Raw genomic sequence first — 47,505 nt, 5'->3', positions numbered from 1 at the left:
CATCGTTTTTTTTACGGTTTTACTAGCTTTTTCATTTTAGCTATTTTTTCAGGGATTTGCAAAACTGAGATGCACCCCATCGGCAAAACCGCACTTTCCCTCCACCTCATCCAAAAAATTCAGCATAACTTTGAATACGTCATCTGGCGAAGTCTCCGCCACTCCCCACCGTTAGAAACTACCCTAAAAAATCTCCTAGAATTTCTCTTAAATAAACCAGAAATTGAACTCCCTACCAGCATTGCCGATCGCCTTTCCCTATTAATGGAATATCTGCGAAAAACCCGCTGTCTCATTATCCTCGACGACGTGCAAACCATTCTCAGCAGCGGAAAATTAGCAGGAAATTACCGCCCCGAATGCGAAAATTACAGCATCCTCTTCAGACAAATCGGAGAAACAACCCACAACAGTTGCTTAATCCTCAACAGTTGGGAACCACCCAGAGAAATTACCGCGTTAAAAGGTGAAAATTCACAAGTTCGCAGCTTACAACTCAAAGGCATAGGTACAGCAGCAGCCGAAATTTTCCGACAAAAAACTTTACTCAATCCCGAAACATGGGAAAACCTAATTAACACCTACCGAGGCAATCCATTGTGGTTAAAAATAGTCGCCACTACCATTCAAGAAATATTCCGAGGTAGGGTTGCAGAATTTTTAAAATATGATAGGCTATTTTTAGGTGAAGAATTGGCTGCAAACTTGCACCCGCAGATAAATCGTTTGTCAGAATTAGAGAAAAACCTCATCTCCCGCCTCAGCCGCGAAGCAAATTCAGTTTCAATAGAGCAATTACTACAAGATGCCGATTTATCGCCCTCTGAGTTATTCAACGGGCTGCAATCTTTGGGGAGGCGATCGTTAGTTGAAATAGAAGAAGTCGAGAATGAAACGCTATTCAGCGTTTGTCCTGTGGTGAGACAATATGTAATATCAAATCTAGTTAATTAGCCACGAGCTCTGTAGGAAGACGGCAATGCCGTGTCCTCAAAATGGGAGACACGGCATTGCCGTCTTCCTAGCCGCAGCTATGATTTAATATGAAATTATGAATACTACTGAACCTTCATTAACTAAAACCGAATTAAGAAAATCGCTCCTCAACACTCGCAAATCCCTATCAGCACAAGAATGGAGACAAAAGAGCGATCGCATCTGCAATCATCTCCAAAACTCGCCCCTATTCACCCAAGCAAAAACAATCCTCGCCTATTTCAGTTGTCGCCAAGAACCCGATTTAAGTCCCCTATTTGTAACTCCCCGCAAATGGGGATTTTCCCGCTGTGTAGGCAAAGAGCTATCCTGGCACATCTGGCAGCCCGGAGAGGCTTTACATACTGGAGCTTATGGCATACTCGAACCCCTGCCGGATGCTCCTAAAATAGACCACTCAGAAGTAGATTTAATGCTCGTACCCTCAGTAGGCTGCGATGTGCGTGGCTATCGCTTGGGCTACGGCGGTGGCTATTACGATCGAATGCTTAGTTTAGCTGAGTGGGAATCAAAAGTTACGATCGGCACTATCTTTGAATTTGCCTTGATCGCCCAGCTACCAGTTGACTCCTGGGACAAAGCGCTGCACGGAATTTGCACGGAAAGCCATTTGACAATCGTACAACAAAAATCAAGAAGGTCGATCGAGCAATAAATTTTCAGAAATTATCCCTAGATCCATGTTTATATATATTCTATTTAGGACTTGCACAAGTCTTTTTGAATCTAGAATCTAAAACCTAAAATCTAAAATACTATGGCCCAGCGCTACGTTCGAGTTAAAACAACACAAGGACACATCCATTACGGTTTACTGCAACTAAGCCACAGCGTTCAAGTATTTGATGCACCGCCCTGGTTAAAAGGACAACCAACCGATTTGGAACTTTCACCAGATACTTACCAAATTCTCGCCCCGTGCTCTCCCTCAAAAATTGTAGCCGTAGGCAAAAATTATGTCGATCACGCCGCCGAGATGGGAACCCCAGTACCCGAAGAACCCCTGTTGTTTTTCAAGCCTCCGAGTGCCGTCATCCCAGCAGGTGCAGAGATTCGTTATCCGCAGCAGTCGGAAAGGGTAGACTACGAGGGAGAATTAGCCCTGGTAATTGGCGAACATTGTACCAACTGTACTCCCGAACAAGCACACAGCAAAATTTGGGGCTATACTATCGCCAATGACGTAACAGCTAGAGATTTGCAAAAGCGGGACAACCAGTGGGCCAGGGCAAAAGGGTTCGATACATTTTGTCCCTTGGGGCCTTGGATTGTCCGCGAACTGAGTCCTGCAGCACAGTTGCAGACTTTTATCAATGAGAGCGAGCGACCGGTACAGTCATCCCAGATCGATCGCATGGTTTTTTCCCCAGACTTTCTCGTCTCCTACATCAGTCAAATAATGACCCTAATTCCCGGCGATGTGATACTGACTGGAACGCCACAAGGAGTAGGGCCGCTACAAATAGGCGATCGAGTCCGCATCGAAATTGAAGGCATCGGCAGTCTTGAAAATACAGTAGTTATTAGTAATGGGTAAGTGGTAATTATCACCAACAACTGTCAAGTGCCAACAGCCAACTGCCCATTGACTAACGTACCTGCATATAAACAGCATCCGAAAGCGGAGGAATCTCTGCATAGCGTCCCAAGAGCGACTGCACGACTGCATAGACAAATGCAGCAAAAGCGCCCAAAAACACCATGTTATAAAGAGTTTCCGCAATAAATGCGACTTGGACGCCGTTAGAAAAAATCGGCAAAACCAGGCCGCACAGCATCAAAACAATGTCTAAAAGAATCGCCTGCATCGCATTAAAACGAATGAAGTGACTGATGTTTTCGTTTCTAACTACTCCTAAATACAGGGCAAAGAAGATAATCAAGCTAGCAAAGGGCAAACTATAAATTTGCATCAATGGAGCTAGCGGTATCAACAACAGTTGCAGGACAGGAAACTGTGTAAATAGAAACCTGCCAAAGGCAAGCCCGTCAATCAGCGGGAGCAAATAAGGCAAAGAAGCAAAAATCCGGTCTCGAACAGTTGTAGACCCGCGCCAAGTCATAATGAACTCTCCTGAGTCGATCGATTAACTATGAATTCCATTAAACTCAGGATAACGCAGCAGCAGGGTTTGTGTTTCGACTCTGCCGGAACTTGCTTTTCACTCATCAGGGAGCAGCCTCAACTACCAACGGCAGGCTTTCTTATTTAATATTGGCAATGACGAAGCCCATTTGACACTCGTACCGATCGGGCAAATTTTCCGTAGGTTTAGCAACTGGATGTCCGCAGCGAAGCTCTCCACCGCTCCAGCGCGGTTGGCCAGTGCGATCTGCCAGCAAACAACTTTGGCAAACACACTGAGGGGCAAGCATCTGATTTTCCATTAAAATGACTAACATTTGATACCTCCGGCAGGTTTCACACCAGTAATTTCATTGTATGTCAGGAGTTGGGGACAAACCGCTTAACCTGAACACAACGTAATATTTATGTCAATGGTGCGAAATCCGTAGTACGGTATAAGATCCCCAATTCCCAATCCCAAAACTGTCAAGAGGTTGATTATTGTGACGGACACTAACTTAGAATTCCTTTCCAAAACCGATCCGCTGATTGCCGATTTAATCGGGCAAGAACTCCAGCGGCAGCGAGACCACCTAGAACTCATCGCCAGCGAAAACTTTACCTCCGCAGCCGTAATGGCAGCTCAAGGCTCAGTGCTGACCAATAAATACGCCGAAGGACTGCCAGCGAAACGGTACTACGGCGGCTGCGAATTTATTGACGGCATCGAGCAAATTGCGATCGATCGCGCCAAACAGCTATTTGGAGCCGCTCACGCCAACGTCCAGCCTCACTCCGGCGCTCAAGCCAACTTTGCAGTATTTTTGAGCTTGCTGGAACCCGGAGACGGAATTATGGGTATGGATTTGTCCCACGGCGGACACTTGACCCACGGTTCGCCGGTCAACGTATCCGGCAAATGGTTCAAAGCTTTTCACTACGGCGTCAGCCAAGAAACAGAACAGCTCGACTATGACGAAATTTTGGCACTGGCCAAAGAAAACCGACCGAAATTGCTAATTTGTGGCTATTCAGCATATTCGCGAATTATCGACTTTGAGAAGTTTAGAGCGATCGCCGACGAAATCGGAGCCTACCTGCTCGCCGACATCGCCCACATCGCCGGGTTAGTCGCCACAGGACATCACCCCAACCCCCTCCCCCACTGTCACGCAGTCACCACCACCACTCACAAAACCCTGCGTGGCCCCCGTGGTGGCTTGATTATGACCAATGACCCGGAATTAGGTAAAAAGTTTGACAAAGCAGTTTTCCCCGGCACTCAAGGTGGCCCCTTAGAACACGTCATTGCGGGCAAAGCAGTAGCTTTCGGCGAAGCATTAAAGCCTGAATTTAAAACTTATTCGGGTCAAGTAATTGAAAATGCGCGCGCTTTAGCGGAACGGTTGCAGCAGCGGGGTTTAAAACTCGTTTCCGGCGGCACGGACAATCACTTAATGCTAGTTGATTTGCGATCGGTAAACATGACAGGCAAACAAGCCGACCAATTAGTCAGCGGTGTGAATATTACTGCTAATAAAAATACCGTGCCTTTCGATCCGGCATCGCCCTTTGTCACCAGCGGTTTGAGACTCGGTTCGCCGGCGATGACCACCAGGGGAATGGGAACAGCAGAATTTACCGAGATTGGCAATATTATTGCCGATCGCCTGCTAAATCCAGATGATGAAAGCGTCGCAGCCGACTGCCTGCGTCGAGTAGCAGCACTGTGCGATCGCTTCCCCTTATATCCCCACTTGTACTTAAAAGTGCCGGCATTAGCTTAATTTTCCTGATCGGCAATGGGAAATTGGTAGTTGGAAGTGTACGGGTAAAAGGGTAAAAGAGCAGGAAAAGATTGAGAGTTGCCGGTAGCGATATTGACAAGCGGTTTTCACCAAAAATATCGATCGCCAATACGGTTTTTAGTAAAGATATTTGTTGGGCGGGGCTGGTTTGACTAACGGTATTTGTCGGTTGTGAAAGATACCGCTCAACTGGGCCCGCTCGCCAAATATCGACTTTTTTGCTCGCGAAAGAGTCGATATTTCAAATCGTTAATTCGAGAGTTATGAATGAAAAACCTGACAATTCGCCCCAGGGCAACTGCCATTGCGGCAAATCTCCGACTCCCAAACCCCCAGTCGCTCTTCAAGATGTTTCCTTGTTATAAGCCATCTGAAATGTAGTAGACTCTGCCTGACAGACTAATTGCCCCGCACTATTTAAAATTGATTTCAGATGCCGTACCAGTATCTGTACCACATACTCGCTTTTCTGGTTTCTGCGATCATCGTCCTCTGGAGTACGCCAATAGTCAAAAAAATTGGTCTCAAAAGCGGGCGATTCGATCGGCCAGGCGAGCGAAAAGTCCACAAGCGCCCTATGGTGCGCTTGGGAGGAGTGTCCATCTTTCTCGGCACTATCACTGCCCTCTTATTTGTCTGGCTCTCAGGAGGCTTCATCGATGCTAGCGGACAAGTTCTCAATCCCAAAGACGAATACGAAATTTGGGGAGTAACCCTCGGCGGCATCGGATTCTTCCTCATCGGTTTAGCAGACGACCTATTTTCACTCTCGGCATTAAAACGCTTGCTCATGCAAATTGGCGTATCCAGCATCGTTTGGATGGCAGGCGTACAGATTGAGTTTCTGACAGTTCCCTCCTTGGGACTGACTAATATTGGCTGGCTGAGCTTGCCAATTACCGTGATTTGGCTCGTCGGCATGGCGAATGCCATCAACTGGATTGACGGTTTGGACGGTTTAGCGGCAGGAGTTTCAGGGATTGCAGCAGTTGTGATGCTGATTGTCAGTCTGGCGATGCACCAACCGGCGGCGGCCCTGATTGCAGCGGCTTTAGCTGGCGGGGCCTTGGGATTTCTGCGCTACAACTTCAATCCGGCTCAAATCTTTATGGGAGATGGCGGGGCTTATTTTATCGGGTTTACTCTCGCGGGAGTGGGAGTAATTGGGTTAGTTAAAACTACGGCTGTTACTTCTGTGTTGCTGCCATATTTAATTTTAGCTGTACCGATTTTAGATATGTCGGCGGTGATTCTCGATCGACTTCGCAACGGCAAGTCACCGTTTATTGCTGACAAGCGCCATCTCCACCACCGACTTCTAGAAGCCGGACTATCCCATCGATTTGCGGTTTTATTTATTTACTCACTGACACTGTGGGTGGGAAGTTTAGCCCTAGCTTTTTCGCTTCCGAGCGGCGTAATTTACGCTATGGGTGCAACAAGTTTGCTGGGATATGCTAGCTGGAAAGTTTGGAGACACGCTCGATAGTTAGTTGAGGGTTGACGGTTGACTGTTGACTGTTGTCATTCCCCAATTAATTCCCCAATCTAAAATCCAAAATCTAAAATCTAAAATTGAATGGTTGCTGAAATTATTTGTGTTGGCACTGAATTGCTGTTAGGCGATATTCTTAATAGCAATGCCCAGTTTTTAGCCAAAGAATTAGCAAGTCTGGGAATCCCTCACTACTATCAAACAGTGGTGGGGGACAATCCAGAACGTATCAAACAAGTGTTAGAAATCGCCGTCAGTCGATCGCAGCTTTTAATCTTCACCGGAGGCCTCGGGCCCACACCAGACGACCTCACAGTCGAAACGATCGCCGATTTTTTTGGGGTTCCCCTCATCGAAAAGCCGGAAATTATCGCAGATATCGAATACAAATTTGCCCAGCGGGGACGCACCATGAGTCCCAGCAATCGCAAACAAGCTTTAATTCCAGAAACTGCGGACATTCTGCCGAACCGCAGCGGTTCTGCACGGGGCATTATTTGGCAGCCGGTTTCTGACGTGACAGTAATGACATTCCCCGGCGTACCGGCGGAAATGCACTTGATGTGGCAAGAAACCGCCGTTCCTTATCTGAAAAATGGCGGCTGGTGCAGCGCCACTATTTACAGCCGCACATTGAAATTTTGGGGGATTGCTGAGTCGGCATTGGCCGAAAAAGTAGATAGTTTTCTGAATTTAACTAATCCTACTGTGGCTCCCTACGCCAATCACGGCGAAGTCAAACTGCGAATTTCGGCCCGCGCGGAGTCGTCCTTAGCTGCGAAAAACTTGATTGAGCCGATCGAACAACAGTTGCTGCAGATTGCTGGCCTAGACTGTTACGGTGCCGATACCGATACCCTAGCCTCGACTGTCGGTAAATTGCTGCTGTTGGCTGGCGAAACTCTTAGCGTGGCTGAATCCTGCACGGGAGGCGGGTTAGGAGCGATGCTGACCGGTGTTGCCGGGAGTTCGAGGTACTTTTTGGGTGGGATTATTTCTTACGACAATCGGGTTAAGGAAGGATTATTAGGTGTTAATCCGCAAGATTTAGCCGAATTTGGTGCAGTCAGCCACCAAGTGGCAAAACAAATGGCTGCGGGAGTGCAATCTCGCCTCCACACCAGTTGGGGATTGAGCATTACAGGCATCGCCGGGCCCGGAGGCGGCACAGACGGTAAACCTGTCGGACTGGTTTATATCGGTTTAGCGGGCCCCCGCGGATCCGCAGAAAGTTTTGAATACCGCTTTGGCGATGCCAGAGGCCGCGATTGGATTCGGAATCTGAGTAGCTGTACGGCGCTCGATCGGCTGCGGCGTAAATTATTGTTGGCAAAAGCTTAGAAAAAATCCTACGATTGGTCAATTGTCAACAGTCAACCGTAACCTTAAGCTTTATTTAACACTCTATACTCCGATATAATTCGGCAATTTTCCTTTTGCCTCTTGATTATCTGTAAAGATTCGTTATGATAATAAGATAGGACTGATTGGCCAAGATACTGACTCTCTCCATTGCTCAAAACAACCAGCAAGTGAGAAAGCAAGTTTGACCTTTGGTTTCAAAGTCGTGCTTGCTTATTTTCAGATATTTAGCCGTCGGTTTAGCAATCTAGACTATAAAAAAAGGAGCTATCCGTTCAATGGAAGACATTGAAAAGGTGCTGGAACAAATTAAAGAATGGGTTCGCAAGCTGATAGAAGGACTGCTGAGTCCCGAACCTGAACCGGAACTCGAACCGATTCGTATTCCTGTCAACCAACCTAGGAATCGCAGGTAGTCGGGACTGAATTAGAAGTTTGAGGTTTAAGGTTTGACGTTTGAGGTGGCAGACTCGTTCTAAATCCCATGTCAAAACTCTCATAATTTTTGTTGCACTGGAAATTTTAAAATTGTTAAAGATCCTGGTACTTCACGGCCCTAATCTGAATCTATTGGGTCAGCGAGAACCTGGAGTTTATGGTTCTGCGACTTTAAATGATATCAACAAGTTGCTAGAACTAGAAGCGCAAGCCCTCCAGGTGCAAGTCTCAATTCAGCAGTCGAATCATGAAGGGGTATTGGTGGATGCAATTCACTCAATGTTAGGGCAGCACCAAGGCTTATTGATTAATGCTGGAGCTTATACTCATACGAGTGTGGCAATTAGAGACGCGATCGCCGCGGTGAATATCCCTGCGGTAGAAGTTCATCTGAGCAATATTTACCGGCGGGAAGCTTTTCGGCACCACTCGTTTATCGCAGCAGTGGCGCTCGGGCAAATCAGCGGTTTTGGCTCAGAAAGTTATCGGCTGGGGTTGCAAGCTCTAGTTAGTTACTTGATTAAAAATTAAAAATTTACCGATTGTAGCGATCGGATGAGGGCAGGTTTTAGATAGAAAACCAGCCCTTATATGTTTGGGTTGAATTAAAATTAATCACAATAGTTAGGCAAAGAAGCAAACCAGCAATAATTCTAAATTACCGATTACCAATTACTAACAACTTGAGTTAAATTCAAATGCGGCATTCCCTGTTGAGCAAGTTTCAAGGAACCATCCTGGGGGCAGTTTTAGGAGACTCTATAGGCCTGCAATACCAGAGGCAACTCGTGGGTATTCCCCCACAAACAGAAGACTTGCAGCCAATTTTACAACTGACGAAACACCAACAATTGACCTTAAGTGGGGCAACATTGGCGTTGAATTCTCTCAACAGCAAAATCCTCAGTGGCGAAGACTCATCCGAATCCGGAAGACTTGCGGTAGCTTGCGCTCAAAGTTTAATTCGGTGTAGAAGTTTAGATTTAAAAGATTGGCGCGATACTTGGGAAGCATTTGCCAAGTCGGAAATTTACCATCCCCGCAACAGTGAGTTTCAAACCCTGCTTAACCCTGGTGAAGCTGCCGTTGCTGCACTGCCATCCGCGATGTTTTTTCACGAAAATAAAGCCAAGCTGCGAGAAAAAATCATGCTGGCGATAGAGGTTTGGCATCATGAAAGCCAGCCAGAATGGGAAACAGCAATTTTAGCAGTAGCATATACGATCGCCCGAGCTCTCAAAGAAAGACTTGACCCGGCGACAGCGATCGAGCAAACACTTGCTTACCTGAAAACAGATAATGCCTTAACAGAGCTGCTGCTGCAAGTGCAAATACTACTAGAAAAGGGAGCAGATTTAGAAACAGCCACCACTCATCTGTGCAAAACCGCCACAGCTTTGCGAGAAAGACAGGGCGAAGGCGAGAAAAAATTACAAACCGAGTCAATTAACCCAGGAAATTTCATTCCCATTACCTTAGCTTTCTACTGCTTCTTGAACACCCCAGAAGACTTGCGCTTGTCAGTGGTACGGGCGGCCCGCTGTGGCATAGCTGGACAACTCACCTGCGCTTTGACAGGAGCTTTTTCTGGAGCCTATAACGGCGTTGCTGCGATTCCTGTAGAATGGCGACAGGTATCTTCGCCTGACGTTAAATCCCAGCAGCTAGCCGACGGCCGAGAAACTTCGCTCTGGGGAACTGGCAGCGATGCAAAAATTGTAGAGTTAGCAAATAACCTGTTTGCTGTTTGGGCGGGAGTTTACAGACCAGATGCCGGACTGGATTCCGCAGCGCTAGCCCGAGCGGTGGCTGCACCTTATGTCATTAGACCTCGTAAAATATAAAGTTTGGAGCTTTTAACGGTAAGGGGAAACCAGAAATTAGCAATTAGCCATTAACAAGTCAAAAGCGAAAGTGGAAGGAGAGCGACAATTAAAGATTAAAAAGTGAAAAATTAAATCGGACGCGCCTGCCCCAACAAGCCAGGTTTAAACGAGAATATGGGGTTGGGAAACGAAGAATCTACGGAGAAACGGGGTTTTTAGCCCTCGCGCGCAAGTTCTGTTCAAGATGGACAAGGGAAGCAAAGAAGCTGCTTGGGTTGTTGGCCGCCGTTAGGAAAGCCAACTGCTGGCGATAGTCAGGCAAAGTAGCCTGGAGGGTTGAATATTCAGCCAGGGTAGTTCGGATAAAATCAATCAAGATGCACAGTCAGAAATTCTGACAAAGCTGCTGGATAACAGTGATATATCTTCGACACAAATGAATACGCTCTCCTCATTGATGCGGCAGATTGAGCAGCTAGGGGCTGCGCGCTCACTGCGCCAACACATTGCTAAAGTGCAAAATGGCTGCAGCAAAGCAGATACCTCACGCGCTGGCGGGCCTCTCCTGAGCCGTTGGTCGCAGCAGAAATGGCTTCTTCCCGAGACTTTTACTACTTTTAGATTTACAAGTAAAACGTCCAAATCAAGCCTCAAAAATCAAGCTCGTTCCCCAATGTTGGCGCTCGTAGCGGTAGTTTCCCTAAGCAGCACTCTGGGCCACCGCTTCTACAACCAGCCGAAACTGGATGTGGGGACGAAAGCTCCTGAGACGATTAAGGCTCCTGCTAGTGCTAGCATCCCCGATTACAAAACTACTGAAGAACAGCGGAAAGCAGCGCGGATCGGAGCTGTAGCGATATTAATGCTCGATCCTGCAGTTGACGGACAAATTTATCGAGAATTACAACAATTTTTGCAGCAGGGAAGCGAGCTGCGGAAAGCGGTAGGCCCGTTTCCGTTTGCGAGTCCCTCGGTGCTCTCAAATACGGCTCAGGTTTACTTGCGGGGCTGTCCGGAGTGGGAGTGGCGATCTATTGTGGCGCAAGCGGGTGACAAAAGTGCAACTTCCGAGCGATTGAGTTTGGATTCCCCCGCAATTGCTGCGGCAACAGATAACAAGTCTCAGCAAGATGCTATCGCTCAACTGCAAGCTTACAGCCGATCGGTCCGGGCAGCAGAGTTTCAAAGCCTGACAGACAGTATTTCCTCTGCTCGCCGCCGCTATCTCAAAGCTTTGGAGGCGCTGGGAGAACCCTCGGTTTTGGGGTTCCCACAGATTTACGATACTTCGCTGTTTGATTTGTCGGATGCAGCTTGGCAGAAAACCCAAACCGGTATGAGTCGGGCGGCAAAAAGGATGGTGGCTCAAGGTATCCCGCAGGGGTTGCCAAAGGAGATTTTGAAAGAAGCTGTGAAGTTGCAAGTGGCTGAGGAAGTGCCGTTAGAGTCCCAAGCTTTGGCGGTTGAGGGTTTAACAGCCATTTTGCAGCCAAATCTGGTGAGAGATCCGGAGGAAACCAAAGAGTTAGCTGAATTAGCGGCGCAAAAGGTGAAACCGGTGATGATCGCAGTCGATCGGGGCGAGATAATTGTTGCAGAAGGACAAGAGATCTCGCAGCAGGATTTCGTGTTGCTGGACTATTTTGGTTTAAGCCGGCGGGGGGTGAATTGGCTCGGGCTGACCGGTTTTGTTTGTTTAGTCGCGGGGGCAATTGCGATCGTACTGCTGGTGGAAAGGCACTACCGCTTGCGCCGGAGAGATCATTTGCTATTGCTGCTGCTGACTTTGAGCGCGCCGGTGCTGGTGAGTTTGGGGCTGCCTTGGACGAGTTTGCCCGCGATCGGGATTTTAGCGGGCGGCTTCTACGGTTCGGCGGTAGGAGTGACTGTGGTGGGGCTGCTGTCGGTGCTGCTGCCCGTTGGCTTAAATGTGGAGTTGATTCATTTAGTCGCTAGCGGGGCGGGGGGATTGCTGGGCGCTTTTATGGCCGGGCGGCTGCGATCGCGCGAGGAATTGGCTCTTTTGGGCTTGGCTCTTGGGTTGACTCAGGGCACGGTTTATCTGGTGGGGACTTTGATTGCCAGCGCCGCTGTCGGTGCGATTTGGTACGTCGTGCTCGGTACTGTGGGCGCGCAAAGTTTGGCCGGTTTGGCTTGGAGCGTTGTGGCGATCGGCATCAGCCCTTATTTGGAACACGTTTTTGACTTGATTACGCCGACTCGACTGGCGGAACTTGCCAATCCCAACCGCCCGCTGTTGAAGAAATTGGCTGCCGAAGCTCCGGGGACTTTTCAGCACACGCTGTTTGTGGCTAGTTTGGCGGAGGCTGCGGCCCGGGAACTCGGCTGCAATGTTGAGCTGGTCAGAGCTGGGACATTGTACCACGATATTGGAAAAATGCACGACCCGCTCGGATTTTGTGAAAATCAAATGGGCGGGGGTAACAAACACGATGAAATTAATGACCCTTGGGCGAGCGCGGAGATTATTAAAAAGCACGTTAGCGAGGGCTTGGTGATGGCGCGGAAGCATCGATTGCCGAAGGCAATTCAGGCGTTTATTCCCGAGCACCAAGGTACAATGTTAATTGCTTATTTCTACCACCAAGCGCAGCAAATTGCTGCAAAAGAAATAGAAGATTTAAAGATTGCTTTGCCAGATGCCGATAATTCAAAGTTAACAATCGCAAGTCGCCAAGTGAGGGAGGAGGATTTTCGCTACGATGGGCCGATTCCGCAGTCGCGGGAAACGGGGATTCTGATGCTGGCGGATTCTTGCGAGGCTGCTTTGCGATCGCTCAAGGATGCTACTCATGAAGAGGCTTTGAATATGGTTAATCGGATTTTGAGGGCTCGCTGGCAGGATAATCAGTTGATTGATTCGGGTTTAACGCGGGAGGATATGTCTCTAATTGCGGAGATTTTTGTGCGGGTTTGGGAACAGTTCAATCACAAGCGGATTGCTTACCCTAGTGCAGTTTTTACTCCTAGGTAGGAGGAAATTTTTAGTTAGGGAAAATCAGCTCGCATTTCAGTTGTGAATGAGATTTCATTGCGATTTGCCCCGCGAATAGCGATGCACTTCAGAATTGTCGCTGACAATTACCACAGGTTGTTTGATTCCTCAAAACTCCGAAGAGTCGATATCTCTTTCGCCGGCTAGGTGCGATCGCAATTTTTGCCAGTCTTGGGCATCGATCGCATTTGCAAAAGCGATGAGAGTATCTAGGACCTATAACCGCAGCGCGATCCATAATCCAGCGGATCTATGGCAGTTCGTACAGCAAAAATAAATTTTGTTAGTTTTGAGTTCAAAAGATTTTAATTTTTAACCGCAGATGAACGCAGATAAACGCGGATTTTTTATCTTAATTCTATCCTTTGACTCCCGCAGCAGTTTCTGTTGGCACAATGTATTTTTGCAACAGTAAGAATAGCCCTAAAACAGGAACAATAGAAATAATAGAACCCGCCGCAACTAAACGCCAATCTAAAGAAAATGTCCCGGATAAATTGGCTACCCCTAGAGGTAAAGTGTAATATTCCGGTCTGTCTAAAACTAGCAGTGGCCATAGAAAGTCGCTCCAAGAACCGATAAATACGAAAATTCCTAGAGTGACTAAAGCGGGCTTAATTGCCGGAATCATGACGTGCCACCAAATGCCCAATTCACTGCAGCCGTCGATGCGGGCGGCTTCTTCTAGTTCTTTGGGAACTGCTAGGAATGCTTGCCGCAATAAAAATATGCCGAAGGCTGAGGCTAGTCCGGGAAAGATGACGCCTAAATAACTATTTTTTAGTCCGAGTTGTACTGTCAATATGTATAGGGGAATCATGACTATTTGGAAAGGAATCATGATTGTGGAAATGATTGTGATTAAGATGGCTTCGCGGCCGCGAAATTTGAGTCTGGCTAAGGGGTAAGCGGCAAGGGCACAAAAGAGGACGTTGATGCTAACTGTGAGGCCGGCAATTAGGGTGCTGTTGAACAGGTAGCGGCCGAAGGGGTTGGTTTGCCACACTTTGATGAAGTTTTCGAGGGTTGGCTGTTGTGGCCACAGTTGCGGGGGAAATTGAAAAATGTTTTCGTTGGGGGATTTGAGGGAGGTACTGAGCAGCCACAGCAAGGGAAACAGCATTAAAAGTGCGATCGCGCCCATGATGCTGTAGATCCACAGGGTGTTCCACGGCGAGCGAGTGTTGTTTGGGGAATTTGGTTTTTTAGTTTTGAGATTGTTCATTGTTGGGATATGATAATAAGTCCTTGCTTCGTGAGAAGCCTTGTTGTCCATAAGGGGATTATTGCCATGAAACCGTTTATTTACGAAACTATGTACATTCTGCGCCCTGATTTGGGTGAAGAAATGACAGACCAGGCGATCGCTAAATATCAAACTATTTTGCGCGATCAAGGTGCTGAAAACATCGAAACTCAGCACCGTGGCAAGCGCCGTTTGGCTTACGAAATCGGCAAGCACCGGGACGGAGTATACGTTCAAATGAACTATACAGCTCCGGGCGCTGCAATTTTTACCCTGGAGCGCGCGATGCGTCTGAGCGAAGAAGTGATTCGCTATTTGACAATCAAGCAAGATGTGCCAGATGCACCTGAAGCTGAAGCTGAAGCTGAAGTCGCCGAGTAGGACTCGTGTCAACTTAAAATCTGATGTAGTACCCGTCTACTGTTTGACGGTTAGGGCAGCTTATTCCCCGGCACGCCTTTCTTAAGGGCTACCCTGTACACACAACTTGAAAAACTAACGTCAGAGCCTTTCGCTCCCCCTGGCATGCTCCTGAAAAAGAGGCTAGGGGGAGCTCTGTAATTGTGGGTACAGCATAGTTTCTTAAGGGCGGGACTTGATGTTGATTGAAATTATAGGTAAATGGGCGATTGTTTTTCTAGGGAAGGATGATCGCTCTTTTTTGTGGGGAGGCTGCGGGGACTTAATCTATTTTTATCAACAAAGAAAGTTCGCTTTTTGAGGATGGCGAGGGCGATTCACTTAGCCCAACTCTACTATCTAGTTGACTACAAAAAACTTGACTGTGCTTGAGCAGAGCGGCTTAATCATTGTAAATCTAATTGTGATTCGCTACTTATTAAATTTACTGCTAACTAAGGCACATTCGACTTCCTTGAGAGGCAAAATTCTGCATCTATAGCTCTGAACCAAACTATAAAGTTATTTTTGCCCTTGGCAATTAGGTAGCCGCTAAAATGTGGCTCTTAGAAGAGGAATATTGTCAAATTTTGCCAACTGCTGCTTGAGGTTGGGGCTGAATCAACTAGCCCAAGCTCGATCGCACTCCCTGCACCTTCGATCTAGATTCTCGCCCCATAGCCCAATTGTAAAGTTTTGTGACAATTTTAATTTGGTAGCTTTAGATACAGAATTGTCTGTTATAGTGATACAAGAGAAGAAAAAACCAGCTCAACATTAATCTAAAGAATACGGAGGAACCCCCTATGTCTACCGAAAATCAAGCTCGCTCTCTGATGATGCGCCACCACCAACTGGTGAAGAACCGCCAGCAATCCATGCTCAACCGCACCGCCACCGAAGTCGGGATGGAAGATACGCACTACTGGGGTCACATTCAAGGCAAACCGCAGCCCAGCTTTCAAGCCAGTTACGATCGCAGCAACGCCACCATGAGCTAGGGCAAGCTCAATTTCGACAATTGTCTACGAAGTTATTACCTATAATTTGGAGAAATCAGTTATGTCAACTCAAGAACAAGCCCGCAACCTGATGATGCGCCATCAACACGTAGTCAAAAACCGTCAGGAATCCATGCTGAGCCGTGTGGCTGCTGAAGTGGGTTTAGATGCTGGTTCTCCAGCGAATATTGATCGCAAATAACTCCTTTTTTCAACGGCGAGATAGTTGAATCGAGTTTGTTGTTTGCCAGCTAAAAATTAATAATGTCAATTACAAAACCGTCGCGACTTCTTCTTGAGTTCTAACTCTAGATTGGAAGCCGCGATTAGTTTTATGCGGAATTGGGAATTGGGAATTGGTAATATCTCGCTCGTACTGCTTGTATAGAGAGCCGTTTGAGCAAAGGGTGAGCTAAACCAGAGTGGGATAGCCTCAAAAGTATACATCACAAACCATAAAAGACGTTTGTGCCGAGAAACTTGATATAATCCCCTTTCAGCAGATTGAAGGCTAGTAGGGAGGTCATCATGTCGGACTGGAAAGAAATTGACGGCGGAGTTACAGCACCCAGAGGGTATCGAGCTTCTGGAATTACAGCGGGCTTGAAGCCTTCAGGCTTGCCAGATTTAAGTTTAATTTTGTCAGAGGTAGACGCGATCGCCGCCGGAGTCTTCACCACATCGACTGTCCGGGCCGCTTGCGTGGACTACTGCCGCCAGCGTTTGCAAGCTAAACCCAGCGCGAAAGCAATTTTGTGTAATGCGGGACAAGCTAATGCTGCTACGGGCGAACAAGGTTTGGCAGATGCCCTCGAAAGTGCCAAATTGTTGGGAGAAGCGCTGAATATTCCTCCAGAATCGATTCTTTTGGCCTCCACTGGCGTCATTGGACAGCGGATAAAAATGGAGCCGCTGAGGGCGGCAATTCCCCGATTAGTTGCTGAGGCATCGGAAACTGGTTCTGATGCGGCGGCTAAGGCTATTTGTACGACTGATTTAGTGCCGAAAACGATCGCCCTGGAAACCATGTTTGGCGATCGACCCGTCCGCATCGGCGGCATCTGCAAAGGTTCGGGAATGATTCACCCGAATATGGCAACAATGCTGGCATTTGTAACTTGCGATGCAGCAGTGTCATCGCATTTGTGGCAAGAAATGCTGAGTCGGGCGGCTAACAGAAGTTTCAATCAAATTACTGTTGACGGCGATACCAGTACCAACGATTCGCTAATTGCTTTGGCAAACGGTCAATCCCGCACACCAGCAATTACGGAAATGGGGGCAGATGCTGAAAAATTAGAGGCGATGCTGACAGAAGTTTGCGTGCATTTAGCAAAGGCGATCGCCCGTGACGGCGAAGGTGCAACTTGTTTGGTAGAAGTGCAAGTTAGTGGCGCGCTGGATGAAGTTTCTGCGAGTAAAATTGCCAAAACAATTGTCGGTTCTTCTTTGGTGAAAGCTGCTATTTTCGGACGCGACCCGAATTGGGGCAGAATTGCGGCGGCGGCTGGGCGGGCTGGTGTACCTTTCGATCAAGAGAATTTGCGGATTCAATTGGGAGATTTTTTGATGATGGAAAACGGACAACCTAAAGAGTTCGATCGCGCTGCTGCGAGTAATTATATGAAAGCGGCTGCGGAGGGGGAATATTTAAAGGCTGATACCGTTGTAATTCAGGTTAGTGTCGGGAATGGCAGCGGTTCTGCGAAAGCTTGGGGATGCGATTTGAGTTACGACTACGTGAAGATTAATGCGGAGTATACGACTTAAATAAGTCCAGGCGGTGAGAAGTCCGGGCGGTTAGAAACCGCGCCTACACAAACAAAACCAGACGAGAGAAAGTTGAAGGCAAATTTCACACAATTTAAACTCAACTTCCCCCCGTGGGGGGAAATTAAAAAATCTGAAACCTTTACTCACCGAGTTAATCTCAGCTTTTTTGCTCCTCATTTTAAAATCGCTAAAGCCCTTACAGAGATAAGCTTTTTATGATTTCAGCTAAAGAGCGCTTAAAATCTTATTCAGACTAAGTTTCAAGACTTTTTCAGCTTATTATTAATAAGTCTAATATAAAGTTTGAAAACACGCCCTAACCAAAACTATCGGAGACAAACACATAGCCGCCGCCATATCCAACATTATCATCCACTAATATTAAGCCCTCGTTACCCTGCGGATCGCCACTCTGAGCAAGTCCATAATTCACCACGCGCAACAACCGCTGCGGCGTAAATGATTCTAATTCCACAAAATTGCCTGCATCCAGCCACGCTAGTTCTTCTGCTGTTAAACTTTGCCTTACAGCCTCGGGTAATTGACGGGATCTTTGTGCCTTTGTTTGAGATTGTTGCACAAACATATCACGGGTTGCTAAGATTTGACGGGGAGAAATTCCCAAATCAAAAATTGTCACCGCTTGATTCGCAAACCACTCGGGATTAGTCCGCAGTTGATTTACCAAACCAACCCCACCAGGACTCGCATTGTGCAGTGCATACACTTTTAAATCGGCATTGCGGCGCAGCATTTCAATCACGGTGTTGAAGATGCTTTGGGGATAGCCGCTGATGCTTAGAATGGCGCAGTTGTTTTCAAAATGGACGTTGTTGGCAATTAGGAATTGAGCTATTTCGTCAGTGTCACAGATAATTGCGCGATCGAAGCTGTAGGCGCTAACTTCGCGATCGATGCTGGCGGGTAAAGCTTCTTGGCGAGGTGCAGGCAGCAGTTTTTCTAATGTGCCGTTCACCCTTTGCCAGTCTTGCAGCCATTTATCGCTCTGCGCTTGATTAACGAGAAATATTTCACCCGTTATCTGTGGGCGATTTTTTTGTGAAATGCCGAGCCCGTAGGAAAATAGCCCTAGTGTAATCGCTACGATGTATCCTGGAAAATAATCAAATATCAGGCTTCCTGAAATGCCGATAACTAAAATAATTACCCCTAAAACCTGGAGGTTTTTAGCATGACTTCTTCTGCGGCGACTACCTTGTTCAGGAGATTTGATGTAGTTGAAACCTAGCCATATCCAAATCAAATTGTAGAGAGCGAAGACAATAATAACTGCAAATTGTGAGGGAAAAATAGTAAGAGCGAAGGGAATGCCGAACGTTCCCGCAAATACGCTAAAAAAGAAGTAGAGAAAAAGCCAACTATTATCGGGAGCGCGATATTTAAGCTTTTGGTCAATAAAATACAAAAACTGTTTGTGCGTAAAAAACAACATATTTTGGCTGGAAATATTTTCGATCGCATTCTTGAAAAACGGATCGGTGAATGCCAACTTTTTATCAGTGACGGTATTGGGCTCAAAGACAAATGGATGGTTGCACCGTTTACAGCGACCTGAGTTCCTGGTACGATCGCTCAAAATGTTGTCGGTTTGACACTGGACGCATTTCATTCCCATTTCGCTTACTCCTGGTTAATTTAATGGATTTATATCGTTGGCGGTTGTTTCTGAATGATTTAACCGCAGAGGCCGCAGAGGAAGAGAGAGATGAATAGTTTGGTTTAAAAGATTTGCCCGTTTAACAAAATAGAATAGTCTTCTCGCTGTCGAATTAATCGATCGCCCTTAGCCTCAATCAACACCTCAGCAGGGCGGGGGCGGTGCAGAAAATGCGACGACATCGCATAGCCGTAAGCCCCGCTATCCAAAATCGCGATCGCATCTCCAATTTTGAGTTTCGGTAGCCAACAGTTGCGCCCCAAATAATCCCGCGAATAAGTCGTGTTGCCGCAAATATCCGTTTCATGTCGCAATACATCGTCGGTTTCCCAAGTTGCGATCGCCCGATAGCCACCGTGCACCGCAGGCACCGATAGATTTGATACAGTCGTATCCACCCCGACAATTTGCCGATACCCCAACCACTTCACCGACACAACTTTCGCAAGCAAAACGCCACAACCTGCGATCGCCGATCGTCCCGGTTCAATCACCAACTCGATCGGGCGAGATAGCGCACTCAATCGTTCAGTAATCGCCGTACCAAACTCCCGCCAGTCAAACACCGCACCGCCTCGATAGGGATAGCCAAAACCACCGCCAAAATCGAGGGTTTTCCAATCGGGTAACTGTTGGGCGATCGCAATTAGCCGATCGATCGCCTGCGTAAAAGCACTCGTGGCGTTCGTTCCTGTCCCCCGATAAAAATGCAATCCGGTAATCCTCAACCCCTGCTGCTGCGCGATTTCGTTGGCTTTCTCGAATTCGGCGGGACGCACTCCAATGCGACTGTCTCCCGTCAATTCCGGTGAGTTGAGGCGCAGTCCGATTTCGGCACGGATCGATCGCGGTTGACTGCGCGAATATTCGCAAAAATCCTGGAGTTGCGACAGACTATCGAAATTGAATCGATCGATCTTCCATTCAATCAATTGCTGAATATCCGCCCTGTTGAGGTTACTGCCGGTGTAGACAATGCGATCGCTCGTAAAACCCGCTTTCAGCCCCAAAAAAACATCCCCCGGTGTATTCGCGTGTAGCCCCCAACCAGCTTGCTGAATCAATTGCAACAGAGCAATATTGCCGTTGGTGACGCTAGCAAAATGAAACTGAACGTGCGGATAGTCGAACGATCGCGTAATATGCTCAAGAGTCTGACTGAGGATCTCGGCCTGATACACATATAAGGGCGAAGCATAAGTTGACAAAAGTCGCTTGGCTAATGCTTCCGAGAACGGCGGCGAATGTATTTTGGTTTCATTCTGTAGCAAAGATTCAGTCATATAGAAGAAGTTCGGCAACGGATTATTTAACGGATGTAACGGATGTTTGGCAACGGATTTTGTAAGGGATTTAACGGATGTTTGGAACAAGGAAGATTGTAAAATCAACTGTCAACTGTCAACTATCAACTGTCAACTGTCTTCGATATTTCCAAATGCGTTGTCCGATCGCCGGTGGCAACCAAAACACATGATCCAGCGATCGCTTGCCCGGAATTTCGCCTAAAACCTCGGTTCGCCATGCCTGCCACATCAGCAGCAGCCAGAGATTATTGCCAATATAGCGATCGCGCATAGCAACTCCGAGTTGTCCCGATAACATCGCGTCGGCCAAATCGGGCTGCCAGCAATTTTGCGATCGCAACACATTCGGATTCAGCCGATCGCCGATCGCAGCCCAAAACTCCCGGTAATACCAAACCTTCAGCGGCACACCCATCCCGCGCTTTTCCCGCCAGACAATTTCCGGCGGCAGCCAGCGTTCAGAGGCTTTTTTGAGGATGTATTTTTCGCACGCACCTTGCAGTAGCAGCTCTCCTGGGAGTTGAAACGTCCACTCCGTGAGGTCGGGGTCGCAGAAGGGCGATCGCACCCACAAACCGCAAGCAAACCCCAATGCCGTTGCCCTCGGCTGAATATTTTGGGCACCTTTGAGCATCAGCGAAGCGCGCCGCAGCCTCGCTAGCAGGGAAGGACAGGTTTCGGGATCGATCGCGTCTTGCAGATAAACGCTCAAATCGTGAGACTGGATGCGATCGAGCATTTCTGGCGAAAAAATCTGTTTTTCATAACCATAAAATCGCTGAAACGTCCGCAAATACTGCTGTTCAAAAGTTTCTCCTCCGGCGGGATGCTCTGCTGTGTAAACTCCGTGTGCGATCAAAGGCTTGTTTGTCCATCCAGCAAATAGCTGATCGCCATTCTCGCCATTGAATACAACTCGCACGTCTTGCGCCGCCGCCTGTTTGAGCAAAAACAGCGGGGCTGTTGTGCCATCTCCATAGGGTAAATCGAGGGCTTTGGCGGTTGGCCCGATCGCCCGCAACACTGCATCGCCCGTCGCCGCCACTCGGATCAGCGGAATCTGGAAAAAGTCCGCCACCTGTTGGGCGTAGGGCAGTTCGGAATAGGCTTCGACACCAAAATCGAGGGCATAGGCGCGCACCTGCAAGCCTGCTTTCACTAGCAGCGCCGTCACCAGGGAAGAATCGATGCCACCGGAGAGTAAAACGCCCACGGGTTCGTCGATCGGCAAATCTGCCACTTGTCGATCGATCGCCTGTTGCAACAGCCCTTGCAATTGTGCGATCGCCTCATCCTCACAGCGCAGTAATTGGGGCGCTTCTTGCCAAGCCGATTGCAGCGATTCCCTAGAGGATAGCTTCGCCGCGCGTACTTTCGGCCGATCGTTAACATCGGTGATTTCCCAAATCATCTCGCTTCCGGCTGCTACGGAGGCAATTTGCTCGATCGGAGTTAACGGCGCGGGCACGTAGGAAAAACAAGCATAACTGTGTAGCGAGATCGGGCTAATTTGAGGGGAAGCAATCAGCGGTAGCAGCAATTGCATCCGCGTCGAAAACCAAATCGTTTCTCCCAACTGCATCCAGTAAAGTGGCACTCGCCCAAACGGATCGCGCCCCAGCCTTAGCTGTTTCGCTTCTACCGCCGCCCAAGCATCTCCCGGTAAATCGGTTGGCCCAAATCGCCCGCAAGCATTCAGCGTCACTGTGTCAGCCGTGAGTACAGATGCAGAGGCGATCGCCCACTCTGATAATTTGCCCTGCCGAATGCAGTAGTCTGGGGCTAAACGGCTGAGCGTTTTTGTGCGATCGTCCTCTCCCCAGTAGCCGATAAAATGTGAAGGTTTTTCGATCGCACCCATTAGATGTCTCCAATAATTATTGTGGAACAGGCATCTTGCCTGTTCAAAACAGGCTGTTTTTGGATAAGTCTATGTAGATATCTCCCATAATCATTGTGGAACAGGCATCTTGCCTGTTCAAAACAGGCTTTTTTGGATAAGTCTATTTATTTCACCGTGAAAGATTCACTGCTGATGACGCGCCCATCCAGGGACATCCGAACTTCCCATTTGCCTGGGGCAGCAGCCGATCCGAGATCGTAAAAGCAGTGCGTATTCCAAACCGCAGTATCGATCGTGCGAGTTTGATACCTGCCCTGATGAACAACGTCACCGCTGGGATTAATCCAATCGCATTGCAGAGACAACTGATTGCCGATCGGAGCATTTTTCAACGTCACCTGGTAGTAGATGCGGGGGTTGATTAGACGGTTGACTTGAGTAAAGCTGTCACCACCTTTTTTCGATAGCGCAATCCTGTCTTCTCCTCCCACAACTTGAGCAGTTTTTTGTTGCTGATTTTGCCCGAACAGCACGCCTATACCGATCGCAGAGATAACAACGGCTGTCGAGGCGATCGCGATCCAACGGTTGCGTCGCTGCTGTTTTTCTAGGACTTCGCGGCGGCGCATTTGGGCGATCGCATCTTCTAAAAGCTCATCAGGAAGATTCAACTCCCGTAAAATTTCTCTTACCTGATCGGGCTCCAATTCTAACTCGCGCTGCTGCGATAACTTGTCGATTTCAGCGACTACCTGTGCTAACTGAGTTTGAGTGAGCCGAGTTTCCATAAAGTTCACGATTAGTATCTGTAATTTTCTTTCCCACTATAAAGTTAAATATAGCGATCGCCTCTCTCTTCTCTAACTCAGCGCCCTCTGCGCTCTCTGCGGTTAAATTACTCATATTATTCAATAAACAGCTTTCTAAGTCAATTCATAAAAATCATAACCTTAACCTCATAAAATTCATATTTATAGTCCTGGACGCATCGGGACTCATGCAAAACCGGGTTTTTTACGAAAAGACGCATTGCCACCCGCCGATGAGGTCAAAAACCCGGTTTCTTTGTGAGAGTGTGTCTAGGACTGACTTATATAAAATCCAGACTAGGAAACTCTTCTACTTTTGAGATATCAGTTAAATTCAACTTTCCTGAATCTATTTTTTCCTGTTGGCGATTCAACCAAATTGCGTTTAATCCCGCATTTTTAGCACCACAATAATCTGCTTTGAAGCTGTCGCCGATATGCAACACATTCTCGGCAATGCAGTTGTGCTTTTGCAAAGCAGCCGTAAAAATTAGAGAGTCTGGTTTTGCTGCACCAACTTCAGTAGAAATTGTCACAGATGTGAAATATTCAGCTAAATTTAGTGCTTTTAATACTGGATAAATTCGGGAATCAAAATTCGATACTACGGCTAATTCAATTCCTTGTTGCTGCCATTTATTTAATGCTGGCAATACGTCGGGATAGACGAACCAAGGTTCGGCGGTGGCAAAATGAGCGTAGAGTTCCACAAAGAATGTGGAAAAGTCTGAAAATTGGTGGAAAATGCCTGCTATTTGGAATGCTTTTGCGGAAACTGTTTGCCACCACTCAAATTCTAATTGGAGAATTTTTGCTGCTTCTCTCCCTGGAAATGCCATCGGGCTTGCTGAGGCGAAGCTTTGGAAAAATGCTGCATTTAATTCTTCACTCTTAACTGTTACTCCAAACCTCTGGGCTATTTGTCCGTATACATCGCCGACGCTACCGCGAACATCAAATAGTGTACCGGCGGCGTCTAGAAAAATAATTTTGGTCATTTGAGAAGAAAAAGGGAAGAGGAAAGAGGACTTATCGCACATCCGGTTGCATCGGAATGATTTAACCACAGAGGACACAGAGAACACAGAGGAAAAGAAGAGAAGAGAAGAGAAAAGAGATTTGAATAATTCCTTCTTTCTTCTTCCTTTTTCCTTCTTCCTTCTAATTAGTTGTTTGCGGATTCACCAAGCCAGAATGATTGGCAAGGTTGCCTGCAGGTTCAAATCTGCCTCCTAAATATTTGGCTAGGAATTCTTCGGCGATCGCAAAAAAGTGCAGCCGATTTTCTGGCCGCGCAAATCCGTGTCCTTCATCTGTATAAAGCACGTATTCTACAGGTTTGCCGGCTTGCTTCATGGCATTGACAATTTGCTCGCTTTCTGCTAATTTAACTCGCGGGTCGTTAGCGCCTTGGGCGATGAGTAAAGGTTTCTGAATGCGATCGACAAAAGATAAAGGCGAGATCGATTTCAAAAACTCTGGTTCTGTTTCCAAATTGCCCACGCGGTGATACAGGCTTGCTTTTCTCGGTTCCCAGTAAGGGGGAATCGTTTGCAGCAGCGTAATCAAATTGCTTGGCCCGACAATATCGACGGCGCAGGCAAAAACATCAGGACTAAAAGTCAATCCCACTAAGGCAGCATAACCACCGTAGGAACCGCCCATAATCGCAATTTTATCCTGTTGGGCAATTCCTGTTTCTACCAGCCAATTAACCCCATCTAGCAAGTCGTCGTGCATCTTAGCCGCCCATTCGCGATTGCCGGCATTGAGAAAGGCTTTGCCGTAGCCGGTGGAACCGCGAAAATTGATTTGCAAAACGGCGTAACCTCGGTTTGCCAACCATTGGGCTTGTGGATTGTAACCCCAGGTATCGCGTGCCCAGGGGCCGCCGTGAACCAGCAAGACTGTCGGTACGGGTGTTGAGACACCAACCGGTTTTGTCAGGTAGCCGTGAATGGTTAAACCATCTCTTGCGGTGTAAGAAATGGGTTCCATTGATGATAGTGGTAGCCCTTCGAGTTTTGGTTGGTTGCTGAACAGAAAGGTGAAGGTTTTGGAGGCGCGATCGTAGGTATAGTAGTAGACTGGGCAGTCGTCTGTCCTGTAAGCAATTAGCCAAGTAGTGTCGGCGAGGTTGCGACTGGTGATGGAGAATTCGCCGGGACGGAATTTGCCGAGATTCTCAAAATCCTCTGCTATGCTTTGATCTAAAATTTGCCACTCTTGCTTGTCTTTGTAGAAGGAAACTGCTTGAATCTCTCGGTTGGTCGGGTGTATCAAAATATCGCCGACATCGTATTCTGGATCAGAGGCGATATTAGTTTCTTGTTTGGTTTCTAAGTCGAGTGCGATCGAACGTTTGGCGTTAGCATCGTGATTGCCGATGATGTAAAGAATTTTGCCGTTTTCTGAGAACATGACGGCACCGCCTTCGTCGTCGGGGCCCCAGCGTCGCAAGCTTTCCCAAGACTTATCGGCAGTTTCTCGAAATAGCAATTCTGTACTGCCGTCGGCATTTGTGGCTGTCGCCGCCCGCACTTGAAATTGGGCGTCAGCAATCCAAGTCCAACCCATGATGTTACCGGGGTTGTCGGTGTCGAGTTCAACGGCACCGTTTTGCAGGTTGATGCGGTAAACATCGTGTTTGCGGCGATCGCTGATGTTCATTTCCACTAAAATTTCATTAGGGAAGTTGCGGTCAAGGGCGATCGGATGAGCTCGAACACCTTGTAATGGTGTCAAGTCGCGAACCAGATTTGACTGGATATTGACTGAGAATAAATGCCATTGTTCATCACCATCAATATCTTGCTGATAAATGAGTTCTTCGCCACTGTAAGTCCAGAAAAAGATGCGGATGCCGCGTTTTTTATCGGCTGTTAGTTGGCGATCGTCTGCTTGACCGACGGTACGCAATTGCACTTGCAAAACGTTGTGTTCATCGGGTGCAATGTAGGCGAGATACTTGCCGTCGGGTGAAAGTTTGGGGCTAGTTTTTTCTGGGTTTCCGAACAGAATTTCCCGCTGAATTAGGGGCGAAAGTTCTGTTTTTTGGTGTTGAAATGTTAAATTTTGCATTTTTTATTTGCGCTAAGATTCTCTAGCTGATGCACTCGCCCGCCAGTCCGCCAGTCCGCCAGGGAATGAATTCCACGGTGCTTATAGCTAAAGTCCTCTAAAAGAGGACTGAATAATTCATTAGACATCTCCCAAAATGAGGTTTTTGTCAAAATACGGCAAGGCTTCCCAAATTTTATTAGGAGATGTCTATAGTCCTCTTTTAGAGGACTTCAGCTTTGAGGCAGGGGTTGAAACCCCTGCCGGACTGACTGAGTGAGGGAAACAGCCTTAAATTGACAGGCTTTGGACTCTTGGAGTGCCCCTACGGGTATAGATCGATCGGGGGTGTACTTCATAAACGTAGAATCTGCTGTATCTATTTGAAGAAGCATTGATTAGCTTTTAAGCAACTCTTGAATCGGCTTGCTAATCCAATTAAAACCAACTTTTAGCTGATGCTCAAATGTTGGCATCCGATAGAGATAAGCTAAGCGGCGAGCAATGTGGGCTAGTTGTCCGTCGAGTTTAATTCCTAAACCGGCTAGGGTGGCGTTGTCAATTCCTAATGTCATCATTTCTCCTAGCGCCTGATAGCGGAAAGGAAGTAATGGGCGGCCGGTGAGGGAGGCCCAAATGTTCCAGGCGGTGTAGTCAGCTTGCTGGAAGGCTGTTTGGGCTGTTCCGGGGACTTTTTGACCGGTTGCATCGTAACATTCAGCTAAGTCTCCCAAGGCAAATATATCTGGATGGTCGATAATTTGCATCTGCGGATTGACGATTAATTGACCGCGCTGGTTTTGTTTGAGGGGTAGAGATCGTACTGCTTGACTAACTTGAGTTCCTACTGTCCACAGCACTATGTCTACGGGGAGAACATCTAATTGTCCTTTGTAAAGTAAGGATATTGTGTCCGCTTCGATCGCCTCTACTTCTGTTTCTAAGTCGATCCACACTTTCCGTTTTTCTAAAGCTTGGCTGGCGGCTTCGCGGTTAAACTCCGGTGATGTCCGCAGAATCATGTCGCTTTGCTCAACTAACCGCACGCGACCTTTTTCTCCGAGTCGATCGGCTAATTTACAAGCTAATTCTACTCCTGAATAACCGGCCCCGACGATCGCCACCCGAATTTTGTCGTTGTTGCTGGCTTCTAAAAACCGCAGTCTTTCTTCTAAGCGGTAGGCGTCGTCGAGGGTGCGAAACGAGTAAGCATATTCAACCGCACCCTTAACCATATCTAGAGGGGTTTTGCCGCCTAAAGCTAAAACCAGGCGATCGCACGGAATTTCTGGCCCGTCGTGCAACTGCACTCGCTTTTCCTCCACATCGATGCCGGAGACAGTGCCTTGACAAAAGCGCACGCCTGTGTTTTCCAAGAGTTCGGCAAACGGGGGGGCAATTTCCCAGGTTTGGAGTTCGCCGGTCAGGAGTTCGTACAGCAGGGGAACGAACAAAAATCGATCGCGGCGGTCAACTAGGACAATTTCGGGTTTTTCGGTTTTGGAGAAGGGTAACTGACTCAAGCGCAGGGCTGTGTAGAGTCCGCCGAAGCCTCCGCCGAGAATGCAAATCCGGGGTTGTTGTTGAGTCATGGTGTTTTGTTTGAGGGGCGATCGGTAGCAAGGAAACTTATCTTATTCTAACGAGAGTGAGGGAGTGGGGAAGGGGGAGAGTGGGGGAGTGGGAGAGTCGGAGAGTGGGAAAGTGGGAAAATCTTCGCTCTTTCCCTCGATCCTCAACATCCATTCCTTAAATCCGTTAAACTCACATCTTGCACCATTCTCACTTAACAGGCTTTCGGGCCTGTTCCACAAAGAATGAATTTCTTGTGCGGTGGGCCCTTCTAGCCCGCTCCTAAAAGGCTTATGGAGAATGGTGGAACATCTCAGTTAAATCCTTTAAATTCGTTAGAAAATTCGTTGGCGAAGTGTTTTCTACATCTCTAGCCTTGATTAGCTCTACCTATTAGCCACCCTCAAGTTTTCTGAATGTTCGCAGAACTAATTTTGTACTATATTAGTTTATAACGAATTGTTACGCAAATTAAATTCACTTTTTATAGGGTCATCTACTCTCACACTTGCCCTCGCACTTACAAGTGAAAAAAAACCATGCAAATTTCTTCCAATTCTTCTAAATTTAAGAACGACGATCACAATAACGAAGACGGCTCATCTTTGTTAAAAAGCGAAGAAAAATATAAAAATTTAGTAGCTAATATTCCCGGTGCTGTCTACCGCTGTACCTGCGAGTATACGGACGCCGGGGAATTAACACGGACAACGGCGTTTTTGAGCGAGGCTGTTCAAGAAATATCAGGCTATCCCTCTTCTGATTTTATCAACGATCGCGTCCGTTCCTTGGCAAGCATTATCCATCCTCTAGACCGCAAAAATGTGGATGCTGTTGTCAAAAAAAGTGTAGAAACTCGAACTCCGTACATCCTTGAATACCGGATTGTCCGGGCTGACGGCGGCATTAGCTGGGTTTACGAAAAAGGCAAAGCTGTTTGCTGCGAGGCGGACGAGGCGAGAGGAAGACAAGAGGGACAAGGGGAAATTGAGGGCTTTTTGTCGGCTGTGGTTTCGCAGGTTTCGCCGATTTCGCCGATCGCAAATTCTCTGTGTCGGGTTGTTTATCTCGACGGAGTGATTTTGGATATTACTGAACGAAAGCGAGCTGAGGAAAAACTGCGAAACACTCAAGATTTTCTCAATGCGGTACTGCAAAATCTACCGATTAGTGTCTTTATTAAAGATGCTGTAGAGCAAAAATTTATTTATTGGAATACTGCTAGCGAAGAATTGTTTGGCTATTCCAGGGATGAAGTGCTCTTAAACAATGCTGCTGACTTGTTGGAGCCAGATCATGCCAATTACTTGCAAGCACAAGATTTAGAAGTGCTGGCAACGAGAAAAGGCGTCGATTTGCCCGAACAAACTATCGAACTTCCGCGCGGGGGAAAGCGGATTTTGCACACGAAAAAAGTTCCTTTGTTTGACGATTCAGGCGCGCCTAAGTACATTCTGGGTATTGCTGAAGATATTACGGAAAGAAAAAAAAATGAAACCGAATTGTCGCGCTTGGCCATTGTGGCTCAAAAAACGCAAAATGGTGTGATTATTACTGATGCTCAAGGCTGCATTGAATGGGTGAATGAAGGATTTACTCGCATTAGTGGTTATGTGCTGGCAGAAATGCAGGGAAAAAAACCAGGTGATGTACTGCAAGGCCCTGAAACGGACCCGCTAACTATTGCTCAACTGCGATCGGCTTTGTCTGCGGGGGTGCCGTTTAATCAGGAAATCTACAATTACAAAAAGAATGGAAGGGGTTATTGGGTGGCGCTTTCGATCGCCCCCATTTATCAAGAAAATGGTGAACTCGAAGGTTTTATTGCGGTGCAAACTGATATTACGGATCGCAAGCAAGCAGAGGCAACCGTCAGGGAAAGCGAGAGTTATTACCGCTGCATTGTCGAGACGGCTTCGGAGGGCGTTTGGATGTTTGACAGCGAAAGTATCACGACTTTTGCTAACTGTCGGATGGGCGAAATGCTGGGGTATACTGTGGAGGAAATGCTGGGGCGATCGCTATTTGAGTTTATGGACTGCGAATCTAGGGAAATAGCCGAAAGTTACGTCCAGCGCAGGCGGGAAGGCATTCGCGAACGCCACGATTTTAAGTTTACTCGGAAAGACGGATCTCACTTGTGGGCGATCGTGTCGGCGACGCCGATGTTCGACGCTGAGGGCAAATTTTCCGGGGTTTTACGAATGATTACCGATATTAGCGATCGCAAACAAGCCGAAGCAGAATTGCGCCAAACTCTCAAAGAGTTGGAATTTGAAAAATTTGCTTTGGATCAATCGGCGATTGTCTCTAATACCGACGAATTTGGATCCATTACCTATGTCAACGATCAATTTTGCGAACTATTTAAATATTCCCGAGAAGAACTGATCGGCAAAACCCACAGACTTGTTAATTCGGGTTATCACGCAGCCGATTTTTTTAAGCAACTTTGGTCAACTATCCGCCAGGGAAAGGTTTGGCGGGGAGAAATGAAAAATCAAGCTAAAGACGGTACATTATTCTGGTTGGATACTACGATTGTACCTTGCTTAAATACCAGCGGAGAACCTCATCAATATGTAGCAATTCGCAAAGATATTACCAAGCGCAAACACGCCGAAGAAGCGGTGCAGCTTTCCGAAAGTCAATTGAGGGGTAAAAATCTAGAATTGGCAAAAGCCCTACGGGACGTGCATAAAACTCAAAGCATGATGGTTCAAAATGAAAAAATGGTAAGTTTGGGGCAATTAGTCGCTGGCGTTGCTCACGAAATAAACAATCCAGTTAGCTTTATTTACGGCAACGTCATGCACGCTGACGATTACTTTAAAGACTTGCTAAAAATGCTGCAACTTTACCAGCAGGAATACCCGAACCCAACACCGGCAATTCAACAAGAGATAGATGATGTAGATTTAAATTTTCTGCTCAAAGATTTGCCGAACCTGTTAAATTCTATGAAAATGGGAGCCGAGCGAATTCGCCAAATTGTGCTGTCATTAAAGAATTTTTCGCGATTAGATGAAGCCGAACAAAAGCAGGTGGATATTCACGAAGGGATTGAAAGCACTTTGTTGATTTTGCAGCACAGGTTGAAAGAAACGGCAGGGCGTCCTAAAATTGTGCTCCTCAAAGAGTTCGGCAATTTGCCCCGCGTACAGTGTTATGCAGGACAGTTGAATCAGGTTTTTATGAATATTATTGGCAATGCAATTGATGCTTTGGAAGAGGCAATGGAGACTGGACACTGGGCAGAGGGACAACTGGCACCTATTCCTTATTGTCCTTCGCCGACGCTGCGGATTTGTACGGATGTAAAATATGAACAGGATGCTTTGATGCAGGCAGAGTCTGCTGTTTCTGATGATTCAAGGCGGCATCCTTCTCATATTGTGATTCGGATTGCTGACAACGGGCCGGGGATTCCGATAGATGTTCACAAAAGGCTGTTCGATCCGTTTTTTACTACGAAAGAACCTGGTAAAGGTACTGGTTTGGGGCTGTCTATCAGCTATCAAATTGTGGTGGAAAAACACGGCGGGCTGCTTAAGTGCGATTCTGCACCGGGTCAAGGCACGGAATTTGCGATCGAGATTCCTGTAAAAAAAATAGTTAGTTAGGTAGGTGGGCCCCTACGCACCCTACAGCTAGTAAGTAAGGTGCAATTCCTGCAATAGTTCATCCCCAATTTAGGAAGTTATCAAATGAATTACAACGTAATTTACGACGGCAATTGCAATCTGTGCGTTACCTTGGTACAGTTACTAGAAACCTTAGACCAAGGCCAGCGGTTTGAGTATATTCCCATGCAAGATTTAGAGCAATTAAATCGCTTTGGGATTACGTCTCAAGAATGCGAAATGGGGATGATTTTGATAGATGGCAACACCCCGGAACGGCGCTGGCAGGGCAGCGATGCGGCGGAGGAAATCGGGCGGATACTTCCTGCTGGGGAGGTGTTTGTGGCGGCTTACCGGGCAATGCCGGGGATGAAGTGGATGGGCGATCGTGTGTACGAACAAGTCCGCGATAACCGCTATACTTTGTTTGGCAAGCGATCGACTACTTACAAATCTGTTTATCCAGTTGGTTGTAAGTCGATCGACAATTGCGATAATAGGGACTAATACCAAATCCAGCTTATTTCTAGGAGTTACGCATTGACAAAATAACAAAATACTGAATTGATAAATATAGGTCCTCTACTTTCTAGGTATCGGACAATCAGAGAAATCACTAAATCATCCATAGCGCAACGCAATCTAGACCTATACACCTTATTTTTACTGTCAGAGCCAAAGTTGGGAGGTTGTAGCAGGTTATCAGAAATATTGGGAGAATTTTCACATTCAGGGTGTGAATCGCTTTTTATTGAGAGAGCGATATGAACCGAAAGATTTATTCAAGATAATAGAGAAAATTACAGCAAATTCCAAGTTTATGAAGTACAGTAACAGCAGCTTGTAAACCAGTTTTTAAAGTGCTTAGGATTGACCAAATAAGCGTGCAGTAGCCAGCAAAATATCAACCATCTTGGTGGTGCTTGGTGAGAACTGACGTAAAAAAGCTTTAAGTTGCGACCACCATAACTCTATAGGATTAAAATCCGGAGAATAGGGTGATAAGTTCAGTAAACTAGCACCAGCGGCTTGTATCAATGGTTCAATAGTCCCCAACTTGTGAGCAGGTAGATTATCCATAACAACTACTGCACCCTCCCATAAGTTGGGGACTAAAAAATGTTCAATAAAGACTTCAAAAGCTCTGCCATCCATTGACCCGTTGAGGGTCATTAATCCTACTACTTTTTTTAAGCTAATTGCTCCGATAACTGTGACTTTTGCCCCCCGATAAAATGGTTTTAAATCGTAGACTCTACTACCACATATTGAACGTGCATGGGTTCGCGTCAACCCCAATAAAATGCCCATTTCATCCAAAAAAATGAGGTTGTCAGGGTCAATATTTTTCACTTTTTCCCAATATTCACACCTCAGAATTTGCACTCTTTCAGTGGCAGACTGACTACTGCGTATGGTCTTTTTTTTCGCGTCAACTTTTGTTTTTGTAGTTCACGACACATCATGCTAGGGCTGACAGCTTCGTTGTAGCTCAAACGCCAATATTCACAATATTCTGATAAGGTGCTATCAGGATATTTTTCCACCATCTGGGTCAATTCAGTCCGGCGCGAGTTTAACACACTTTTTAGGCTTCCACCCTGTTGTTTGGGTTGAACATGACCAGTCGTTTGTTTTTGTTTTAAAATTTTTTGAACAAACCCTTTACTCACATCAAATCTGGCGGCTACTTTTCTAATTGAGGTATCACCTTGTTCATAAATTTTAACTATTTTCTCACGCAACTCAATCGAATAAGGTTTCATTTTTTTCGCTTATGTACTAAATAAACTGTATCATATATACATGGAATCTGCTGTATCTTATTTGCTCCGAATGCCCCCGAACAAAATCCAGTAGAAGATATTTGGTTACAAGGAAAGAATCTCTTAAGGAAATTGGCCTATCGCTGTAAATCTTTTGCCATAGTAAAGAGGTTATTTATGTTTTTTCGCTTATCGTCAAATATTGGGATTTCCCAAACTTTATATGTATGGTTAGTGTTCACAACTCAATTAGGAACGCTATAAAAGAACGATTAAAATGGTTGAGATTTGAACACATAGAGGAGTTGAGAGCAGCGGTGCAAAAAGAGTTAAACAAGTTGACGAATGAAGTCATTGCTTCTTTGACGGGATGGCAATTCATTTTAGATGCCTTATCTGTAGCAGAACTTTAGGAAATTGGTATAACGCCAGCCGAAATGATGAGAGCGGGAGGTCCCACTTCTGCTACGAAATTTTGGGCATCTTCTGATTCAAATTGCGACCAGGGTATTAGTTCGGCTAGCTGCACCCAACGATTAGTCGCTGCCAACTTTCCTTCCAAGGGCAGCTTAAAGTCTTGGGCTGAGCTTGGGGTGGGTTCAACTTTTCGGTAGACGGGAGCCAACGATAATGCACGGGTTTTGAACTATTTTACCGGTTTTTCCTGCACGCTTACCACCCACCTAATGCTCGCCCATCCAATCCCCCTCACTTTTTTCCCTTTTTTCAGCAAGCCCTAATTACAGGCTTTTTCACGTATAAAGTGGCAACAAGAAAAGAGTTAAAGTTTAATAGTTATTACATTTTCGACCAATAGTAATAAAGGAATATTGGGGTGGGGGCTGGTTTGCGAGATTATCGGTGGTAGCCAATTATTTAGTGAAACCAGCCACCACTTTTTACAACTGTCCGAAACCTTTTTTTGGCTTATCTTTTTTCTTTTTCTTCTTCTGCTGGGCACCCATATAGCCACGGGAACCGGGCTGCATTCCGGGGCCACCCATTCCGGGCATTCCGGGCATTCCCGGCAATCCTCCCATTCCTGTAAAGTTGCCTTGACTCATTTGCTGCATCATTGTACGCATTTTCTGGAAATCGCTCACCAGCTTAGTTACGTCGTTTTCAGCGTAGCCTGCGCCTTTGCCGATGCGGCGGCGGCGGGATGGAGAACTTGCTAAAAGTTCGGGATTGCGGCGTTCTTCAACTGTCATCGAATTAATCATGGCTTCGGTGCGTTTTAGCTGCACTTCTCCCTGCCGCATTTGTTCGTCTGAGAGTTTGTTCATCCCCGGAATCATTTTCATGATGCCGCCTAGGGAACCCATATTTTTTAACAGTCTGGTTTGTTTGAGAAAGTCGGTAAAGTCAAACTTTGCCGTGAGCATTTTCTCTTGCATTTTTTCGGCATCGGCGATGTCGAATTCTTCTTGCGCTTTTTCTACGAGGGTCAAGACATCGCCCATGCCTAGTATTCTCGATGCCATGCGATCGGGATAAAATGGTTGCAATGCTTCCACTTTTTCGCCAACTCCGACAAATTTAATCGGCGCGCCGGATATTTGCCGCACTGACAAGGCTGCACCGCCGCGGCTGTCGCCGTCTAATTTGGTTAAGATTGCGCCGGTAATGCCGATTTGTTCATGAAAAGTGCGGGTTAAATTGGCTGCTTCTTGGCCGGTCATGGCATCAACAACTAACAGTGTTTCGTGGGGTTGTACTGTTTGTTTGATGCGGCCCAATTCTGCCATCATGTCTTGGTCGATTTGCAGGCGGCCTGCGGTATCGACGATGATGGTATCAATGCCAATTTGTTTGCCGTGTTCGATGCCTTGGCGGGCAATTTCTACGGGGTCAATGTCTTTGCCTAATTCAAATACGGGTACGTCGATTTGTTTGCCGAGGGTCAGCAATTGGTCGATCGCGGCTGGTCGATAAATGTCGGTTGCGACTAGCAGTGCGGTACGATTTTGTTTGCGGAGGTGCAGTGCTAGTTTGGCGGTAGCTGTGGTTTTCCCGGTTCCTTGCAAACCGGCCATCAGGATCACTGTGGGCCCGGATTCGGCGGTGGCGAGGGGTACGTTGGTTTCCCCCATGACGCGCACGAGTTCGTCGTGAACGATTTTGATGAATTGTTGGTCGGGACGGACGCCTGAAACTACTTCTGCTCCTTGTGCTTTGGCTGCTACCTCTCCGATGAAGTTTTTGACGACTTGGAGGTTGACATCGGCTTCCAGGAGGGCGCGACGGACTTCTTTGAGGGCGTCTTGGATGTTAGACTCGGAGATTTTATTCTGTCCGCGCAGTTTTTTCCAGGTGGATTCGAGTCGATCGGCAAGGGCTTCAAACATAGGGCATTGTTGGCTAGTCAGTCTTTTTTATTTTAGGGCTAAATGGGGCTGTTTGGATGCAAGTTTTGGGAAAAGTTGGATGTTTTTATTTTTTAACCGCTGATGCTCGCGGATTAACGCGCTATGAGTTGGGATCTTTTGTTATATAGTTACTGTCTATTAGTGATAATAATGCCTGCGATGATTAACAACGTACTAAAGAGATGAACTAAGGCGATCGGTTCATTGAGGATAAGCCGCGCACCAAGACCGCTAAAGACTGGAATCATGTAGTAAATTAAAGCTGTGCGGGAAGGGCCAATTAGGGCGATCGCCTGATTCCATGCGAGATAAGCCACTACTGAAGAAAGCACTCCAACGTAGAGCAATGCCCTCACGATGGCTGGATTAAAGACAACAGGATGATAAATCCAACATTCAAGGGCATATAAGGGTACTAAAAATAATAGCCCTAAACTAAAAGTACATAAGCTAAAGGTTGTGATGTGCATGGTCGATGGCTTGCGTTTGACTAACATGGTGTAGCCAGCGAAGATTATGGCCGCCAATAGCATATAAATATCGCCAATGGCGAAAGAAATATTGAGTAATTTTTCTAAAGAACCTCCTGCGAGCAAAAGTATAACACCGCTGACTGTGATCGCAATTCCCGCGAACCGCGTCAAAAAAATAATTTCTCCATAAAAAATTCTAGACATTAGTACGATAAAAATAGGGGAAGAAGCAGCGATTAATGACAAGTTTGTGGCCTGTGTTGTGTGACCTGCAATATAGATTAATGTGTTAAAAGCAGTCACGCCTAAAAAACCCGATAAAGCCAAGTATGGCATATTTTTTTGTACCAATTTCCAGTCGGCGACTGTCGTTTTAATGGCGAATGGTGTCAGAGTTACAACAGCGATAGTCCATCGCCAAAAGGCTAGTCCTACAGGTAGAATATCTTGATTAAAAGCTCGGGCAACAATGAAGTTACCAGCCCATATAAAAGTAGCAACTACTGCTAACAAATAACCTATTAGTATGAGATATTTAGGCTGTGATTTACCTAATTTTTCGCTATTTTTATAATTTTTATTATTCTTCATTATCATTGATGATATCGTTTGGAACTCGATCGGTATTCGATCGACCTCCAGTATACCTAGCTCATCTGCCAGTGTTAAAACTTCGGCAATATCCCTAGATTAGGAACAAGCTGGAGTTTAGGCCCTTCATAATACCTGAGATTTCCTACAATTAGGACTAACGCATGAGAACCCAGAAACCGGTTTTTTTTACCAAAATACTTCGTTACAGCCTGCATATTCGATAAAAAACCCGCTTTCTTTGGTTGCAGTACGTCCAAGGCTGTGCGTAAGTCCTATTTGTCATCTGTCTAAAGTTAGGATTTTTCCTACACAGCTCATCCTTTATATTAGTTTATTAAGGTATTAGCAGGATATTTTTATGAAGCGAGTCCATTGGTGCAGAGGTTTGTTCCTCCATGGGATGTTGTCTTTTACTCTAGCGACTGTTGACGCACAAGTAGCACAGGCTCAGCGCCCGATTCATATCAAAGCCTGGTGAAAATTCAAAATTGCGTTCAGTTTGGTTTGTTATGCTAGCCGGAAAACCTGGATAGCCAAACACAAAAATTGGTGTACCAACTGCCGCTTGTTCAGAATAGCCTAAAGTTACAACTGGATAAGATTTAGTGCTCTTAAATGTTACAACTGCTAAATCAGGAGCATTCTGGCCTTTCTGCAATAGTACACTACGGGTTACTTGATAGTCTTTTCCTGTAGAAGTGCGAATCGTATAGGTATCCGGAGCGGCAACAACGTGATTAGCTGTCAAAACCGTGTAAGTCGGGCCTTGTTTGGTAATAATAAATCGCGACCCGCCACCGCTTGTTTTTTGATCAATTTAAACCGGTGACAGATTCAGCTAATTTTGCAATTTATGGCGAAGATATAGTCAAAACTGGTGCTTGTGCACAAACAACTATTACTATTTTAAGACTTCTGCAAAGTACAGTTGCTTAGAGATAGATTTTCCGCTATCGGTAGGGACACGGCACTGCCGTGTCCGACGCAAAATTGCCGTGTCCCCTACCCGGAACTCGCTCTCTAGCCCGTCTAATTTCCTACAAATAACCTAAGCCAAAAACTGGAATTGAGAACCGTTAACTGCCAAAGCAAACGGACTTGCCTGTTCAAATGCACCGACAAGTTCAAAGTTGTCCGTGTCTAAAACTATCCCCACAATCTGTCCGGTAATTATGTTTTCAATCACCATGTCGTTGATAATTCCATCATTATCGTAAGCAATCAAATTGTCGTCTTCAAAGAAAAGGTCTAGTTCTGTTAAACCGTCCGTCAAACCGATGCGATCGCCCTCGTCAAAATTAAAATCTGTAACGACATCTGCTCCATCTATACCAAATGCTTCATCGTTGCTTCTGAGCACGAATATGTCAGCACCGATGCCTCCGGTGAGCACGTCAACTCCCCGATCGCCTGCTAAGAAATCGTTGCCCTCATTGCCGTCTAAATCGTCGTCTCCTTGCCCTCCCCGCAGGATATCGTTCCCGAACCCTCCAAAGATAAGGTCATTTCCGGCGTCGCCCCTAACTACGTCGTTGCCATCATTTCCATCCAGGCGATCGTCCTCTTTCCCGCCGTAAATTATGTCATTTCCGCCGCCACCAGCGATAATATCATTGCCATTATTTCCTAACAGCCGTTCGTTGGAATCCGACGAACCTCCTATAGTATCGTTGCCGTCTAGTCCCCAAACTCCCCAAGAAAAAGACGACAAATTTCCATTCCCTACGTTAATCTCATCGGGTGTAGCGAATCCCAAAAGACGTGGCCCGCCCCCAGCAAATACAGGAAATCCATTCACATCGGCAATGAGATTGTTAACCGTTAAAGCCATAACTATGTCCTTTCAAAAATCCTGTTAGCTGTATTATATATGTTAATTCCTGCATTGGCAAATAGCAAGTGTTAGTGGAATTGTTGTCGCAACTTTATTTGCTAATTTAGTGACAAGCAACCAGCTTGCTAATTATTAATTACCAATTACCAATTACCAATTACCAGGGCTGTGCTTCATTCAACCCAAACCTGCTATATATCTCGCCTCTGAGTCAAATAGCATTAGTTGCTGACACTATCCGCTACTGCCTACCGCTTATAATGGGTGTTACCCCCCAGGCGGTAAACACGTTAATATCACCTATAACGTCGAGACTGAGAGGTTGTTTGTGAATAAAAGTAAAAGTCCCTGGGCCCATCGTCCGAGAAAAAACCCAGTTTCCGATACCCACACACAAACTTTACACACAGGATTTAAGCTCTTTACAAAGCCATAATCGCCGATCGCTGACATTTTTTGGCAAAATCCACTGCTTTCAGGTGTTTTACTCATGTCTACTCCTAAATCGTCTTCCCATCAAAACAACAACTCTGTAAAATCGCCAGCGACAGATATCGTTCCAACAAAGCAAGACAGTAACAATCTGCCCAGCGAACCAAGTATAGAACAGCTACTGGAAGCTTTGGCGGGCAAAGTACCCAGTCAATCTTCTGACATCGAACCGTTGAAAACGTGGAAACAAGATTTACAGCGATTGTTTCAATTTCTCGGCGATCGCCACGTTTTAATCGCAGTAATGCAACCGGGAACTTTTGCCCTGCGTTACGCTAACGCGGCATTTTGTCGCTTGGCTGGTTGGGAGGAAACGCCCTTGGCAACTCAATTTACCAACGGTGGGTTTGCAGAAACCGACATCACTCTGCTGGAACTGTTGGAGGATTGGGGCGGCAGAACAGCAGAACAATTGTACCGTCGCCACCTTTTGCACTGGGTATTTAAGCAATATTATCAAATTGACATTGACGGTTTGCGGGTGCTAGACCAACCTGTCACGGCGAGTGTAAAAAACCCCAAACACCGAGAAGCGAGATTCATTGAATTTTGGCTGGGTTCGGAACAGTTAAAAATTACTCGAATTGACTCAAAAATAGATGAATTCGCGGATATTTCTTTAAGATTAATGCCTCTTGCAGAACGGGAAGCTTGGCTGATGCAGCCGAATCAACTGGAAAATTTAGCCAATCGATTGCAGTTGGATAATTACCGCGTAGAAGGTTTGTTGCTGCTAGAAGGTTTTGATGTCACCGTGCAGGAGCAAATTCGGCGGCTGACTCAGTTATTGATCGATCAAGATTCGATGCTGCGGCCAGACAAATTTGAGAGAATCGATCGGTGTTTGCGATCGCTCTTCAATGCTGACGGCACTTTGTTGCTGCGACCAGACGGCGATCAGGTACAGCTATTAGTTGCAAAAGACGGCCAAAATTTGCAGCCGATTCTTTATTCAATGCACTCCCTAGAAGCTTCTCACTTTTTGAAGGCCACAGCAGCAAATCAAGTTTGGAACGTGCCAGACTTGCGTAGGGAGTGCGAAACCGAGTGCGATCGAACTTTGCGGAGAATGGGAACTCGATCGATGCTGCTGGTGCCCCTGGTAGTCAAATCCGTCACCCGTGAGGGGTGCGGGGTGCGGATTTTGGGAGTCGTGGGGCTGTTGTGCGATCGGCCAAACCACTTCAACGGCATTGACGCTCAACACGCCCAAGAACTCATTCCCGCTTTCATTGCAGCCCTGCGGCAAGCTATCCAGGAGCGGTTTACCCACATTCACAATATCCACCCCGCAGTCGAGTGGCGGTTCGCCCAAGAAGCAGAAAGGCGAAGTTGGGGACTACCTCCAGAAACAATCGTATTTGCTGACGTTCATCCGCTGTACGGAATTTCGGACATTCGCGGTTCTAGCGATGAAAGAAACCGAGCCATTCAAACTGATTTGCTCGAACAATTTCGCTTAGGTTTAGTCATAGCTGATGCTGTTTGCCAAACACAAACTACCCACCTCGGCGAGCAACTGCGGCTCGACTTGCTCGACTACATCCAGCATTTAAAACAAAAAGTAACAGTCGATATGGAGGTGCGAGCAGCCGAGTATTTAAACGAGCATTTAGAAGTATATTTTGACTATTTTGTGCAGTGCGGACCCAAGGTTCAGGCAGCCGTTGAAGCTTACCAAGCAGCCTGTGACAACGAACATAACTGCGTTTACAGCGATCGCAACCGCTACGACCAAATGCTGAACCTAATCAGCACCAAACTCCAAGAAACCTGGGCCCGCTGGCAAGAAAAAATGCAGCAAATTTTGCCCCACTACTGCGACATCGAATGCACCGACGGCATCGATCACATGATTTATGTAGGAAAATCGATCGACCCCACATTCAGCCAGTTTCACCTACACAGTTTGCGGTACGAACAACTGCGAGCTATTTGCGATTGCGGCCGCACAGTTTTTCGCCTGCAAGCCGAGTCTCAAATCAACATGGAACTCGCACATTTAGTGTTAGTGCAGAATACCACGATCGACATTTTTCACAACGAAAACACCGAAAAAATGTTTGATGTCAAAGGCACTCGCGACATCCGCTACGAACTTGTCAAAAAGCGGATCGAAAAAGCCGTTGACAAAGACGCACAAGAGCGAATTACCCAGCCAGGAATGTTAACGGTAGTTTATTCAACCGAAGACGAATGGGAAGAGTACCAACAATACTTGCGTTACTTGTCTCGCGAAGGTTGGGTAGAGCCAAAAGTTCAGACCGGCATGGTAGAATCACTGCAAGGAGTCAGCGGTTTAAAATTCGCCCGCGTGCGTATTTTACCTGAACCGGAATCTATTGCTACTATCTGTGAAGTTACGGTTGTCAGCGATTGAGAACCCGTTCAATTGCCTGTTTTAGGCCCAGTGCGATCGCTCCCATCTTCTGCTGTTATAGGCCCAGTGCGATCGCTCCCATCTCCCAGAAAAACGGTGCAGCGAAAGCATTCGGGACTCAAACACAAGACCGAGATTACATTTAAGATGTTTGTTGACACCAACGACCCAGCCCACCTTTTTACTTAGTGTATATTCCGTGTGATTGGGAAAGCGCAAAATACATGATCGGAATCACACAAAATTAAGATTAAGTAGTGTTAATCTAATGATGCTCGGCTCCTGTAATTTATAACTTAAGAGATGTTAACCTTATCAAAATACCAAATAACTTATACTCTGCACGAAGGGGTCGAAACAATAATCTATCGCGGACAAACACCGACAGATGCGCCCCCAGTAATTTTGAAAGTTCTCAAAGCCGAATATCCCTCCCTTGAAGCCATTACCAGGCTCAAACACGAATATCAAATCAGCCAAAATTTAGACAGCGAACACATCGTCAAAGCTATCAGTATCGAAACATTTGACCACCGATTAGGAATCGTTTTAGAAGACTTGGGCGGCGAATCCCTCGCCAAACTGTTGGAAAGAGAAACCTTGAGCCTGCAAGCAAATTTAAACATCGCCATCCAAATAGTCAAAGCCTTACAATACCTGCATTTTCAGCACATTATTCACAAAGACATTAAACCCAGCAACATCATAATTAACTCGCAAACAAAACAAGTAAAACTCACCGACTTCGGCATTGCTACAAAACTCAACAAAGAAAATCCGCAATTTAACAATCCCAACTCAGTCGAAGGCACCTTAGCCTATATGTCACCCGAACAAACCGGGAGAATGAACCGCACCCTCGACTACCGCACAGACTTTTATTCCCTTGGTATCACATTATATGAAATGCTGACTGGAAAATTACCTTTCCGCAGCAACGACCCATTAGAAATAGTTTACAGCCACATCGCAGTTCAACCAACATATCCCCATCAAATCAATTCAGAAATACCTGTCGCCCTCTCTGAGATAGTGATGAAATTGATGGCAAAAAATGCCGAAGATAGATATCAAAGTGCGGCCGGATTGTTAGCCGACTTACAACCTTCTTTGCATCAGTTACAAACCACCGGAAAAATTGCCGACTTCATCCCCGGACGCTTAGATATTCTCAGCCAATTGTTAATCCCCCAAAAATTGTACGGTCGGGAAAATCAGGTTAATGAATTGCTAGCAGCATTTGAACGTGTAAGAGGGGGTTTAGCCAAAAATGTGTTAGAAAAAGCAGCAACCTTAGAACCAAACCCGCCCCCATCAGGAAGCAGCGAATTAATGCTAGTCTCAGGTTACTCAGGCATCGGTAAATCAGCAGTTGTCAACGAAGTTAGCAAACCAATTACCAGGTCAAAAGGTTACTTCATCAGCGGCAAATTTGACCAATTCAAACGCAACATTCCTTATGCCTCATTAATCCAAGCATTTAACTCCTTGCTGCGGCAATTGCTAACAGAAAGTGCACTTTCATTAGAAATATGGCGCACTAAAATTTTAACAGCATTAGGAACAGACGGCCAAGTAATTGCCGACGTAATTCCCAAAGTTGAATTAATCATCGGCAAACAGCCAGAAGTCCCAGAACTCGGCCCTGTAGAATCCCAAAATCGATTCAATCGGGTATTCAAAGAATTTATTCGCGTTTTCGCCCAAAAAGAACACCCCCTAGTTATCTTTTTAGACGATTTGCAGTGGGCAGATTCAGCAACATTAAAGTTGATGCAAATACTGATAACTGACCCTGACCAAAAATATTTGTTGTTAATCGGTGCCTATCGAGACAATGAAGTTAGTCCGACCCACCCCTTAATTCAGACTGTAGAAGAAATTGAAAAAACTGGTACAATAGTCAACAATATCGTGCTGCCACCGCTGGATTTAGCAAATGTGACTGAATTAGTCACTGAAACACTTCACACTTGCACAGAAAAAGTAACAAATCTAGCTGATTTAATCTGGAATAAAACGGGCGGCAATCCTTTTTTCTTGACCCAATTACTCCAAGCACTTTATCAAGACTCTCTTTTAAAATTTGAATTTAATCACATTACAAATGAGGGAAGTCAAAGTGGCTGGTATTGGAGTATTGATGAAATCCAAGCCATTGGAATCACCGATAAAAGTGTGGTGGAACTGGTAGCTTCTCGCATTGAAAAGCTTCCCGCACCCACGCAAGAAGTCTTGAAGCTAGCAGCTTGCGTGGGAGATAAATTTGCTCTAGATGTGCTGTCACTTGTTAGCGAAAAGTCAGCTAATACTACAGCAACTGAACTTTATTCAGCTTTGCAAGCAGGGTTAATTCTGCCCTTGAGCGATGCTTATCGCATTCCTTTAGTTTTCGATAGAGCCGAATCAATCAATCTCAAGTTAGATACTTCGCGGGTTATTTACAAATTTTTGCACGATCGCGTTCAGCAAGCCGCATATTCGCTAATTCCCGAAGACCAAAAGCAATCCACCCATTTAAAAATCGGTCAATTACTTTTACAGAATACTCCACCAAACAAGCTAGAAGAAAACATCTTTGATATCGTCAATCAATTGAATGTCGGAATTGACACGATTAGTCAAAAGTCAGAAAAAACTCAGTTGGCACAATTAAATTTAACTGCTGGACGCAAGGCAAAAGCTGCGGCAGCTTATGAAGCTGCTGTTAGGTATTTGCGGGTGGCTATGGAATTATTGCCAGCAGATTGTTGGCACAGTCAGTATGACTTAACGTTAGCAATTTACGAGTTAAAAGCCGAATCTGAATATTTAAACATCAACTATGAATATTCAAAAACTATGGTCGATCTCGTAATTAAAAAATCTAAATTTTTACTTGACAAAGTGAAGGTTTATGCACTTCAAATCCAGTCTTACAATGCTCAAAATAGACCGTTAGAAGCACTCAATACAGGACTGGAATTCCTGAAACTGTTAGGCATTTCTTTTCCTCAAAATCCCACGGCGCTAAATATTGTGGCGGGACTAATTAATACAAAACTGAGCTTAGGATTGAAACGAATTGAGGATTTAGCTAACTTGCCAGAAATGACAGATCCCGACAAACAAGCAGCCATGCGGATTTTATCAGGGATTCTCAGCAGTGCTATTCAGGCTAAACCCCTACTGGTACCGCTGCTTACATTTAGGATGGTCAAGCTGTGCATTAAATATGGCAATTCGCCTTATGCAAGTATTGCCTATGTTTATTATGGCGTAATTCTGTGCAGGCTAGGGGACATTAGTTTGGCATACCAATTCGGCCAACTGGCAATTAGGCTGTTAGGCAAATTTCCATCCCGTTCAGTCAAAAGTAGAGTTTATGCAGTCTTTGGTTCTTTTATTCAACCATGGAAAACCGATCTTAAGTCAGGATTAGGCGATATCAAGGAAGGTTTCCAAACCGGGATGGAAAGTGGAGATTTGGAATATGCGGCTTATTCTATTAATATATATTGTACTTATAAACTGTCGATGGGAGAGCGTCTTGATCTGGTTGAACAGGAAACCGGTAAGTATGTGAAATTAATGCAGCAATCTCAACTAGAAATGGCTGTACAGTATATAAGTGTAGAGAGACAGACAGCACTCAATTTTTGTAGCACAACTGTCGAACCATGTAATTTAGTTGGGGAGAGTTTTAATGAATTTAAAACCCTCCAAATTTTAATAAAAGCTAAAAGCTTTATGGTAGTTTGTTTGGTTTACAATGCCAAAACTATGCTTAATTTTATCTTCCGAAACTACGCGCAAGCCTTGGAAAATTCAAGGTTATTTGAGAAATATGCAGAAGCCGCATCCGGACTTTATATAGTTGCCGTGAATAATTTTTACTTTTCTCTCAGTCTCCTCGCTTTGTATCCAGCAACTGGCAAAGGGGAACAAAAGCAATATCTGAAAAAAGTGCTGCACAACCAAAAGAAGATGAAAAAATGGGCCCTTCATGCTCCGATGAATTATCAACACAAATACGATTTGGTAGCAGCCGAGAAAGCGCGAGTGTTGGGGCAAAATACCCAAGCAATGGAATTGTACGATCGCGCAATTGATGGAGCGGCAAAAAACGGTTACATTCAAGAGGAAGCATTAGCCTATGAATTAGCCGGAGAATTTTATCAAGCTTTGGGTAAAGAGATAGTTTCTCAAGCATATCTGACTAAAGCCTATTATGGATATATCCATTGGGGAGCCATAGCTAAAGTTAAACACTTAGAAGCAACACATCCTTTCTTAGCAGCACAGACGCGCACAATCCAAACCCCAACCCTCGATGTCACTCGCACAACCACTGGAAATACTACCAGTAGTAGTTTAGGCGATTTCTTAGACTTAGCTACTTTTATTAAGTCGGCCCAAGCCATTAACGGTGAAATTGTTCTCGAAAAATTGTTGACCAAATTAATCAAAATTATTTTAGAAAATGCGGCGGCTCAAAAAGTAGTGCTGCTGCTCCTGAAAAACGATATCCTCTGCATAGAAGCTACTGGCAGTTTTGCGGAGGATAAAGTGACACTTTTACCCTCTATTCCCGTAGAAACTCGTCAAGATGTTCCCCTGTCTGTGATTAATTACGTACACCGCAGTCAAAAGCATCTGGTTTTAGACAATGCGACTGTCGCCGAACCTTTTAATGTAGATACCTACATTCAGAAATATCAACCAAAATCAATTCTCTGTTTGCCGATTATTTATCAATCTCAGCGGCGCGGAATAATTTATTTAGAAAATGCTTTGACAGTAGGGGCTTTTACAGCAGAAAGAGTAGAAGTATTCAAAGTGTTAATTTCTCAAGTGGCTATTGCTGTAGAAAATGCTGGTTTGTACGCGCGCGAGAAAGAAAAATCTCAACAGTTAGAAAAATCTTTTAATGAACTGCAACAGGCGCAACTGCAACTCATTCAAAGCGAAAAAATGTCGGCTCTCGGCAACTTGATTGCAGGGGTTGCTCACGAAATTAACAATCCGCTCGGTTTTATTGCGGGCAATCTTGATGCTGCTGCTGAGGCGAGCTTAGATTTGATTGATTGCTTACAACTTTACCAAGAAAAATTTCCTAATCCTGGAGATGAATTACAGGATAAAGCATCGGAGATCGATTTAGAATATTTGATCGAAGATTTGCCGAAAATGCTTTTATCCATGAAATCAGGTACAGAGCGCATCCGCAATATTAGCAGGTCTTTGCGGACTTTTTCCCGCGCTGATAGTGCGAATAAAGTGTCAGCAAATATTCATGACGGCATCGACAGCACTTTGATGATTTTACAGTATCGCCTGAAAGCTAAAGATACTCGCCCGGCGATTAAGATTATCAAAGAATACGGAGATATCCCGCCAGTTAAATGTTATTTTGGGCAACTGAATCAGGTATTTATGAATTTGCTGGCAAATGCGATCGAGTGTTTTGACGAATTCAATCAGGGTCGCACTTACGCTGAAATTGAAGCTTTACCGAATACGATCGCCATTATCACTCATCTCGGGGAGGATAACAACAGCGTGGTGATTAAAATCAAAGATAACGGTCAAGGGATGTCATCGGAGGTCAAGTCAAAAATATTTGACCATTTATTTACTACCAAAGGAGTAGGAAAAGGTACTGGTTTGGGGTTGTCTATCAGCCGGCAAATTGTAGAAGAAACCCACGGCGGTAAACTAACTTGCGAATCGCTGCTGGGAGAAGGTACGGAATTTGCGATCGCCCTGCCGCTTTGATAAAATTTATTCACCACTTTTACGGAATCAGTCATTGCCAATTGTTTAATCTCCAATCTCAACTCTCAAATGTTATGACTGGTCATTAACACACAGTGGGAAATTTGTCAACTCCTAAATATCTATCAAATAGTCCACCGTTCACTGTTTAAAGCAGGCAGTATGCAGTTACATTGTTAGCTAAATCACGTAATAACTGTATTTGATAGGAGTTTTTCGAGTGAACGCTGCCGAACAAGCCAAAAATATAGAAGTTGCCAGCAAAATTGCTGCGGTTGTTAATTTATTCAAGTCCGAATTCCCGGATGCAAAAGTCGATTTGAAACCTTGGATGAATGACGAGGATACCAGAGAACTTGTAGATCCAGATTCGATAGACATTGGCTTCCATTTTCCCGGTAGAAGTCGCTTGTTGCAAAGCCGCAGCATTTTGATTCAAATCCGATTTTACCAAGATCCGGTGGAAGGATATCGGCGGGCGATCGGCGTTGAGGCCGCCGGTTACGATCATACTGGTCAG

The 47,505-nt window shown here is 45.9% G+C and carries 36 protein-coding genes and 2 pseudogenes (1 of these 38 cut by a window edge); 22 read left to right on the top strand and 16 right to left on the bottom strand.

Going from position 1 to position 47,505, the window contains the following annotated elements:
- The 3 genes from QUB25_RS15645 to QUB25_RS15635 all read left to right on the top strand — a co-directional run.
- The coding region (locus QUB25_RS15645) for an NB-ARC domain-containing protein (RefSeq protein WP_333184016.1) at window positions 1–954 on the top strand (954 nt) is incomplete at its 5' end.
- A 97-nt stretch (window positions 955–1,051) separates the two neighbouring features.
- Window positions 1,052–1,651 carry a 5-formyltetrahydrofolate cyclo-ligase gene (locus tag QUB25_RS15640; RefSeq protein WP_333184015.1) on the top strand — a complete coding sequence of 200 codons (600 nt, stop codon included), beginning with the start codon at window positions 1,052–1,054 and terminating at the stop codon, window positions 1,649–1,651.
- A 102-nt stretch (window positions 1,652–1,753) separates the two neighbouring features.
- A complete protein-coding gene (locus QUB25_RS15635; protein ID WP_333035096.1) occupies window positions 1,754–2,533 on the top strand; it encodes a fumarylacetoacetate hydrolase family protein in 780 nt (259 codons plus the stop codon).
- 52 nt (window positions 2,534–2,585) lie between these two features.
- On the opposite strand, the gene QUB25_RS15630 is transcribed toward QUB25_RS15635, so the two are convergent.
- Window positions 2,586–3,059 (bottom strand): Tic20 family protein, encoded by a 474-nt coding sequence (locus QUB25_RS15630; RefSeq protein WP_333060853.1) that lies wholly within the window; start codon window positions 3,057–3,059, stop codon window positions 2,586–2,588.
- 142 nt (window positions 3,060–3,201) lie between these two features.
- Window positions 3,202–3,399, bottom strand: coding sequence for a hypothetical protein (locus tag QUB25_RS15625; RefSeq protein ID WP_006631916.1), 198 nt, complete (start codon window positions 3,397–3,399; stop codon window positions 3,202–3,204).
- A 168-nt stretch (window positions 3,400–3,567) separates the two neighbouring features.
- On the opposite strand from QUB25_RS15625, the gene glyA reads away from it, so the two are divergent.
- From glyA to QUB25_RS15590, 7 genes are all read left to right on the top strand, one after another.
- On the top strand, window positions 3,568–4,851 hold the full coding sequence (gene glyA / locus QUB25_RS15620) for a serine hydroxymethyltransferase (protein WP_333184014.1): 1,284 nt from the start codon (window positions 3,568–3,570) through the stop codon (window positions 4,849–4,851).
- A gap of 454 nt (window positions 4,852–5,305) precedes the next feature.
- Window positions 5,306–6,361 carry an MraY family glycosyltransferase gene (locus QUB25_RS15615; RefSeq protein ID WP_333184013.1) on the top strand — a complete coding sequence of 352 codons (1,056 nt, stop codon included), beginning with the start codon at window positions 5,306–5,308 and terminating at the stop codon, window positions 6,359–6,361.
- A 90-nt stretch (window positions 6,362–6,451) separates the two neighbouring features.
- On the top strand, window positions 6,452–7,708 hold the full coding sequence (locus tag QUB25_RS15610; RefSeq protein WP_333184012.1) for a competence/damage-inducible protein A: 1,257 nt from the start codon (window positions 6,452–6,454) through the stop codon (window positions 7,706–7,708).
- A gap of 299 nt (window positions 7,709–8,007) precedes the next feature.
- A complete protein-coding gene (locus tag QUB25_RS15605; RefSeq protein ID WP_006631912.1) occupies window positions 8,008–8,145 on the top strand; it encodes a hypothetical protein in 138 nt (45 codons plus the stop codon).
- 112 nt (window positions 8,146–8,257) lie between these two features.
- A complete protein-coding gene (gene aroQ / locus QUB25_RS15600) occupies window positions 8,258–8,698 on the top strand; it encodes a type II 3-dehydroquinate dehydratase (protein WP_333184011.1) in 441 nt (146 codons plus the stop codon).
- Between the two features lie 167 nt (window positions 8,699–8,865).
- Window positions 8,866–10,011: an ADP-ribosylglycohydrolase family protein gene (locus tag QUB25_RS15595; RefSeq protein WP_333184010.1), complete on the top strand. Its 1,146-nt coding sequence runs from the start codon at window positions 8,866–8,868 to the stop codon at window positions 10,009–10,011.
- A 418-nt stretch (window positions 10,012–10,429) separates the two neighbouring features.
- A complete protein-coding gene (locus QUB25_RS15590) occupies window positions 10,430–12,988 on the top strand; it encodes an HDIG domain-containing metalloprotein (protein WP_333184009.1) in 2,559 nt (852 codons plus the stop codon).
- 379 nt (window positions 12,989–13,367) lie between these two features.
- Here the strand turns inward: QUB25_RS15590 and QUB25_RS15585 are convergent, their stop codons facing one another.
- Entirely contained in the window at window positions 13,368–14,285 is a 918-nt protein-coding gene (locus QUB25_RS15585; RefSeq protein ID WP_333184008.1) for a carbohydrate ABC transporter permease, read from the bottom strand.
- Between the two features lie 15 nt (window positions 14,286–14,300).
- Between QUB25_RS15585 and rpsF the strand changes: the two genes are divergently transcribed.
- The 4 genes from rpsF (at window position 14,301) to argJ (ending at window position 17,425) form a co-directional block, all read left to right on the top strand.
- Entirely contained in the window at window positions 14,301–14,636 is a 336-nt protein-coding gene (gene rpsF, locus QUB25_RS15580) for a 30S ribosomal protein S6 (protein ID WP_015176119.1), read from the top strand.
- A gap of 824 nt (window positions 14,637–15,460) precedes the next feature.
- Window positions 15,461–15,655: a hypothetical protein gene (locus tag QUB25_RS15575; RefSeq protein ID WP_006631905.1), complete on the top strand. Its 195-nt coding sequence runs from the start codon at window positions 15,461–15,463 to the stop codon at window positions 15,653–15,655.
- A gap of 61 nt (window positions 15,656–15,716) precedes the next feature.
- Window positions 15,717–15,857: a hypothetical protein gene (locus QUB25_RS15570; protein ID WP_333035219.1), complete on the top strand. Its 141-nt coding sequence runs from the start codon at window positions 15,717–15,719 to the stop codon at window positions 15,855–15,857.
- Between the two features lie 326 nt (window positions 15,858–16,183).
- Entirely contained in the window at window positions 16,184–17,425 is a 1,242-nt protein-coding gene (argJ, locus tag QUB25_RS15565) for a bifunctional ornithine acetyltransferase/N-acetylglutamate synthase (RefSeq protein WP_333184007.1), read from the top strand.
- A 319-nt stretch (window positions 17,426–17,744) separates the two neighbouring features.
- Here the strand turns inward: argJ and QUB25_RS15560 are convergent, their stop codons facing one another.
- The 7 genes from QUB25_RS15560 to QUB25_RS15530 all read right to left on the bottom strand — a co-directional run bounded on the left by QUB25_RS15560 (window position 17,745) and on the right by QUB25_RS15530 (window position 27,717).
- Window positions 17,745–19,064, bottom strand: a complete 1,320-nt coding sequence (locus QUB25_RS15560) for a hypothetical protein (RefSeq protein ID WP_333184006.1) — start codon at window positions 19,062–19,064, stop codon at window positions 17,745–17,747.
- A 104-nt stretch (window positions 19,065–19,168) separates the two neighbouring features.
- Window positions 19,169–20,389 (bottom strand): alanine racemase, encoded by a 1,221-nt coding sequence (locus tag QUB25_RS15555; protein ID WP_333184005.1) that lies wholly within the window; start codon window positions 20,387–20,389, stop codon window positions 19,169–19,171.
- Between the two features lie 118 nt (window positions 20,390–20,507).
- Entirely contained in the window at window positions 20,508–22,274 is a 1,767-nt protein-coding gene (locus QUB25_RS15550) for an asparagine synthetase B family protein (protein ID WP_333184004.1), read from the bottom strand.
- Between the two features lie 146 nt (window positions 22,275–22,420).
- Entirely contained in the window at window positions 22,421–23,044 is a 624-nt protein-coding gene (locus QUB25_RS15545; RefSeq protein ID WP_333184003.1) for a DUF3859 domain-containing protein, read from the bottom strand.
- Between the two features lie 302 nt (window positions 23,045–23,346).
- Window positions 23,347–24,063, bottom strand: coding sequence for an HAD-IA family hydrolase (locus QUB25_RS15540; protein ID WP_333184002.1), 717 nt, complete (start codon window positions 24,061–24,063; stop codon window positions 23,347–23,349).
- Between the two features lie 163 nt (window positions 24,064–24,226).
- Window positions 24,227–26,146 carry a S9 family peptidase gene (locus tag QUB25_RS15535; RefSeq protein ID WP_333184001.1) on the bottom strand — a complete coding sequence of 640 codons (1,920 nt, stop codon included), beginning with the start codon at window positions 26,144–26,146 and terminating at the stop codon, window positions 24,227–24,229.
- Window positions 26,147–26,523: 377 nt separating this feature from the next.
- A complete protein-coding gene (locus QUB25_RS15530; protein ID WP_333184000.1) occupies window positions 26,524–27,717 on the bottom strand; it encodes an NAD(P)/FAD-dependent oxidoreductase in 1,194 nt (397 codons plus the stop codon).
- 519 nt (window positions 27,718–28,236) lie between these two features.
- Here QUB25_RS15530 and QUB25_RS15525 point away from each other — a divergent pair.
- The 3 genes and pseudogenes from QUB25_RS15525 to QUB25_RS15515 form a co-directional block, all read left to right on the top strand.
- A complete protein-coding gene (locus QUB25_RS15525; protein WP_333183999.1) occupies window positions 28,237–31,320 on the top strand; it encodes a PAS domain S-box protein in 3,084 nt (1,027 codons plus the stop codon).
- Window positions 31,321–31,404: 84 nt separating this feature from the next.
- The gene (locus tag QUB25_RS15520; protein ID WP_333060823.1) at window positions 31,405–31,827 is read left to right on the top strand and encodes a DCC1-like thiol-disulfide oxidoreductase family protein; all 423 of its coding nucleotides are present in this window, start codon (window positions 31,405–31,407) and stop codon (window positions 31,825–31,827) included.
- A 96-nt stretch (window positions 31,828–31,923) separates the two neighbouring features.
- Window positions 31,924–32,122, top strand: a pseudogene (locus tag QUB25_RS15515) (IS701-like element ISAcma42 family transposase); the annotation flags it as partial.
- Window positions 32,123–32,184: 62 nt separating this feature from the next.
- Here QUB25_RS15515 and QUB25_RS15510 read toward each other — a convergent pair.
- Together QUB25_RS15510 and QUB25_RS15505 are read right to left on the bottom strand one after the other, a co-directional pair.
- Window positions 32,185–32,673, bottom strand: a complete 489-nt coding sequence (locus QUB25_RS15510) for a transposase (protein WP_333183998.1) — start codon at window positions 32,671–32,673, stop codon at window positions 32,185–32,187.
- Between the two features lie 20 nt (window positions 32,674–32,693).
- Entirely contained in the window at window positions 32,694–33,086 is a 393-nt protein-coding gene (locus tag QUB25_RS15505) for an IS630 transposase-related protein (RefSeq protein WP_333183997.1), read from the bottom strand.
- Window positions 33,087–33,131: 45 nt separating this feature from the next.
- Here QUB25_RS15505 and QUB25_RS15500 point away from each other — a divergent pair.
- Both QUB25_RS15500 and QUB25_RS15495 read left to right on the top strand, forming a co-directional pair.
- A pseudogene (locus tag QUB25_RS15500) lies at window positions 33,132–33,321 on the top strand (IS630 family transposase); the annotation flags it as partial.
- A complete protein-coding gene (locus tag QUB25_RS15495; protein WP_333061605.1) occupies window positions 33,314–33,499 on the top strand; it encodes a hypothetical protein in 186 nt (61 codons plus the stop codon). The pseudogene QUB25_RS15500 and the gene QUB25_RS15495, both read left to right, overlap by 8 nt.
- 486 nt (window positions 33,500–33,985) lie before the next feature.
- Here QUB25_RS15495 and ffh read toward each other — a convergent pair whose 3' ends face one another.
- From ffh to QUB25_RS15470, 4 genes are all read right to left on the bottom strand, one after another.
- Complete coding sequence (gene ffh / locus QUB25_RS15485; protein ID WP_333035131.1) at window positions 33,986–35,434, bottom strand: signal recognition particle protein; 1,449 nt, start codon at window positions 35,432–35,434, stop codon at window positions 33,986–33,988.
- A 149-nt stretch (window positions 35,435–35,583) separates the two neighbouring features.
- The gene (locus tag QUB25_RS15480; RefSeq protein ID WP_333183996.1) at window positions 35,584–36,519 is read right to left on the bottom strand and encodes a DMT family transporter; all 936 of its coding nucleotides are present in this window, start codon (window positions 36,517–36,519) and stop codon (window positions 35,584–35,586) included.
- A 418-nt stretch (window positions 36,520–36,937) separates the two neighbouring features.
- Window positions 36,938–37,300 (bottom strand): S1 family peptidase, encoded by a 363-nt coding sequence (locus QUB25_RS15475; RefSeq protein WP_445251952.1) that lies wholly within the window; start codon window positions 37,298–37,300, stop codon window positions 36,938–36,940.
- A gap of 270 nt (window positions 37,301–37,570) precedes the next feature.
- Window positions 37,571–38,353: a calcium-binding protein gene (locus tag QUB25_RS15470; RefSeq protein WP_333183995.1), complete on the bottom strand. Its 783-nt coding sequence runs from the start codon at window positions 38,351–38,353 to the stop codon at window positions 37,571–37,573.
- 493 nt (window positions 38,354–38,846) lie between these two features.
- On the opposite strand from QUB25_RS15470, the gene QUB25_RS15465 reads away from it, so the two are divergent.
- The 3 genes from QUB25_RS15465 to QUB25_RS15455 form a co-directional block, all read left to right on the top strand.
- Complete coding sequence (locus tag QUB25_RS15465) at window positions 38,847–41,228, top strand: GAF domain-containing protein (protein WP_333183994.1); 2,382 nt, start codon at window positions 38,847–38,849, stop codon at window positions 41,226–41,228.
- A gap of 303 nt (window positions 41,229–41,531) precedes the next feature.
- A complete protein-coding gene (locus QUB25_RS15460; protein WP_333183993.1) occupies window positions 41,532–46,985 on the top strand; it encodes an AAA family ATPase in 5,454 nt (1,817 codons plus the stop codon).
- A 220-nt stretch (window positions 46,986–47,205) separates the two neighbouring features.
- On the top strand, window positions 47,206–47,505 hold the 5' portion of the coding sequence (locus QUB25_RS15455) for a hypothetical protein (protein WP_333183992.1). It continues 132 nt past the right edge of the window; the window shows 300 of its 432 coding nt (coding positions 1–300); the start codon lies at window positions 47,206–47,208; the stop codon falls past the right edge of the window.

The sequence above is a fragment of the Microcoleus sp. B3-D7 genome, from assembly GCF_036705305.1.
Taxonomy (GTDB): Bacteria; Cyanobacteriota; Cyanobacteriia; order Cyanobacteriales; family Microcoleaceae; genus Microcoleus.
The sequence above is the reverse complement of the archived record's forward strand: the minus strand, read 5'-3'. Positions and strand labels throughout refer to the sequence as shown.

Coding starts and splice junctions, on each gene's coding strand:
- QUB25_RS15640 (WP_333184015.1), top strand. CDS start 1,052: ATGAATACTACTGAACCTTCATTAACTAAAACCGAATTAAGAAAATCG.
- QUB25_RS15635 (WP_333035096.1), top strand. CDS start 1,754: ATGGCCCAGCGCTACGTTCGAGTTAAAACAACACAAGGACACATCCAT.
- QUB25_RS15630 (WP_333060853.1), bottom strand. CDS start 3,059: ATGACTTGGCGCGGGTCTACAACTGTTCGAGACCGGATTTTTGCTTCT.
- QUB25_RS15625 (WP_006631916.1), bottom strand. CDS start 3,399: ATGTTAGTCATTTTAATGGAAAATCAGATGCTTGCCCCTCAGTGTGTT.
- QUB25_RS15615 (WP_333184013.1), top strand. CDS start 5,306: ATGCCGTACCAGTATCTGTACCACATACTCGCTTTTCTGGTTTCTGCG.
- QUB25_RS15610 (WP_333184012.1), top strand. CDS start 6,452: ATGGTTGCTGAAATTATTTGTGTTGGCACTGAATTGCTGTTAGGCGAT.
- QUB25_RS15605 (WP_006631912.1), top strand. CDS start 8,008: ATGGAAGACATTGAAAAGGTGCTGGAACAAATTAAAGAATGGGTTCGC.
- QUB25_RS15595 (WP_333184010.1), top strand. CDS start 8,866: ATGCGGCATTCCCTGTTGAGCAAGTTTCAAGGAACCATCCTGGGGGCA.
- QUB25_RS15590 (WP_333184009.1), top strand. CDS start 10,430: ATGAATACGCTCTCCTCATTGATGCGGCAGATTGAGCAGCTAGGGGCT.
- QUB25_RS15585 (WP_333184008.1), bottom strand. CDS start 14,285: ATGGACAACAAGGCTTCTCACGAAGCAAGGACTTATTATCATATCCCA.
- rpsF (WP_015176119.1), top strand. CDS start 14,301: ATGAAACCGTTTATTTACGAAACTATGTACATTCTGCGCCCTGATTTG.
- QUB25_RS15575 (WP_006631905.1), top strand. CDS start 15,461: ATGTCTACCGAAAATCAAGCTCGCTCTCTGATGATGCGCCACCACCAA.
- QUB25_RS15570 (WP_333035219.1), top strand. CDS start 15,717: ATGTCAACTCAAGAACAAGCCCGCAACCTGATGATGCGCCATCAACAC.
- argJ (WP_333184007.1), top strand. CDS start 16,184: ATGTCGGACTGGAAAGAAATTGACGGCGGAGTTACAGCACCCAGAGGG.
- QUB25_RS15560 (WP_333184006.1), bottom strand. CDS start 19,064: ATGGGAATGAAATGCGTCCAGTGTCAAACCGACAACATTTTGAGCGAT.
- QUB25_RS15555 (WP_333184005.1), bottom strand. CDS start 20,389: ATGACTGAATCTTTGCTACAGAATGAAACCAAAATACATTCGCCGCCG.
- QUB25_RS15550 (WP_333184004.1), bottom strand. CDS start 22,274: ATGGGTGCGATCGAAAAACCTTCACATTTTATCGGCTACTGGGGAGAG.
- QUB25_RS15545 (WP_333184003.1), bottom strand. CDS start 23,044: ATGGAAACTCGGCTCACTCAAACTCAGTTAGCACAGGTAGTCGCTGAA.
- QUB25_RS15540 (WP_333184002.1), bottom strand. CDS start 24,063: ATGACCAAAATTATTTTTCTAGACGCCGCCGGTACACTATTTGATGTT.
- QUB25_RS15535 (WP_333184001.1), bottom strand. CDS start 26,146: ATGCAAAATTTAACATTTCAACACCAAAAAACAGAACTTTCGCCCCTA.
- QUB25_RS15530 (WP_333184000.1), bottom strand. CDS start 27,717: ATGACTCAACAACAACCCCGGATTTGCATTCTCGGCGGAGGCTTCGGC.
- QUB25_RS15525 (WP_333183999.1), top strand. CDS start 28,237: ATGCAAATTTCTTCCAATTCTTCTAAATTTAAGAACGACGATCACAAT.
- QUB25_RS15520 (WP_333060823.1), top strand. CDS start 31,405: ATGAATTACAACGTAATTTACGACGGCAATTGCAATCTGTGCGTTACC.
- QUB25_RS15505 (WP_333183997.1), bottom strand. CDS start 33,086: ATGAAACCTTATTCGATTGAGTTGCGTGAGAAAATAGTTAAAATTTAT.
- QUB25_RS15495 (WP_333061605.1), top strand. CDS start 33,314: ATGGTTAGTGTTCACAACTCAATTAGGAACGCTATAAAAGAACGATTA.
- ffh (WP_333035131.1), bottom strand. CDS start 35,434: ATGTTTGAAGCCCTTGCCGATCGACTCGAATCCACCTGGAAAAAACTG.
- QUB25_RS15480 (WP_333183996.1), bottom strand. CDS start 36,519: ATGAAGAATAATAAAAATTATAAAAATAGCGAAAAATTAGGTAAATCA.
- QUB25_RS15470 (WP_333183995.1), bottom strand. CDS start 38,353: ATGGCTTTAACGGTTAACAATCTCATTGCCGATGTGAATGGATTTCCT.
- QUB25_RS15465 (WP_333183994.1), top strand. CDS start 38,847: ATGTCTACTCCTAAATCGTCTTCCCATCAAAACAACAACTCTGTAAAA.
- QUB25_RS15460 (WP_333183993.1), top strand. CDS start 41,532: ATGTTAACCTTATCAAAATACCAAATAACTTATACTCTGCACGAAGGG.